At 71.7% G+C, this 57,671-nt stretch carries 49 protein-coding genes, 1 tRNA gene, 1 pseudogene and 1 riboswitch (2 of these 52 cut by a window edge); of the genes and pseudogenes, 36 read left to right on the top strand and 15 right to left on the bottom strand.

Annotated elements, in window-relative coordinates:
- Positions 1-1,458, top strand: partial view of an alpha-galactosidase gene (locus tag ACFQ46_RS15690; protein WP_380260307.1) — the 3' portion only. The gene continues 744 nt to the left of window position 1, outside the view; only the last 1,458 of its 2,202 coding nucleotides appear in the window; the start codon falls outside the window, past its left edge; it ends in the stop codon at positions 1,456-1,458.
- A 15-nt stretch (positions 1,459-1,473) separates the two neighbouring features.
- Here the strand turns inward: ACFQ46_RS15690 and ACFQ46_RS15685 are convergent, their stop codons facing one another.
- Positions 1,474-2,322: a DeoR/GlpR family DNA-binding transcription regulator gene (locus ACFQ46_RS15685; protein ID WP_380260305.1), complete on the bottom strand. Its 849-nt coding sequence runs from the start codon at positions 2,320-2,322 to the stop codon at positions 1,474-1,476.
- 220 nt (positions 2,323-2,542) lie between these two features.
- Here ACFQ46_RS15685 and ACFQ46_RS15680 point away from each other — a divergent pair, with 220 nt between their 5' ends.
- From ACFQ46_RS15680 to ACFQ46_RS15665, 4 genes are read left to right on the top strand one after another with little or no spacing between them, the layout of a single operon-like run.
- Positions 2,543-3,889 (top strand): ABC transporter substrate-binding protein, encoded by a 1,347-nt coding sequence (locus ACFQ46_RS15680; protein WP_380260304.1) that lies wholly within the window; start codon positions 2,543-2,545, stop codon positions 3,887-3,889.
- Between the two features lie 10 nt (positions 3,890-3,899).
- On the top strand, positions 3,900-4,865 hold the full coding sequence (locus ACFQ46_RS15675; RefSeq protein WP_380260303.1) for a carbohydrate ABC transporter permease: 966 nt from the start codon (positions 3,900-3,902) through the stop codon (positions 4,863-4,865).
- Positions 4,862-5,776 (top strand): carbohydrate ABC transporter permease, encoded by a 915-nt coding sequence (locus tag ACFQ46_RS15670; RefSeq protein ID WP_380260302.1) that lies wholly within the window; start codon positions 4,862-4,864, stop codon positions 5,774-5,776. Before ACFQ46_RS15675 ends, ACFQ46_RS15670 begins: the two co-directional genes overlap by 4 nt.
- Entirely contained in the window at positions 5,773-8,661 is a 2,889-nt protein-coding gene (locus ACFQ46_RS15665) for a glycoside hydrolase family 2 TIM barrel-domain containing protein (protein ID WP_380260301.1), read from the top strand. The genes ACFQ46_RS15670 and ACFQ46_RS15665 overlap by 4 nt, the downstream gene beginning before the upstream one ends.
- A 21-nt stretch (positions 8,662-8,682) precedes the next feature.
- Here ACFQ46_RS15665 and ACFQ46_RS15660 read toward each other — a convergent pair whose 3' ends face one another.
- Positions 8,683-9,852, bottom strand: coding sequence for an ROK family protein (locus tag ACFQ46_RS15660; RefSeq protein WP_380260300.1), 1,170 nt, complete (start codon positions 9,850-9,852; stop codon positions 8,683-8,685).
- A 259-nt stretch (positions 9,853-10,111) separates the two neighbouring features.
- On the opposite strand from ACFQ46_RS15660, the gene ACFQ46_RS15655 reads away from it, so the two are divergent.
- From ACFQ46_RS15655 to ACFQ46_RS15645, 3 genes are read left to right on the top strand one after another with little or no spacing between them, the layout of a single operon-like run.
- Entirely contained in the window at positions 10,112-11,062 is a 951-nt protein-coding gene (locus tag ACFQ46_RS15655; RefSeq protein WP_380260299.1) for a carbohydrate ABC transporter permease, read from the top strand.
- A 34-nt stretch (positions 11,063-11,096) separates the two neighbouring features.
- Positions 11,097-12,038, top strand: a complete 942-nt coding sequence (locus tag ACFQ46_RS15650; protein ID WP_380157351.1) for a carbohydrate ABC transporter permease — start codon at positions 11,097-11,099, stop codon at positions 12,036-12,038.
- Between the two features lie 11 nt (positions 12,039-12,049).
- The gene (locus ACFQ46_RS15645; RefSeq protein WP_380260298.1) at positions 12,050-13,414 is read left to right on the top strand and encodes an ABC transporter substrate-binding protein; all 1,365 of its coding nucleotides are present in this window, start codon (positions 12,050-12,052) and stop codon (positions 13,412-13,414) included.
- Here the strand turns inward: ACFQ46_RS15645 and ACFQ46_RS15640 are convergent.
- The gene (locus ACFQ46_RS15640) at positions 13,392-14,228 is read right to left on the bottom strand and encodes a helix-turn-helix domain-containing protein (protein WP_380260297.1); all 837 of its coding nucleotides are present in this window, start codon (positions 14,226-14,228) and stop codon (positions 13,392-13,394) included. The two genes, ACFQ46_RS15645 and ACFQ46_RS15640, sit on opposite strands and share 23 nt — an antisense overlap.
- An 84-nt stretch (positions 14,229-14,312) precedes the next feature.
- On the opposite strand from ACFQ46_RS15640, the gene melA reads away from it, so the two are divergent.
- Together melA and ACFQ46_RS15630 are read left to right on the top strand one after the other, a co-directional pair.
- Entirely contained in the window at positions 14,313-15,692 is a 1,380-nt protein-coding gene (melA, locus tag ACFQ46_RS15635; protein WP_380260296.1) for an alpha-galactosidase, read from the top strand.
- Positions 15,693-15,703: 11 nt separating this feature from the next.
- Positions 15,704-16,948, top strand: a complete 1,245-nt coding sequence (locus ACFQ46_RS15630) for an alpha-galactosidase (RefSeq protein ID WP_380260449.1) — start codon at positions 15,704-15,706, stop codon at positions 16,946-16,948.
- Positions 16,949-17,036: 88 nt separating this feature from the next.
- On the opposite strand, the gene ACFQ46_RS15625 is transcribed toward ACFQ46_RS15630, so the two are convergent.
- From ACFQ46_RS15625 to ACFQ46_RS15605, 5 genes are all read right to left on the bottom strand, one after another.
- Positions 17,037-18,200 (bottom strand): acyl-CoA dehydrogenase family protein, encoded by a 1,164-nt coding sequence (locus ACFQ46_RS15625; protein ID WP_380260295.1) that lies wholly within the window; start codon positions 18,198-18,200, stop codon positions 17,037-17,039.
- Between the two features lie 112 nt (positions 18,201-18,312).
- On the bottom strand, positions 18,313-19,695 hold the full coding sequence (locus tag ACFQ46_RS15620; RefSeq protein WP_380260294.1) for an LLM class flavin-dependent oxidoreductase: 1,383 nt from the start codon (positions 19,693-19,695) through the stop codon (positions 18,313-18,315).
- A 20-nt stretch (positions 19,696-19,715) separates the two neighbouring features.
- Positions 19,716-20,534: a carbohydrate ABC transporter permease gene (locus ACFQ46_RS15615; protein WP_380260293.1), complete on the bottom strand. Its 819-nt coding sequence runs from the start codon at positions 20,532-20,534 to the stop codon at positions 19,716-19,718.
- Complete coding sequence (locus ACFQ46_RS15610) at positions 20,531-21,493, bottom strand: carbohydrate ABC transporter permease (protein ID WP_380260292.1); 963 nt, start codon at positions 21,491-21,493, stop codon at positions 20,531-20,533. The genes ACFQ46_RS15615 and ACFQ46_RS15610 overlap by 4 nt, the downstream gene beginning before the upstream one ends.
- Entirely contained in the window at positions 21,490-22,866 is a 1,377-nt protein-coding gene (locus tag ACFQ46_RS15605) for an ABC transporter substrate-binding protein (protein ID WP_380260291.1), read from the bottom strand. Before ACFQ46_RS15605 ends, ACFQ46_RS15610 begins: the two co-directional genes overlap by 4 nt.
- Before the next feature lie 230 nt (positions 22,867-23,096).
- Positions 23,097-23,186, bottom strand: a riboswitch (SAM riboswitch).
- A 1,081-nt stretch (positions 23,187-24,267) separates the two neighbouring features.
- On the opposite strand from ACFQ46_RS15605, the pseudogene ACFQ46_RS15600 reads away from it, so the two are divergent.
- From ACFQ46_RS15600 to ACFQ46_RS15570, 7 genes and pseudogenes are all read left to right on the top strand, one after another.
- Positions 24,268-26,613, top strand: a pseudogene (locus ACFQ46_RS15600) (Rne/Rng family ribonuclease); the annotation flags it as partial.
- 154 nt (positions 26,614-26,767) lie between these two features.
- A complete protein-coding gene (gene rplU / locus ACFQ46_RS15595) occupies positions 26,768-27,079 on the top strand; it encodes a 50S ribosomal protein L21 (RefSeq protein ID WP_380157337.1) in 312 nt (103 codons plus the stop codon).
- Between the two features lie 8 nt (positions 27,080-27,087).
- Positions 27,088-27,345 carry a 50S ribosomal protein L27 gene (gene rpmA, locus ACFQ46_RS15590; protein ID WP_380260290.1) on the top strand — a complete coding sequence of 86 codons (258 nt, stop codon included), beginning with the start codon at positions 27,088-27,090 and terminating at the stop codon, positions 27,343-27,345.
- 159 nt (positions 27,346-27,504) lie between these two features.
- Positions 27,505-29,046, top strand: a complete 1,542-nt coding sequence (gene obgE, locus ACFQ46_RS15585) for a GTPase ObgE (protein WP_328295403.1) — start codon at positions 27,505-27,507, stop codon at positions 29,044-29,046.
- Positions 29,043-30,191, top strand: a complete 1,149-nt coding sequence (gene proB, locus ACFQ46_RS15580; protein WP_380260289.1) for a glutamate 5-kinase — start codon at positions 29,043-29,045, stop codon at positions 30,189-30,191. The genes obgE and proB overlap by 4 nt, the downstream gene beginning before the upstream one ends.
- A gap of 42 nt (positions 30,192-30,233) precedes the next feature.
- On the top strand, positions 30,234-30,635 hold the full coding sequence (locus ACFQ46_RS15575; RefSeq protein ID WP_380260288.1) for a hypothetical protein: 402 nt from the start codon (positions 30,234-30,236) through the stop codon (positions 30,633-30,635).
- Between the two features lie 61 nt (positions 30,636-30,696).
- Positions 30,697-31,995, top strand: coding sequence for a glutamate-5-semialdehyde dehydrogenase (locus tag ACFQ46_RS15570; RefSeq protein ID WP_380260287.1), 1,299 nt, complete (start codon positions 30,697-30,699; stop codon positions 31,993-31,995).
- Here ACFQ46_RS15570 and ACFQ46_RS15565 read toward each other — a convergent pair.
- Positions 31,980-32,966, bottom strand: a complete 987-nt coding sequence (locus ACFQ46_RS15565; RefSeq protein WP_380260286.1) for a glycosyltransferase family 2 protein — start codon at positions 32,964-32,966, stop codon at positions 31,980-31,982. The two genes, ACFQ46_RS15570 and ACFQ46_RS15565, sit on opposite strands and share 16 nt — an antisense overlap.
- Positions 32,967-33,093: 127 nt before the next feature.
- Here ACFQ46_RS15565 and ACFQ46_RS15560 point away from each other — a divergent pair, with 127 nt between their 5' ends.
- From ACFQ46_RS15560 to ACFQ46_RS15540, 5 genes are all read left to right on the top strand, one after another.
- Positions 33,094-33,252, top strand: a complete 159-nt coding sequence (locus ACFQ46_RS15560; RefSeq protein ID WP_328295408.1) for a hypothetical protein — start codon at positions 33,094-33,096, stop codon at positions 33,250-33,252.
- The gene (gene nadD / locus ACFQ46_RS15555; RefSeq protein ID WP_380260448.1) at positions 33,249-33,914 is read left to right on the top strand and encodes a nicotinate-nucleotide adenylyltransferase; all 666 of its coding nucleotides are present in this window, start codon (positions 33,249-33,251) and stop codon (positions 33,912-33,914) included. Before ACFQ46_RS15560 ends, nadD begins: the two co-directional genes overlap by 4 nt.
- 55 nt (positions 33,915-33,969) lie before the next feature.
- Positions 33,970-34,368 (top strand): ribosome silencing factor, encoded by a 399-nt coding sequence (gene rsfS / locus ACFQ46_RS15550; RefSeq protein WP_328295410.1) that lies wholly within the window; start codon positions 33,970-33,972, stop codon positions 34,366-34,368.
- On the top strand, positions 34,365-34,997 hold the full coding sequence (locus tag ACFQ46_RS15545) for a histidine phosphatase family protein (RefSeq protein WP_380260285.1): 633 nt from the start codon (positions 34,365-34,367) through the stop codon (positions 34,995-34,997). The genes rsfS and ACFQ46_RS15545 overlap by 4 nt, the downstream gene beginning before the upstream one ends.
- 85 nt (positions 34,998-35,082) lie before the next feature.
- A tRNA-Ala gene (locus ACFQ46_RS15540) sits at positions 35,083-35,155 on the top strand.
- 53 nt (positions 35,156-35,208) lie between these two features.
- On the opposite strand, the gene ACFQ46_RS15535 is transcribed toward ACFQ46_RS15540, so the two are convergent.
- Positions 35,209-36,000, bottom strand: coding sequence for a serine hydrolase (locus ACFQ46_RS15535; RefSeq protein WP_380260284.1), 792 nt, complete (start codon positions 35,998-36,000; stop codon positions 35,209-35,211).
- A gap of 162 nt (positions 36,001-36,162) precedes the next feature.
- Positions 36,163-37,200, bottom strand: coding sequence for an LLM class flavin-dependent oxidoreductase (locus ACFQ46_RS15530; protein ID WP_380260283.1), 1,038 nt, complete (start codon positions 37,198-37,200; stop codon positions 36,163-36,165).
- A gap of 47 nt (positions 37,201-37,247) precedes the next feature.
- On the opposite strand from ACFQ46_RS15530, the gene ACFQ46_RS15525 reads away from it, so the two are divergent.
- The 4 genes from ACFQ46_RS15525 (at position 37,248) to ACFQ46_RS15510 (ending at position 42,266) form a co-directional block, all read left to right on the top strand.
- Entirely contained in the window at positions 37,248-38,075 is an 828-nt protein-coding gene (locus tag ACFQ46_RS15525) for a shikimate 5-dehydrogenase (RefSeq protein ID WP_380260282.1), read from the top strand.
- Between the two features lie 100 nt (positions 38,076-38,175).
- Positions 38,176-39,060: a hypothetical protein gene (locus ACFQ46_RS15520; protein WP_380260281.1), complete on the top strand. Its 885-nt coding sequence runs from the start codon at positions 38,176-38,178 to the stop codon at positions 39,058-39,060.
- A 168-nt stretch (positions 39,061-39,228) separates the two neighbouring features.
- On the top strand, positions 39,229-41,748 hold the full coding sequence (gene leuS, locus ACFQ46_RS15515) for a leucine--tRNA ligase (RefSeq protein ID WP_380260280.1): 2,520 nt from the start codon (positions 39,229-39,231) through the stop codon (positions 41,746-41,748).
- Between the two features lie 11 nt (positions 41,749-41,759).
- Entirely contained in the window at positions 41,760-42,266 is a 507-nt protein-coding gene (locus tag ACFQ46_RS15510; protein WP_380260279.1) for a GNAT family N-acetyltransferase, read from the top strand.
- A gap of 60 nt (positions 42,267-42,326) precedes the next feature.
- Here ACFQ46_RS15510 and ACFQ46_RS15505 read toward each other — a convergent pair whose 3' ends face one another.
- Positions 42,327-44,585: a glycoside hydrolase family 3 C-terminal domain-containing protein gene (locus tag ACFQ46_RS15505; protein ID WP_380260278.1), complete on the bottom strand. Its 2,259-nt coding sequence runs from the start codon at positions 44,583-44,585 to the stop codon at positions 42,327-42,329.
- A gap of 47 nt (positions 44,586-44,632) precedes the next feature.
- Here ACFQ46_RS15505 and ACFQ46_RS15500 point away from each other — a divergent pair, with 47 nt between their 5' ends.
- The 4 genes from ACFQ46_RS15500 (at position 44,633) to ACFQ46_RS15485 (ending at position 48,577) form a co-directional block, all read left to right on the top strand.
- Positions 44,633-45,202 carry a TetR/AcrR family transcriptional regulator gene (locus tag ACFQ46_RS15500; protein ID WP_380260277.1) on the top strand — a complete coding sequence of 190 codons (570 nt, stop codon included), beginning with the start codon at positions 44,633-44,635 and terminating at the stop codon, positions 45,200-45,202.
- A gap of 211 nt (positions 45,203-45,413) precedes the next feature.
- Positions 45,414-46,169, top strand: a complete 756-nt coding sequence (locus ACFQ46_RS15495) for a helix-hairpin-helix domain-containing protein (RefSeq protein ID WP_380260276.1) — start codon at positions 45,414-45,416, stop codon at positions 46,167-46,169.
- A complete protein-coding gene (locus ACFQ46_RS15490) occupies positions 46,166-46,546 on the top strand; it encodes a hypothetical protein (RefSeq protein WP_380260275.1) in 381 nt (126 codons plus the stop codon). Before ACFQ46_RS15495 ends, ACFQ46_RS15490 begins: the two co-directional genes overlap by 4 nt.
- A 33-nt stretch (positions 46,547-46,579) precedes the next feature.
- Positions 46,580-48,577, top strand: coding sequence for a ComEC/Rec2 family competence protein (locus ACFQ46_RS15485; RefSeq protein ID WP_380260274.1), 1,998 nt, complete (start codon positions 46,580-46,582; stop codon positions 48,575-48,577).
- Between the two features lie 35 nt (positions 48,578-48,612).
- Here ACFQ46_RS15485 and ACFQ46_RS15480 read toward each other — a convergent pair whose 3' ends face one another.
- Complete coding sequence (locus ACFQ46_RS15480) at positions 48,613-49,371, bottom strand: SDR family oxidoreductase (protein ID WP_380260273.1); 759 nt, start codon at positions 49,369-49,371, stop codon at positions 48,613-48,615.
- A 103-nt stretch (positions 49,372-49,474) separates the two neighbouring features.
- On the opposite strand from ACFQ46_RS15480, the gene ACFQ46_RS15475 reads away from it, so the two are divergent.
- Positions 49,475-50,314 carry a helix-turn-helix domain-containing protein gene (locus ACFQ46_RS15475; RefSeq protein ID WP_380260272.1) on the top strand — a complete coding sequence of 280 codons (840 nt, stop codon included), beginning with the start codon at positions 49,475-49,477 and terminating at the stop codon, positions 50,312-50,314.
- A gap of 1 nt (position 50,315) precedes the next feature.
- Here ACFQ46_RS15475 and ACFQ46_RS15470 read toward each other — a convergent pair whose 3' ends face one another.
- Positions 50,316-51,146 carry a helix-turn-helix transcriptional regulator gene (locus ACFQ46_RS15470; RefSeq protein WP_380260271.1) on the bottom strand — a complete coding sequence of 277 codons (831 nt, stop codon included), beginning with the start codon at positions 51,144-51,146 and terminating at the stop codon, positions 50,316-50,318.
- A 102-nt stretch (positions 51,147-51,248) separates the two neighbouring features.
- Here ACFQ46_RS15470 and ACFQ46_RS15465 point away from each other — a divergent pair, with 102 nt between their 5' ends.
- Positions 51,249-52,079 (top strand): oxidoreductase, encoded by an 831-nt coding sequence (locus ACFQ46_RS15465; protein ID WP_380260270.1) that lies wholly within the window; start codon positions 51,249-51,251, stop codon positions 52,077-52,079.
- A 281-nt stretch (positions 52,080-52,360) separates the two neighbouring features.
- On the opposite strand, the gene ACFQ46_RS15460 is transcribed toward ACFQ46_RS15465, so the two are convergent.
- The gene (locus ACFQ46_RS15460) at positions 52,361-52,891 is read right to left on the bottom strand and encodes a GbsR/MarR family transcriptional regulator (RefSeq protein WP_380260269.1); all 531 of its coding nucleotides are present in this window, start codon (positions 52,889-52,891) and stop codon (positions 52,361-52,363) included.
- 170 nt (positions 52,892-53,061) lie between these two features.
- Here ACFQ46_RS15460 and ACFQ46_RS15455 point away from each other — a divergent pair, with 170 nt between their 5' ends.
- The 4 genes in view from ACFQ46_RS15455 to ACFQ46_RS15440 are tightly spaced (each overlapping or abutting the next) and all read left to right on the top strand, a layout consistent with a single transcriptional unit that may run on beyond the window.
- Positions 53,062-54,666 carry an ABC transporter substrate-binding protein gene (locus tag ACFQ46_RS15455; RefSeq protein WP_380260268.1) on the top strand — a complete coding sequence of 535 codons (1,605 nt, stop codon included), beginning with the start codon at positions 53,062-53,064 and terminating at the stop codon, positions 54,664-54,666.
- On the top strand, positions 54,663-56,087 hold the full coding sequence (locus tag ACFQ46_RS15450; RefSeq protein WP_380260267.1) for a M14 family zinc carboxypeptidase: 1,425 nt from the start codon (positions 54,663-54,665) through the stop codon (positions 56,085-56,087). The genes ACFQ46_RS15455 and ACFQ46_RS15450 overlap by 4 nt, the downstream gene beginning before the upstream one ends.
- Positions 56,084-57,010, top strand: coding sequence for an ABC transporter permease (locus ACFQ46_RS15445; protein WP_380260266.1), 927 nt, complete (start codon positions 56,084-56,086; stop codon positions 57,008-57,010). Before ACFQ46_RS15450 ends, ACFQ46_RS15445 begins: the two co-directional genes overlap by 4 nt.
- On the top strand, positions 57,003-57,671 hold the 5' portion of the coding sequence (locus ACFQ46_RS15440; protein ID WP_380260265.1) for an ABC transporter permease. The gene runs 225 nt beyond the window's last position; the window shows 669 of its 894 coding nt (coding positions 1-669); the start codon lies at positions 57,003-57,005; the stop codon falls past the right edge of the window. Before ACFQ46_RS15445 ends, ACFQ46_RS15440 begins: the two co-directional genes overlap by 8 nt.

Raw genomic sequence — 57,671 nt, 5'->3', positions numbered from 1 at the left:
AGCGGGAACCACCGCAGCAGCGTGGAGAAGCTGTCCAGCGGGACGACCACGCTGGCGGCCGGTGAACTCCTGCTCCCCGGTGAGCTCCGACTGGCGCCGGGGGCGCAGTACCGCACCCCGTGGGTGTTCGGGGCCTGGTCCGCCGAGGGGCTGGACGGGATGGCGGCGCGGTTCCACCAGCACCTGCGATCGCGTCCGCACCACCCCTCGACCCCGCGACCGGTCGTCGTGAACACGTGGGAGGCCGTCTACTTCGACCTCGACCTCGAGAAGCTGCTGGCCCTGGCGCGGGCCGCCGCGGAGGTCGGCGCGGAACGCTACGTCCTCGACGACGGCTGGTTCCGCCACCGCCGCCGGGACGACGCCGGCCTCGGCGACTGGTACGTGGACGAAGGCGTCTGGCCGCAGGGTCTGCACCCGCTCGTCGACGGCGTCCGGGCGCTGGGGCTGGAGTTCGGCCTCTGGGTCGAACCCGAGATGGTGAACCCCGACTCCGACCTCGTGCGGGCCCACCCCGACTGGGTCCTGCAGACGGGTGGGCGCACCCCGCTGCCGTCGCGTCAGCAGCAGGTCCTCGACCTCGGGAACCCGGCGGCGTTCGCCCACGTCCTGGAACGTCTCGACGCGCTGCTCACCGAGTACGACATCGCCTACTTCAAGTGGGACCACAACCGGGACCTGCTCGAGGCCGGTTCAGGACCCTCCGGCGCCGCCGGCGTGCACGTCCAGACCCTCGCCGTGTACCGGCTGCTGGACGAACTGCGGGCCAGGCACCCCGGGGTCGAGATCGAGTCCTGCTCCTCGGGCGGGTTGCGGGTCGACCTCGAGATCCTCGAGCACACCGACCGGGTCTGGGGCAGCGACTGCATCGACCCGCTGGAGCGGCAGCAGATCCAGCGTTGGACGACCCAGCTCGTCCCGCCGGAACTCATCGGTTCCCACGTCGGCGCCTCGCCGTCGCACACGACCCACCGCAGTTCGGACCTGTCGTTCCGGGCGGGGACGGCGTTGTTCGCCTCGTTCGGCATCGAGACCGACATCACCCGGATGGGAACCGCGGAACGCGCGGAACTCGCGAGCTGGGTCGCGCTCTACAAGGAACTCCGGGGTCTGATGCACACCGGCACCGTGGTGCGCTGCGACGACCACGACCCCTCCTTCCAGGTGCACGGGACGGTGGCCGCTGACGGTTCCGACGCCCTCTTCGCGGTGGTGCAGCTGAGCACCCCCGACGCCTCGGTCCCCGGCCGGGTCCGGTTGCCGGGACTGCTGCCCGACGCGCAGTACGAGGTCAGCGCGCAGGCCCCGGGGGACACCCCCGCGGTGCGGGGCGAGGCCGACCTGCCCTGGTTGGCCAGCGGGGTGCGGATGAACGGGCGGACGCTCGCCGCCGTCGGTGTCGCGGCGCCGGCGTTGCACCCCCAGCAGTTGGTGCTGGTGCGCACGCGGCGGCTCTGAGCCGGGTGGGGCCGGTCAGCCGGCCCCACCACCGTCACCCGGGGCGAGGAGAACCTGCCCCCCGCGGTCGTTGACGGCCGTGCAGGCCACCTGCGGCAGACCGTCGTCGCTCACCAGGACGTCCACCTCGTCCAGACCCGCGATCGTCGCCAGACCCACCAGGCCCCAGCGGTCGGAGCCGGCGACGAGCACGGTGCAGGCCGCGGCGGAGATGAGCGCGCGGTTCGTCTCGCCCTCGGCGAGTTCCGAACTCGTCAGTCCCTCCGCGGCGCTGAACCCGTGCACGTCCAGGAACAACAGGTCGACGTGGAGGGGTTCGAGACTGCGGTTCGCCACCGGTCCCACCAGCGCGCCCGCTGCGTTCCGCATCCCGCCGGTGAGGATGACGGTGCGGTCGTGCCGGGACGGTTCGTGGAGCACCTGGGCCACGGCCGGGGAGTTCGTCACGACCGTCAGGCCGGGGACGCTCTGCAGGGCGGCGGCGACGTCGAGCGTCGCCGGACCCGCCGAGAGGGCGACCGAGGAACCCGGCTGGACCAGGGACGCGGCGAGTTCTCCGATCGAACGTTTCCGGTGTCGGCTCCCGGTGTCCCGTGTCGGGAAACCGAACTCCGCGCCGAAACCCTCGGGAAGGGCTGCGCCCCCGTGGACACGGTCGGCGAGACCCAGTCGAGACAGTTCCGTGATGTCCCGGCGGATCGTCACGTCCGAGACGCCGAGGCGGCCCACCAGGTCGGAGACGCGGACGCTTCCGCTGCTGCGCAACGCTTCGAGGATGAGTTTCTGTCGATTTCGAGCTACTACCACCGGGACACCCCCACCCCACGGCGAGCGTGGTTCCGTCGACCTTGACCCGTCGAGCATGCGGCTCGGAGGGTCCCGGAGTCAACGCCGACAGGCAGTTCCGGACACCGGTTTCGACCAGACCCGAACATCAACAGGTCACAGGTTCGTTCGGTTCTGCGCGAACAGCTTGACAGCGGGCGGCCTCGGGACCAGAGTTGTTGACGTGGTCGACCGTGTTCCCGGTCGACGCGAAAACGCGCAGAGCCGGCCCTCGCCGGACGCCGACGAAGGAGTCGCGATGAACCGCCCCACCACCGAAGCCGAGTACCTCGCGGGCCTCGTGCCCGCCTCCGCCGGCCGCCACGGTTTCAGCCGTCGCTCGATGCTGCGTGGCTCGCTGCTCGCCGCCGGTGTCCCCGCCCTGCTCGCCGCCTGCGGTGGCGGCAACGACGCCGCCGGTGGCGGGGGCGGTGGCGGTGGCGGCGACGTCACCCTCGGCTCGAACTTCTCCGACGAGGTCCCCGTCAAGACGATGAAGGCCATGGTCGCCGACGCCCAGACCAAGCAGGGCATCAAGATCAAGCTGAACACCGTCGACCACACGACCTTCCAGAACAACATCAACAACTACCTCCAGGGCAGCCCGGACGACGTCTTCTCCTGGTTCGCCGGCTACCGCATGCAGTTCTTCGCGGCCCAGGGCCTCGCCTCCGACCTGACCGACGTCTGGGGCACGATCGGGGCGAACTACACCGACGCGTTCAAGAAGGCCTCCACCGGCGAGGACGGCAAGCAGTACTTCGTCCCGACCACCTACGGTCCGTGGGCCGTCTTCTACCGCAAGTCGCTCTGGGCGGAGAAGGGCTACACGGCCCCCGAGACCCTGGACGAGATGGTCACCCTGTCCAAGAAGATGCAGACCGACGGCCTCGTGCCGCTGGCCTTCGCGGACAAGGAGGGCTGGCCGGCCATGGGCACCTTCGACCAGCTCAACATGCGCATCAACGGCTACCAGTTCCACGTCGACCTGATGGCCGGCAAGGAAGCCTGGACCGACCAGAAGGTCAAGACGGTCTTCGACACCTGGAAGGGCCTGCTGCAGTACTCGCAGCCCGACTCCCTCGGCCGCACCTGGCAGGAGGCGGCGACCGGTGTCGTCAACAAGACCTCCGGCATGATGGTCATCGGCTCCTTCATCGGCCAGCAGTTCGAGGACGCCGACCAGGAGGACATCGACTTCTTCAACTTCCCGGAGGTCGACTCCAACGTCGGCGCCGACGCGGTCGAGGCTCCGATCGACGGCTTCATGATGTCGAAGCGGCCCCGCAACGAGGCCGGCGCCAAGAAGCTCCTGGAGTACCTCGGCTCGCCCGACGACGGGGTCGTGCAGACGACGAACGACCCGTCGGGCATCGCGGCGAACACGAAGTCCGACCAGGCTCACTACACCGAGCTGCAGAAGAAGTGCGCCGACTTCGTGGCCAACGCGAAGTCCATCTCGCAGTTCATGGACCGCGACACCCGTCCCGACTTCGCCTCCACCGTCATGATCCCGTCGCTCCAGACGTTCATCTCGAACCCGGACGACATCGACGGTCTGTGCACCCAGATCGAAAACCAGAAGAAGAGCATCTTCACCTCCTGAGGAGCGTTCCGTGTCGTCTCCCGACCTGCCGCTCGTCGCCCCGCAGACGGCGCACCCCGCGCCGACTGCGGGGTCGCACCACGGCACCGGCAAGAACCAGCGCGTCAAGCGGCTCAGCGGCTTCGACCGCATCGCCGTCATCCTCATGGTGGCGATCCCGACCCTGATCGTCGTCGGCCTGATCTGGCTCCCCGCGATCTCCTCGGTCTTCCTGTCCTTCACCAACTGGAACGGGATCGGGTCGCTCGCCGACGTCAAGATCATCGGCGTGGAGAACTACACCAACGTCTTCACGAACTACCCGCCCTTCAAGCCGGCGATCGAGCACAACCTGATCTGGCTCGTCGTGATGTTCGTGGTGGCGACCCCGCTGGGCATCCTCTTCGCGGTCCTCATCGACAAGGACCTGAAGGGCAGCCGGTTCTACCAGACCGCGCTGTACCTGCCGGTCGTGCTGTCGCTGGCGCTGGTCGGGTTCATCTGGCAGCTCATGTACTCCCGGGACCAGGGCCTCATCAACGCGGTCCTCGGGACGCAGATCGACTTCTACGGCGACCCGAAGTGGAACCTGTGGGCAGCGCTCTTCGCGACCTGCTGGAAGCAGGTCGGCTACGTGATGCTGCTGTACTTGGCCGGCCTCAAGGGGGTCGACGCCTCGCTCAAGGAGGCGGCGCAGATGGACGGCGCCAACCAGGTGCAGACGTTCTTCCGGATCGTCTTCCCGGTCATGCGTCCCATCAACGTCATCGTGCTCGTCATCACCGTCATCGAGTCCCTGCGCGCCTTCGACCTCGTGTGGGTCATCAACCAGGGCCGCAACGGGCTGGAACTGATCGCCACGCTGGTCACCGCGAACATCGTCGGTGAGGCCAGTCGCATCGGCTTCGGCTCGGCGTTGGCGACGATCATGCTGGTGATCTCGCTGATCTTCATCAGCATCTACCTGGCGGTCGTCATGCGAGAGGAAGAACGATGAGCTCCACCACCGTGCCCGGGGTCCGCGGCCGGGCCGCGGACGTCCCGAAGGTGCCGCACAAGGTGCCGCCGGCCCGGATCGTGCTGTACGTCTTCCTCATCGCCGCGTCGGTGCTCTGGCTCTTCCCGTTGCTGTGGGCGGTCTTCAACTCCTTCCGCGACTACGGGTACACCCAGGCGAACGGGTACGCCTCCTTCGGCGGTTTCACGTTCGCCAACTACACCAACGCCTGGCAGCAGGGCGACTTCGGTCAGCACTTCCTGAACTCCGTGATCATCACGGTGCCCTCCGTGGTGCTGGCGCTGTTCCTGGCCTCGATGGTCGCGTTCGTGGTGGCCCGGTTCAACTTCAAGTTCAACCTGGCCCTGCTGGGGCTGTTCACCGCGGCGAACCTGCTCCCGCCGCAGGCGCTGCTGATCCCGCTGTTCCGCCTGTTCAAGGCGATCCAGGTCCCGTACTGGTTCAGCTACTCCGGGACGCTGCTGGACAGCTACTGGGCGCTGATCATCGTCAACACCGCGTTCCAGACGGGGTTCTGCGCTTTCGTGCTCAGCAACTACATGAAGACGCTGCCCTACGAGCTCTACGAAGCCGCCCAGGTCGACGGCCTGAGCGTCTTCAAGCAGTACTGGCAGATCACCCTGCCGCTGTGCCGCCCGGCCCTCGCGGCCCTGGCGGTGCTCGAGATCACCTGGATCTACAACGAGTTCTTCTGGGCGACGGTGCTGCTGCAGTCGGGGGACAAGTTCCCGATCACCAGCTCGCTGAACAACCTCAAGGGCCAGTTCTTCACCGACTACAACCTGCTGTCGGCCGGCTCGGTGCTGGTCGCGCTGCCGGTGCTCGTCGTGTTCTTCGCACTGCAGAAGCAGTTCGTCTCCGGTCTGACGCTGGGAGCCACCAAGGGATGAGCCACTGGTTCGAGGACTTCACGCCCGCGCGGGGGAACCTCCCCGCGCGGGCGTGGGTGCGCTCCGACGTACCCACGCTGTCGCTGAACGGCGGCTGGCGGTTCCGCTACGCCGAGCGCGCCGACACCCCGGCCGACCTCGCCGACCCGGCGCTGGACGACGCGGCCTGGGACGAGATCACCGTTCCCGGGCACTGGCAGCTGCAGGGCTGGGGTGAACCGGCCTACACGAACATCGTCTACCCGTTCCCCGTCGAGCCGCCCTTCGTGCCCGACGAGAACCCGACCGGTGACCACCGACGCACCTTCGTGCTGCCCGACGGGTTCACCGCCGGCGACCCCCGCGTGGTCCTGCGCTTCGAGGGGGTCGACTCCGCGTTCACCGCGTGGGTCGACGGGACCGAGGTCGGCCGCTCCGTCGGGTCCCGCCTCCCGGTGGAGTTCGACGTCACCGACGCCCTGGCCGGCACCGACGAGCACGTCCTCGCGGTGCGGGTGCACCAGTGGTCCGCGGCGAGCTACGTCGAGGACCAGGACATGTGGTGGCTGTCGGGGATCTTCCGCGACGTCACCCTCCTGGCCCGTCCCCTCGACGGCGTCGAGGACGTCTTCGTCCACGCCGGTTACGACCACACCACGGGCGCGGGGACGCTGCGGGTCGACACCCCCTCGCCGGCGCGGCTGCTCGTGCCCGAACTGGGCGTCGACGTCGCCACGAACGAGGACGTCACCCTCGAGCGCGTCGAGCCCTGGTCCGCGGAGGTGCCCCGGCTCTACGCCGCCGAGGTCGTCTCGGCGGGGGAGCGGGTCCGGCTGCGCATCGGCTTCCGCACCGTCGCCGTGCTCGACGGCGTCTTCACGGTCAACGGCGCCCCGGTCAAGCTGCGCGGGGTGAACCGCCACGAGGTCTCCGCCGACCGCGGACGCGCCGTCACCAAGGCCGAGATGCTGGCCGACGTCCTGCTCATGAAGCAGCACAACGTGAACGCCGTCCGCACCAGCCACTACCCGCCCCACCCCGCGTTCCTGGACCTGTGCGACGAGCACGGTCTCTGGGTCGTCGACGAGTGCGACCTGGAGACCCACGGCTTCTGGCTGCTGGACTGGCGGGACAACCCCTCCGACGACCCGCGCTGGCGCGAGGCCCTGCTGGACCGGATGCGGCGCACCGTCGAGCGGGACAAGAACCACGCGAGCGTCGTGCTCTGGTCGCTGGGCAACGAGAGCGGGACCGGGCAGAACCTGGCCGCCATGTCGGCCTGGACGAAGGACCGCGACCCGTCCCGGCTGGTGCACTACGAACACGACTGGGCCGTCCCCTACGCCGACGTCTACTCCCGCATGTACGCGAGCCACGCCGAGGTCGCCGACATCGCCACCCGGAGCGAGGAGGCCCTGCCGGACGCGGAGGCGGACGCCCGACGACGGGCCATGCCCTTCGTGCAGTGCGAGTACGCCCACGCCATGGGCAACGGCCCGGGCGGGCTCGTCGAGTACCAGGACCTCTTCGAGAGCTCCGAGCGGTGCATGGGCGGTTTCGTCTGGGAGTGGATCGACCACGGTCTGCGCCAGCAGGGTCCGGACGGCCGGGAGCGCTTCGCCTACGGCGGCGACTTCGGGGAACCCCTGCACGACGGCGCCTTCGTCGCCGACGGTCTGGTCTTCCCCGACCGCACCCCGTCCCCGGGGCTGCTCGACTACGCCGCCGTGATCGCCCAGGTGCGGTTGCGACCCGAGGGGACGCGGCTGCGGTTGACCAACCACTACGACGTGGTCGACCTCGCCCACGTCCGCCTGCGGTGGAGCGTCGCCGACGAGGGCATCGAGGTCGCCCACGGCGACCTGCCCACCCCCGACCTGGCCCCGCGCGCCTCGGTGTTGCTCGACCTCCCCGCGGAGGTCCTGCAGCTCCCCCCGGCCGTGGGTGAACGCTGGTTCACCGTCGTCGCCGAGCTGGCGGAGGAGACCGGCTGGGCGCCGGCGGGTCACGTGCTGGGCCGGGGACAGGTGCAGCTGGTGGAGGCCGCGCTCCCGAAGACCCCGGTCGCGATCGCCCCGGTCCGCCGGGGACCGGACCTGCTGGTCGGTCCGGCCGTCCTCGACGCCCGGACCGGGACGTTGCGGGCCCTGGGCGGGCTCCCCGTGGAGACCCTCGAACTGTCGGTGTGGCGCGCCCCCACCGACAACGACCGCGGTGAGCACGGGGAACCCCTGGAACCCACCTGGCGCACCCTGGGTCTGCACCGGCTGCGGCACCGGACGGGGTCCGTCGCCGTGTCCGAGCGCGACGTCGTCGTGACCGGGCGTTCCGCTCCGGCGGGCACCGACACGGGGTTCGCGACGACCTGGCGGTGGAGCGACGTCGGGGGAGCCGTCCGGCTCGAGGTCGACGTGACCCCCGAGACCCCGGGTGGGTTGTCGGTCCCGTTGCCGCGGCTGGGGATCCGGTTGGCGCTGCCGCGCACGCTGCGGCGGTTGGACTGGTTCGGCCGTGGTCCCGGCGAGGCGTACCCGGACACCGGGTCGGCGACGTGGACCGGGAGGTTCTCGCGGTCGGTGGAGGAGTTGCAGACCCCCTACGTCCGTCCGCAGGAGAACGGCCAGCGGGCCGACGTGCGGTGGGCGGTCCTGACCGCCGCCGACGGTTCGGGTCTGCGGGTCCGCGCGGAACCCACGATCGGGGTGACGGTGCGGCCGTGGAGCACCGAGACCCTCGACGCCGCGACGCACACCTCGGCGCTGGACGACGAGGGCCGGATCTGGTTGCACCTCGACCAGGCCCAGCAGGGGATCGGGACGGGTTCCTGCGGACCGGGTGCGCTGCCGGCCTACCGGCTCCAGGCGCAGCCGACGCGGTTCGTGCTCACCTTCGAACCGGTGGTCTGAAGGCTGCGGTCCGGACGTCCGTCAGCGGCGTGAGCCGAGGACGAACGTCCGGATCGCGGTCACGGCCGCACCCCGGGCCCACTCCGCGAAACCCGTGAGCTGGACGTCGACCACGAGTTCCGAGGCCATCCGGCTGCGACCCTGAGCGATCCCGTCGTGCAGGGCGGCCCGGCCGACCTCGGCGAGGCGTGCGTTCTCGCCCGAGATGACGATCCTCTCGGGCATGGTGAAGTTCCCCACCGCCGCCACCAGAACCCCCAGTGCCCTGGCCGCGTCGTCGACGACCCTGCGGGCCAACGGTTCTCCGGCGTCCGCGAGGTCGAGGAGTTCCTCGACGGTGATCTCCCGGCGCATCGCCAGTCCGGCCCTGCTCGTCAGGGCGCCGGTGGTCAGCACGGCGTCCGCGCACCCGGCGTGGCCCTCCGGGCACAACGGTCCGTGCGGGTCGAGGGGGTGGTGGCCCAGGAGCCCGACGCCGGCGTCGGGACGGTCGATCACCCGACCGCCCACGACGAGCCCGTACCCGATCCCGACCCCGACCACCACGACGGCGAAGTGGTCGCAGCGGTCGGCGGTCCCGAACCACTGCTCCGCCCGGGTCAGCGACATGACGTCGTTGTCGACGACGACGGGCAACCCGAGTTCGGCTTCGAGGGCCGCCCCGAACGGGACGTCCTCCCACCCCAGGTAGCGCGCGCTGTCGACGGTGCCGTCGGCGACGATCCGGCCGCCGAGGCCGACGCCCACGGCGCGCACCTCTCCCGGGTCCGTCCGGGCGAGCTGGCGCACCAGGTCCGCGACGACCGCGACGACCGCGGCCGGCTCCCGGTCGACGAGCACCGCCTCACGGGTCGCGACGACCCCCGCCCGCAGCGTCGTCAGGACCGCGTAGGCCGTGTCCGCCGTGAGCTTGACCCCGACGAAGCGGTGCGTCGACGCGTCGACGTCCAGGGGACGGGTGAGCCGCCCGGACACCGGGTCGCAGACGTCGCGGCTCTCCACGAGCAGTCCCGAGTCCAGCAGGGGCTTGGAGAGGCGGGTCAGGCTGCCCGCCGACAGCTCCAGGCGTCGGGCCAGTTCGCTGCGGGTCAGCGGGCCGTCCAGCAGGACCTCGAGGGCGATGCTGTGGGCCGCGCCCGTCAGCGGGGTCCAGGCCGACTGCGGCTGGACGACACCGGGGTCCAAGGTCACGAGACCACCTTCGCACCGGTCGGGAGAACAGGCAGGAGAACGGATGCACCGTAGTCGACTATCGCGACGGAAGGCAGTCGCTCAGGTTGCGGTGCGATCACGGTCTGGGTCGGCTCTGCACAGCTTGTTGACGGTTCGCTGAGTTTTGCCGTAGAACTCGGTGCACGATCACAGCCTGGCCCCACGACGACGTGACCACGGAGACACAGTGCATCCCACCCCGCTCGGCCCACCCGCTCCCCTCGAAGGGGTCTGACCCATGGCCACCACGAGCAGAGCCGCTCGCACCCGGAACGCGAAGCCCTCCCTGGGCGGCACCGGCCTGCGCCCCGACGTCAACGGCGGTCCCCGGGAGCGCTGGACGGCCCTCGCCTTCATCGCCCCCGCACTGCTCGGGTTCGTCGTCTTCTACCTCTGGCCCACCCTGCGCGGCTTCTACCTGAGCTTCACCCGCTTTGACGTGTTCAACGCCCCGGTGTTCGTGGGTCTGGACAACTACCGCGAGGTCTTCTCCGACGCCACCTTCTGGAACGCCATGAAGGTGACCGTCGAGTACGTCCTCATCAACATCGTCACCCAGACCGTGCTGGCCCTGCTGCTGGCGGTCCTGCTGCACCGGTTGACGCGGTCCATCCTGGTGCGCAGCATCGTCGTGCTGCCCTACCTGATCTCCAACGTCGTCGTCGCGCTCGTCTTCTACTGGATGCTGGACGCGCAGATCGGCATCACCAACCAGGTCCTCGGCTGGCTGGGTCTGGACGCCGTCCCGTTCTTCGGTGACCAGAACTGGGCCATCCCCACCATCGCCCTGGTCAACACCTGGCGCCACCTCGGTTACACCGCGCTGCTGCTCTTCGCCGGGATGCTGATGATCCCCGGCGACGTCTACGAGGCCGGCCGCGTCGACGGCGCGTCGGAGTGGAAGATGTTCTGGCGCATCACCCTGCCGCTGCTGCGCCCGATCCTCGCCCTGGTGCTGGTCATCACCGTCATCGGGTCGTTCCAGGCCTTCGACACCGTAGCGGTCACCACCTCGGGCGGACCGGCCGACGCGACGCGGGTCATCCAGTACTACATCTTCGACCTGGCCTTCCAGCGCTACCGGTTCGGCTACGCCTCGGCGGTCTCCGTCGTGCTCTTCCTCATCCTCGCCGTCGTCGCGTTCGTCCAGCTCCGGCTGATGCGCGCCGACGAGTCCGACGTCGCCTGAGCGACCCCGCAGCTACCAGGAGGCGACACCGGTCATGGCCACCACCGCAACGACGTTCGACGAGGCCCTCGCGGTCTCCCCACCCACCCCCGCCCGCCGCGGCCGGCGCAGTCCCGGGCGGATCCTCGCCTGGGTCCTGCTCGGCCTGATCATGGCGGTGACGCTCTTCCCGTTCTACTGGATGCTGCGCACCGCGTTCTCCAACGGCGCCTACCTCGCGACCGAACCCTCCAACCTGCTCCCGGTCGAGTCGACCTTCGGCGCGTTCAAGCGCGTCCTCGGGCTCGCCTCGACGGCCGAGGCGCAGGCGCAGGCCGGGTCGGGCGCCTCGGTCAACCTGGGCCGGAACCTGCTGAACTCCGTCATCGTGTCGACGTTCATCACCGCGGGCCAGGTCTTCTTCGGCGCGATGGCCGCCTACGCGTTCTCGCGGTTGAAGTGGCCGGGGCGCAACGCGGTCTTCTTCCTCTTCCTCACCGCGCTCATGGTCCCGCCGATCTTCACCCAGCTGCCGAACTTCCTGCTCATGCGCAACCTCGGTCTGCTCAACAGCTATGCGGCGATCATCCTGCCGTTCTTCTTCATGACCCCGTTCGCCATCTTCTTCCTCCGTCAGTTCTTCCTGGGGATCCCGAAGGAGGTCGAGGAGGCCGCCCGCCTCGACGGCGCCGGCGCGATCGGCCGGTTCACCCGGGTCATCCTGCCGATGGCCTCCGGGCCGCTGGTGACGCTGACGATCCTGCAGTACATCCAGGCCTGGGGCGAATACTTCTGGCCGCTGCTGGTGGCCAGCGACCCGGCGCACCGCACCCTGCAGGTCGCGCTCGGCATCTTCAAGTCCCAGACCCCGCAGGGGGCTCCGGACTGGGCGGGTCTGATGGCCGCGACGTTGCTGGCCGCCCTGCCCGTCATCGTCCTGTTCGCCGTGTTCAGCCGGAAGGTCGTCAACTCCATCGGCTTCTCGGGCATCAAGTGAGGAACCAGACCGTGACTTCGAAGAAGAGGATCCGCAGCGCCATCGCCTTCGCCGGTGCCGCCCTCCTGCTGTCCGCCTGCGGCAGCTACGGGGTCGACCCGGGCGCCGACGCCGAGACCGGAACGGTCAACTACTGGCTGTGGGAGTCGGCCCAGCTGCCCGCGTACCAGCAGTGCGCCGCCGACTTCCAGGCCCAGAACCCCGACATCGACATCAAGATCGAGCAGTTCGGGTGGGACGACTACTGGAACAAGCTGTTCACCGGTTTCGTGGGCAACTCCGCCCCCGACGTGTTCGCCGACCACACCTCGCGCTACGGCGAGTTCGCCGAGCGCGGGCTGATCGTGCCCATCGACGACCAGGTCGCCGCCTCGGACGTCGACCTCGATGACTACGTCGCCGGGACGACGGACCTGTGGCTCGGTCCGGACGGCAAGCGGTACGGCCTGCCCAAGGACTTCGACACCGTCGGCATCTTCTACAACGAGGACATGACCGAGGCCGCCGGGGTCACCACGGACCAGATGAAGAACCTGACCTGGAACCCCGACGACGGGGGGACCTACGAGAAGACCATCGCCCACCTCACCGTGGACGAGAACGGGGTCCGCGGCGACGAACCCGGTTTCGACAAGTCCAAGGTCAAGACCTACGGCCTCGGCCTGGGGTCCTCCGGGGCGCCCTTCGGTCAGGTCGAGTGGTCCTACCTGGCCATGACGACCGGGTGGACGTACATGGACAAGAAGGCCTGGGGGACGGAGTTCAACTACGACGACCCCCGCTTCCAGGCCACCTACGCCTGGTGGAAGGGCCTCATCGACAAGGGCTACATGCCCCCGCTGGCCTTCACCGAGGGTGGCTCGCCCGACCAGCAGATGCAGGCCGGTCGCTACGCCATGGTGACTGAGGGGTCCTGGAACACGGCGAACTACGGGGCGCTGGAAGGTGTGCACCTGCAGCTGGCGCCCACTCCGGTCGGACCGGACGGCAAGCGGGCGGCCATGCAGAACTCCCTCGCCGACTCGATCTCGACTTCCTCGAAGGTCAAGGGCGCGGCGTGGAAGTGGGTCCGCTACCTCGCGTCGGAGGACTGCCAGTCCGTGGTCGCGCAGGCCGGGGTCGTCATGCCGGCCATCGCCGACACCGTCGAGACCTCGACGGCCGCGCTGAGCAAGACGGGCTTCGACATCAGCGCCTTCACCGACCAGATCGATCAGGGTACGACGTTCCCGTACCCGGCCGTCCTCCAGGGCGCCGAGATCCAGAGCATCATGAGTTCGGCGATGGACAACGTTATGGCCGGTGCGGACGTGTCGAGCCTCACCGCCGCCAACACCAAGCTCGACGCGCTCTTCACGGAGAAACCGACGAAGTGACGGCGCGGGTGGCGCGGTAAGCGCCGGGGGAGCAGCCGCAGGCGCGCGCGAAGTGCGCGTACAGGCTGCTCCCCGAGCCGAAACCCGCGGCGTGCGCGACGGCGGCCGTCGTCAGGGAGGTCGTCAGCAGCAGTCGCTGCGCCTCGGCGATGCGGTGACGCAGCAGTTGGTCGCCCAGGGTGACGCCGGTGGAGCGCCGGAACAACGTCGTCGCGTAGTTCGGGTTGAGGTTCGCCGCCCGGGCGATGTCGGCGGGGGAGATCGCCTCCCGGAAGTTCTCGGCGGTGTAGCGGGCCATCAGCGCGACGGGGCGCAGTGCGGACCGTGGCCGGGGGGCGGGGGTGGGGACCGGTTCCCGGTGTCCCAGGATCCTCAGCACCAACGCGTTCGCCTCGAGCAGGAGCATGGCCGTGTCCGTCCCGGCCTCGAGGTCCCGCCGCCAGGTCTCGAACTGCGCCTCGACGTGCGTCCCGACGGCGGCCGTCGGTACGACGACGGTGCCGTGGGACATGACGACGGTCGAGAAGGCCTCGGGCAGCGACCAGCGCAGGGCCGCCGCGAGGGGCAGGTGGATCCAGCAGATGTCGCTCTCCCGCGGTCGATCCGTCCCGATCAACCGGTGGGGTGCCGCGGCCCAGAACAGGGCGGTGTGCCCTTCGGGGACGAGCACCCGCTCACCCCCCAGGAGGTACTCCAGCGATCCCCGCAGGGCGACGTTGATCTCCAGGTCGTCGTGACGGTGGAACTCCCGCATCGGTGGTGCGGAGCCCCGGTGCACCCAGAGGGCTGGTTCCTGGACGTCCGGGGTGTTCACAGACCTGAGCGTAGCTGAGGATCCTGGAACCACTGCGGTGACTTCTTGAAGGCCGTCGACCGGTCCGCAGCCTAGGATCGAGCCATGTCCTCGACGCAGCGACCCAAGATCACCATCATCGGCGCTGGTGGTTTCGTCTTCCCCTTCCGTCTCATCGGCGACCTCGTGAGCTTCCCGGCCCTGCGTTCGGCGCAGTTGTGCCTGATGGACGTGAACCCCGACAAGCTGGCCCCCGTCGCCGACGCGGCACGCAAACTCGTCGCCCACCACGGGTTCGACACCGAGGTCGTCGAGACGACCGACCGCCGGACCGCCCTCGACGGTGCCGACTTCGTCATCATCACCTTCCAGGTCGGGGGCGTGGAGTCCTACGAGCACGACGTCCTCATCCCGCGCAGGTACGGCATCGACCAGACCGTCGGTGACACCGTCGGGCCGGGCGGGGTGTTCCGCTTCCTGCGGTCGGTCCCCGCCTACGCGGCGATCGCCGCCGACGCGCGCGAGGTCTGCCCGGACGCGGTGTTCATCAACTACGCGAACCCGATGGCGATGGCCACCGCGTACCTCAACGCCCAGGGCCTGAAGACCGTGGGCCTCTGCCACAGCGTCCAGGGCACGACCCGCATGCTGGCCCGCACCCTCGGCGTCCCCTACGACGAGGTGAACTTCCTCTCGGCCGGCATCAACCACCAGGCCTGGATCCTGAGGTTCCGCCACGGCACCGAGGACCTCTACCCGCGACTGCGCGAGGTGATGAACCAGAAGCACGTCGTCGGCCGGGCGGCCGCCGAACTCGCCGGCGACGACGGCGACCACAGCGAGGCCGCCGCCTCCGCCAGCACCTACGAGGGTGGCAACGAGCAGGTGCGCACGACCATCATGAACTCGTTCGGCTACTTCGAGACCGAGTCCAGCCACCACGCCTCGGAGTACCTGCCGTACTTCCGCAAGAACGCGGAGATGATCCGCGAGTACATCCCCGAGCGCTGGGACTACTACGAGATCTGCGTCAACCACGACGACCAGGGCGACATCGACACCCAGCTCGAGAAGCTCAAGGCCGACCTCGCCCCGAGCGTCGAGTACGGCGCGTCGATCGTGAACTCCGTCGTCACCGGTGTCCCCAGCGTCGTCTACGGCAACGTCCCCAACGCCACCGGCGTGATCTCCAACCTGCCCGCCGACGCGTGCGTCGAGGTCCCCTGCCTCGTCGACGAGAACGGGGTGCAGCCGACGGCCATCGGGGAACTGCCGCTGCAGCTGGCGGCGCTGAACCGGACCAACGTCAACGTGCAGACCCTCGCCGTCCGCGCCGCGCTCACCGGCGACGTCGAGAACGTCCACCACGCGGTCGCGATGGACCCGCTGACCGCGGCGCTGCTGACGCTGGAGCAGATCCGGGCCATGACCGACGAACTGCTCGCCGCGCACGCGGACCGGCTGCCGGAGGCCCTGCGCCCGTGAGCCGTCCACCGATGGGCTGGAACAGCTGGGACTGCTACGGCACGACCGTGACCGAGGAGGAGGTGCTCGCCAACGCCCGCTTCATGGCCGAGCACCTCCTGGAGTTCGGCTGGGACACCGTCGTCGTCGACATCGACTGGTCGGACCCGACGGCCCGCGCGCACGGGTACAACGACGGGGCCCCGCTCTGCCTCGACGAGCTCGGCCGGCTGGTGCCGGACCCGGGCCGCTTCCCGTCCGCCGCGGGCGGGAAGGGGTTCGCTCCGCTGGCCGAGCAGGTGCACGCCCTCGGCCTGAAGTTCGGGATCCACGTCATGCGCGGGATCCCGCGCTCGGCGCCCGGGGTGGACGAGGTGGCCGACCGGACCAACGTGTGCGAGTGGAACCCCGACATGTTCGGCCTCGACCACACGAACCTGGGCGCTCAGGCCTACTACGACTCGGTCCTGACCCTCTACGCGCAGTGGGGCGTCGACTTCCTCAAGGTCGACGACATGCTCTGGCCCTACCAGGCCGTCGACATCGAGGCCTTCGCCGCCGCCATCCGGCGCTGCGGGCGTCCGATGGAACTCAGCCTGTCGCCCGGACGTGACCTCTCCTTGTCGCGGTTGGGACACCTGCGCGAGCACGCCACGATGTGGCGGATCTGCGACGACCTCTGGGACCGGTGGGAGGACGTCGAGGCGAACTTCGCCCGGTTCGCGCGCTGGGCTCCGCACGCGGGGCCGCAGGGGTGGCCGGACGGCGACATGCTCCCGCTCGGTCGGGTGGGGATCCGCGCCGAACGCGGGGAACCCCGGCACGACCGGTTGACGCCGGCCGAACGCAGGACCCTCATGACGTTGTGGGTGGTGGCCCGGTCGCCGTTGATGATCGGCGGTGACCTGCCGACCTCGGATCCGGCGACGATCGCGTTGTTCACCAACCCCGACGTGCTCGCCGTCCTGTCCTCCACGGGGAACCGCGAGGTGTTCCGGGAGGGACCGCTGGTGCTCTGGACGTCGCAGGGGGAGGGCGTCGGCTACGTCGCCGCGTTCAACCTGGGTTCGGAGCCCCTCGAGGTCGCCCTCGACAGCCAGAACGTCGACCTGCCCGCGCGACTCGGCACCGTCGAGGAGTTGTGGACGGGGACACCCGTCCCGACGGTCCCGGTGACGGCGCAGGAGGACTCGACCCGCGGCGTCGCGCCCGGCAGCACCGCGATCCCCGTCGTGCTCGCACCGCACGGTGCGGTGCTGCTGCGCCACACCCCCTGACACCCCACCCGGAGGGCGGAAACAACACTTTCCGCCCTCCGAGGAGGCGTTCGAGGGCGGAAAGTGTCGTTTCCGCGGGGGAGAGGCGTCAGGTGTAGAGCGAGAAGGCCGGGTGGGCGCCGGTGAGGAAGTGGTCGCCGACCTCGCGGGCCTTGTACTGCACGGGGTCGTGCAGGGTGTGGGTGCGGACGTTGCGCCAGAACCGGTCGAACCCGAACCGGTTCGACGACGCCCGGGCCCCGGTCACCTCGAAGATCGCGGAGGTCGCCTCCAGGGCCAGGTCGGAGGACACGACCTTGAGGGCCGCGATCTCCTCCGCGACCTCGCCGCGTTCGGCCCAGGTCAGGTCCCCGCCGCGTTCGTGCGCCTGCGACAGCGACTCACCGACGCTGCGGCCCAGGGCCTCCGCCGCCCGCAGCCGGGCCACGAGTCGCCCGTAGGTGGCGAGCACGTAGGGGTCCTCGACGGCCTTCTGCACGTCGGAGAGCAACCACGGCCGTGACGACGTGCGGGTGTACTCCGCGGCGGCCTCCAAGGCCCCCCGGGTGACCCCGAGGTAGAAGTGCCCGAACGCGGCCTGGATCGCGGGCGTGACCAGCGACCCGAACGCCCCGCTCGTCGACGCCGAGCCCAGGACCGCGTCGGGGTCGACGCGGACGTCGTCGAAGCGCACCGAACCCGACGCGGACAACCGCTGACCGAGGTTGTCCCAGTCACCACCCTTGACGAAACCCTCGGCCTCGCGGGGGACGACGACCAGCAGGTCCTCCCCGGTGTCGGTCAGGCCACCCACCACCGTGACGTCACCGACGCTCGCGCCGGTGGAGAAGTTCTTCGTGCCCCGCAACCGGTACCCGTCCCCGTCGCGGACGAGCTGCAGGTCCGGGTCGACGGGGTTCACCGAGTCGCCCCACAACCACTGGTTCTCGGCCGTGGGCACACCCCAGCGGCGCCGGCCCGCGTCGTCGGCGACCCAGACGAGGTTGTGCGCGTTGACGTAGTGGTAGGCGAGCAGTTGCGCGATCGACCCGTCGGCACGGGCGATCTCGCGGACCACCTCGAGCGCGACCGACCACGGCAGCCCCGCACCGCCGATCGTCGCGGGCAGCAGCACGTTCGGCAGACCCGCCTTGCGCAGCAGTTCGGCCTCGGCGAACGGTTCGGCGTTCGCCCGGTCACGCTCGAGCGCGTCGAGGGCGAGGTGGTTCGCGACGTCGCGGGCGGCGTCGAGGACCTGGTTCCTGGTGGTCATGGTTCTCCTCACACCCACCCGTTCGCGGGTGGGAAGGCGTCGAGCAGGGCGAAGAAGTCCGAGGACACCGACACCACGGCGGTGTCGGGGACGACGGGGACGACGGGGGCGGTCACCGCGGCACCCGGGAGACCTTGTACGACGCCGCCGGGTGGTCGTCGCGCACGTGGACCTGGCCCTTGCCGTAGATCGTCTCGCGCAGCGTCTCCCCCTCGTAGTCGCTGGGGTAGACGCCACGGCGTTGCAGCTCGGGGACGATGAACTCGACGATGTCCTCGAACGTGCCCGGGGTGACGGCGTAGGCGCAGTTGAACCCGTCAACGTCACCGACCTCGATCCAGCGCTGCAGTTCGTCCGCGACGGTGGTGGGGGAGCCGACGATCACGGCACCCATCCCGCCGATCCCCACCCAGTTCGCGATGTCGCGGGGTGTCCACTTCCGGTCCGGGTCGGCGGTGGAGAACGCCTCGACGGCGCTGCGGACGGCTTCCGTCTCGGCGTACTCCAGCGGCTCGTCCGGCGGGTAGCTCGAGAGGTCCAGCCCGCTCCAGCCGCCGTAGAGGTTCAGGGCGCCGTCGTAGCTGACGTACTGCGCGTAGTCCTCGTACTTCGCCCGCGCCTCCTCGTCGGTGGCCGCGGTGATGATCGTGACGAGCGTGAACACCTTGACGCTGCGCGGGTCGCGACCGGCCTCGGCGGCCGAGGCCCGCAGCCGGTCGACCCAGGGGCGCATGACCTCGGGCCGCGTGGCGGTGTTGAAGATCGCCTCCCCGTGCCGGGCCGCGAACGCGATCCCCCGCGGGGAGGCACCGGCCTGGAAGATGACCGGCGTGCGCTGCGGGGACGGCGCGGTGAGCCCGATGCCGGGGACGTCGAAGAACCGGCCGTGGTGCTCGATGGGGTGGACCTTCGCCGGGTCGGTGAACACCCCCGCCTCCGCGTCGCGGACGACGGCGTCGTCCTCCCACGAGCCCTCCCACAACTTGTAGACGACCTCCATGAACTCCTCGCCGAGCTCGTAGCGGTCGTCGTGGGTGATCTGGGTGGAGAGGCCGAGGTTCTTCGCGGCGGACTCGAGGTAGCTGGTCACGACGTTCCAGCCGACGCGACCGTTGGTGTAGTGGTCCAGCGTCGCCATCTTCCGGGCGAAGGAGTACGGCTGTTCGTAGGTCAGCGAGACGGTGACGCCGAACCCGAGGTGCTCGGTGACCGCACCCATCGCCGACACCGCGAGCAGCGGGTCGCCCACGGGGACCTGCGTCGACTCGCGCAGCGCCGTCTCGGGACCCTGCTGGTAGACGTCGTAGATCCCGAGGACGTCGGCGATGAAGAGCGAGTCGAACCTTCCTCGCTCCAGCAGCTTCGCGAGCTCGGTCCAGTAGCGGATGTCGTCGAAGCGGTACGACTCGTCGGCCGGGTGCCTCCACAACCCGGGGGACTGGTGACCGACACAGGTCATGTCGAAGGCGTTCAGGTGGATCCTGCGGTCGGTCACGGACGTCTCCTCGAACTCGGTCACTTGACGGCTCCGGCCGACAGTCCGCCGACCAGCCACTTCTGTGCCACCACCGCGAGCACGTACATCGGGAGGATCCCGACGAGCGATGCCGCGGCCTGCTGGCCGAACTGCACCGTGCGGTCACCCTGGAACAGCGACAACCCGACCGGCAGGGTCTGGCTGGAGGTGCTCTGCGAGAACGACACGGCGAAGAGGAACTCGTTGTAGGACAGGAACAGGCAGATCAGCAGGGCGGCGACGAGACCGGGCGCCAGCAACGGCAGCACCAGGTGCCACAGACCCCTCGTCGTGGAGAGGCCGTCGACCCAGCCGGCCTCCTCGATCTCCAGCGGGATGCGCCGTACGAAACCGTCGAGCAACCACACGGCGACGGGGACGTTGGCCAGACCGTTGACCAGGACCAGCCCGATCGCCGAGTTCGTCAGGTCCGTCTGCTTGAGCAGGTAGTACAGCGGCAGGACCGCCACGATCGGCGGGGCGCAGTAGCTGGCCAGCAGCACCGTCTGCAGACGTTCACCGCGGACCCCGGCCCGGGCGGTCACGTAGGCGGCGGGCACCGCGACGATCGAGGTGAGCAGCGTCGCCCCGATCGCGACGACCCACGAGTTCGCGAGCATCGTCGAGAGCGGGACCGTCGCGAAGGCCTTGCTGAAGTTCGACCACACGAAGTTCGTCGGCAGCCAGCCGCCGTTGGCGATGTCGTCCACGCTGCGCAGCGACAGCGAGACCATGAACAGCATCGGCAGCAGCGCCACGAACGCGACGGCCGCGAGGATCACGCGCAGACCGCTGCGGCGCAGCACGGCGCCGGTCACTGGTCGGCCTTCACGGCGCGTGCCCGCACCAGCGTCACCACGGTGGTGAGGACCCCGACGACCAGGCCGAAGACCAGCGTCTCGGCGGCGGCCGTCCCGATCTCGTAGCTGCCGCGCATGCCCGTCCGGAAGATCTCGAAGCTGCTGACGATGGTGGAGACCCCCGGCCCGCCCTGGGTCACCACGGTCACCAGGTCGAAGACCTTCAACCCGATGACGAGTTCCAGCAGCAGGACCGAGAGGACGTTGGGGGCGACGACCGGCCAGACCACCGAGGTGAACGTGCGGAGCGCACCGGCGCCGTCGAGGGAGGCCGCCTCGCGGAGTTCCTCGGGAACCCCCAGCAGGGCCGCGAACACCAGCAGGGTCACCAAGGGTGTCCACTGCCAGACGTGCATGACGATCAACGCGGCGAAGGCCCCCACGCTGTCGCCCAACGGGTTCGCACCGGGGAAGCCGATCGCCGAGAACAACCCGCCGAACGCGCCCCCGACCGGGGCGAGCATGAGCTTCCAGGCCACCCCGACCATGACGGGCGGCGTGACCAGGGGCAGCAGGAGGATCGTCCCGACGGCGCCGAACCGGGTTCCCCGCGCGTGCAGCAACAGGGCGAGGAGGATCCCGAGGCCCGTCGCGACCAGGGCGGCCACGACGGCGAAGACCACGGAACGGACCAGCGAGCCCGCGAACGCCAGCGACTCCCAGGCGTCGACGAAGTTGTCGAGACCCGTGAAGTGCTGCAGGGGTTTGCCCAGCGACGACTTCGTGCAGGCCAACGCCACGACGAACACCGTCGGGTAGACGAGCATGAGCGCCAGCCCCGCGAGGCTGGGCGCGGCCAGCCACGTCGAGACGTGCCCCGGCCGGTGCCGGCCGGGGACCGCGCGCCGGGCCGCAGGATCGCGGCGACCCCGCCGCGGCCCGGGCACGGTCCGCTGCCCGTCGAGGAGCTGGCTCATCCGAGTTCCTTCTCCCAGCTCTCGGCGGCCTTGTCGAGCGCGGCCTGCGGTTCCGTGGACCCCTGGATGGCGAGCGCCAACTGGTCGACGAGGTCCTGCAACGCCTTCGGCGCACCGGCCTGGCTCGGCCAGGCCAGCGGGTCACCGTCGAGACCCTCGCGGATGACGTCGGTCGCGATGCCCGCGGCCGTGGCGTAGTCGGTGGAGTCCAGGACGGTCTTGCGCGCCGGGTCGATCCCGGAACCCGCGGTGGAGGCGAGCAGCAGGTTGTTCTCCTGGTTCGTCGCCCACTTCACGAAGGCGGCGGACTTGTCGATCTGCTGGGAGGCGCTCGAGACGCCCAGGCCGAACCCGGCGTCCAGCGCGGTGCGCGCGGTCGTGTTCTTCCCGCCCACGGGGAGCGTGACCACGCCCCACTTGTCGACGATCTTCGAGCCGGCCGGGTCCTGCGCCTTCAGCCCGAGGTCGGTCCAGGTGTCGAGCATCGCGCCCTGACCGGAGAGGAAGGCGGAGTTGGCCTGGTCGAAGCCGGTCTGCAGCGGTGTCGGCAGGGCCGCGGGGGAGACGTCGATGAGGTGCTGCAGCGCGGCCAGCCCCTCCGCCCCGTGGAACGCGGCCTTGCCGTCGGAGCCGACGAGCGTGCCGCCGTAGCCGGCGAGGCGGTTGATGAAGGAGCAACCCAGGATCATCGGGACCTGCTGACCCTCGACGATCGCGCCGTAGACGCTGCCGCCGGAGTCCTGGGTGATCTTCGCGGCGACCGCGTCGTAGTCGTCCCAGGTCTTCGGAGGTTCGACGCCGTACTTCTCGAAGACCTCGGTGTTGTAGTAGAGGACGTGGGTGTCGCCGTCGAAGGGCAGGCCGTAGCGCTTGCCGTCGATCAGGGTGTACGGGTCGTAGATCGAGGGCAGGAAGTCGTCGGTCGCGATGTCGGTGTTCGTGCCGATCCAGTCCGTGAGGTCGACCAGGGCGCCGGCGTCGACGAGCTGGCCGAGGCCGAAGTAGAAGTAGTCGAAGACGTCGAACTCCCCGTCGCCGCCCTGCACGTCCAGGATCTGCTTGCTCGTGAGCTGGTCGTAGGGGATCGCCGTGACCTCGAGCTTCCCGCCGAACTCCGCCGCGAACTTCTTGCCGAGCAGGTCCGTGAAGGCCAGCACGTGCGGCTGGTTCACCATCAGCTTGATCGTCGCCCCCTTGAGGTCGACGGCCTTCCCGGCGCTCAGGCCCGAGGAGGTGCTCTCGTCACCGCAGGCGGCCAGCGTGCCGGTGCCGGCGAGCGCGCCGAGGCCGAGGGCCCCGGAGAGGACCCGCCGGCGGGACGCGAGGAGTCGGGAGGTGCTGGCGGGCAGGAGGGTGCGACGGGGCGCGGACATGGGTGTGCTCCGGGGGGTAGGCGGACGGTGACCGTCCGTCGGGGTGCGCGAGGGCGCGGGGGAGGAGGTCGAGCGAGGTGCTGCGGGGACGCGGCGGCGGTGCTCAGACCGCGCGCGGCGTCCCCCGGCGCATCGGAGCGCCCTGGCGACACGCCATGGAGGCGGTGCGCGAGAAGTCGACGTGGAAGCGCCGGGTCAGGGTCGAGCGGGTACGGCTGATCACGCTGTTTCCTCCATCGCCCCTGGCGGGAGCACCTGCCGCTGCGCGGTGGTTGCTGTGGCGTCGTCGAGCCAGGTCTCTCGGCCACTCTGGATGGTGTTGATCGGAGACTAGCGGACCGCCGGCCCCCTTGGCGACGGTTGCCGCGGACGGCCCGGACCCGTTGTGGCGAGCTGTGCGACACTGACAGTGGTCGAGCGTTCCCTACACCGGGCGCCCGGCCCGCTGTCGAGACCGTCGCCCTGCGCGCGGGCTCCGGGGAGCGCCGCGGTCCAGTGGAAGGACCTCGCAGGCGCCCCGGGCCACACGCCGGACGTCGACCGCCGGCGGCACGGGCGGAGCACGCGAAGAGCGCGAACCCGTCGGTGCACACAGAGGACTTCCGTCGGGTGCGGGACGACCCACCCGGCGATTCCGACCAGGACGCTCGCGCGGCCGTGGGTTCACCGGTGGAGCGGACGCCGCGGGCGAGCGGAGCACCCGTGAGCACCACACCCGAAGAGAACGACGCAGCAGCAGCCGAGGGCCCGGCGACGACGCGGCCCCGCAGGCGCCGTGCCGCGAGTCGACCCGCCGGTCCGCCGGCCCACGTCGACGTGTCCGGCGACACCAGCGCCGCGGCCGAGCCCGCCACCCCCGCCGTGGTGGAACCGACGCCCGAGCCTGTCGTGGCGGCGGAGCCTGTTGTGGCGCCGGAGCCCGTCGTGGCGCCGGCACCCGAGCCTGTCGTGGAGACGGAGGCACCGCCGCGTCGTCGTGCGCGTCGGGCGACCCGCAAGGTGGCGACCCCGGCCGAGGTGGCCGCTGAACCCGTTGTCGCCGAACCCGTCGTCGAGCCTGTTGCGGAACCCGTGGCGGAGGTGACCCCCCAGGTCGAGGTCACACCGGAACCCACCCCCGAGCCCGCCGTCGAACCGGCCGCCGTGGAGACCGCTGCGCAGGCCCCCACCGAGGCCCCGGCCGCGGCTCCCGCCCGTCGTCGCCGCAGCCGCAAGACGGCCGCGCCCGTGGTGCCGGCCGTCCCCGTCGAGGAGGAGCCCGTCGAGGCCGCTGCGCTCGCGCAGGACGTCCCGGTGGAGGAGGCCCCCGTCACCCCGGTGGCGGAGGACCCCGACCTCATGGACGACCCGGTCCTGCTGCGAGCCGCCGGGTTCGCCCAGGGACGACGTGCCCCCAGCGAGGGTGAGCGTGCCGCCGACGCGGCCGCCCGCGCCACCGCCCTCTTCTTCCAGGCCCCCGTCGACGAGGAGCCCGTGCGTCGCAGTCGACGCGCCTCCGCACCCGCCGGCCCGCCCCCCGTCAGCGACCAGGACACCTTCGCCTTCGACGGCGAGGAGGACGGCGAGGCCGACGTCGAGGTGGACGACGTCCTCGACCGGACCGGTGACGAGAACGACCAGGTCGACGACCAGATCGATGACCAGGGTGACGCGGGCGACGACGACCACGACGACGACGAGGACGGTGGTGCGCCGCGTCGGCGTCGCCGCCGAGGTGGCCGCGGTCGCCGCAGCCGCACCCCCGTCGACGGTGACGTCGAGGACGAGTCGGGCGAGACCGGTGCGGACGACGGGGACGTTCCCGAGACCGACTCCGAGGACCAGAGCGAGGACCCCGAGGACGAGACCGAGCAGGACGACGACGGCGAGGAGTCGAACGGCTCCTCGCGCCGCCGTCGCCGCCGTCGCCGTCGCAGCGGTTCCGCGGAGTCCGAGGACGTCTCGCCCGACGACCCGCCGAACACCGTCACCCGGGTCCGGGAACCGCGTCGCCCCCGCGCCGCGGTCACGACCGGTGGCACCGGCGAGGACGAGATCACCGCGCTCAAGGGCTCGACGCGTCTCGAGGCCAAGAAGGTGCGCCGCCGCGAGGGCCGCGAGCAGGGCCGCAAGCGCACGATCCTCACCGAGGCCGAGTTCCTGGCCCGCCGCGAGTCCGTCGAACGCGTGATGGTCGTGCGTCAGCAGGACGACAAGACCCAGATCGGCGTCCTCGAGGACGGGATCCTCGTCGAGCACTACGGCGCGAAGTCCGCGCAGACCACGATGGTCGGCAACGTGTACCTGGGCCGCGTGCAGAACGTGCTGCCCAGCATGGAGGCCGCGTTCATCGACGTCGGCAAGGGCCGCAACGCCGTGCTGTACGCCGGTGAGGTCAACTGGGACGCCGCCGGGCTCGAGGGGCAGCCGCGCCGGATCGAGGCGGCGCTGAAGTCCGGTGACTCCGTCCTGGTCCAGGTCACCAAGGACCCGGTCGGGCACAAGGGTGCGCGACTCACCAGCCAGGTCTCGCTGCCCGGTCGCTACCTCGTCTACGTCCCCCGCGGGTCGATGACGGGCATCTCCCGCAAGCTGCCCGACACCGAGCGCGCGCGGTTGAAGAAGGTCCTCAAGCAGGTCGTCCCGGAGGGGGCCGGCGTCATCGTGCGCACGGCCGCCGAGGGTGTGGCCGAGGAGGAGCTGGCCGCGGACGTGCAGCGGCTGCAGGCCACCTGGGAGGCCATCGAGGCCAAGGCGTCCAGCAAGAACTCGCCGATCCTGCTGCACGGCGAGCCGGACCTCACCGTCCGTGTCGTGCGCGACGTCTTCAACGAGGACTTCACCCAGCTCGTCGTGTCCGGTGACGAGGCGTGGGAGACGGTGCGCGACTACGTCGACGACGTGGCCCCCGACCTCGGTGACCGGCTCGTCCGCTGGGAGGGGAGCGAGGACGTCTTCGCCCACCACCGCATCGACGAGCAGCTGCAGAAGGCGCTGGGCCGCAAGGTCTGGCTGCCCTCGGGCGGTTCCCTGGTCATCGACCCGACGGAGGCCATGCACGTGGTCGACGTCAACACCGGGAAGTTCACCGGTGTCGGCGGGACCCTCGAGGAGACCGTCACCCGGAACAACCTCGAGGCCGCGGAGGAGATCGTCCGTCAGCTCCGGCTGCGCGACATCGGCGGGATCATCGTCATCGACTTCATCGACATGGTCCTCGAGTCCAACCGCGACCTCGTGCTGCGCCGCCTCATCGAGTGCCTGGGCCGGGACCGGACCAAGCACCAGGTGGCCGAGGTGACCTCGCTCGGGCTGGTCCAGATGACGCGCAAGCGCACCGGACAGGGCCTCGCGGCGGTCCTCGAGGAGCTCGACGCCGCCGCCGACGCGAACCCCGCCCCGCAGCCGACGCCCACGGGTTCCTCGAACTCCTCCAGCGGCTCCTCCGGCGCCTCCTCGAACGGTGGGGGCACCGGCGGTTCCGGTGGCAACGGGAGCAGCACGAAGTCCCGCTCGCGCCGTGGTCGGGGCCGGGACAAGGGAGCCGAGGGGGAGACGGAGAACGGCCGTCCCGCCGGCGACGCCCCCTCGACCGAGGGACCCTCCTCGAACGGCTCCGCCCCGCACGGGGAGTCCGAGCAGGACGCCCCCCGGGAGCCCGCCAAGGACTCCGCGGTCCTCGCCGCGATCGCGGCCGTGGCCGCGGCCGCCCGCCACAAGGAGCGCGAGGAGCGCGAGGGGTCCGCCTCGGGCGCCTCGTCCGCGGGCGACTGAACGACTCGGCCGGCCGTTCGCGGCCAGCCGTTTTGACCCATGGGACGGCGTTCCGTACGCTTGTCCCTTGGTGCGCCATCGTGCGCGAGCCACAGACCGTCCATCGGTCTGCTGGCCTTCCAGTTGTGACGAGAGAAACGGGTTCGTTGTGGTGTACGCCATCGTCCGCGCCGGCGGCCGGCAGGAGAAGGTCTCGGTCGGCGACGTGCTGACCATCGACCGTGTCCCCGTGGCCAACGGGGAGACGCTGCAACTGCAGCCCCTTCTCCTCGTCGACGGTGAGACCGTGACTCACGAGGCTTCGGCTCTCGCGGGTGTCAAGGTCGTCGCCGAGGTGGTCGAGGAGGCCAAGGGCCCCAAGATCACCATCCTGAAGTACAAGAACAAGACCGGGTACCGCAAGCGTCAGGGCCACCGCCAGCCGCTGACCCGCGTCAAGATCACCAGCATCGGGGAGTGAGCTGACTCATGGCACACAAGAAGGGCGCGAGCTCCTCGCGCAACGGTCGTGACTCCAACGCCCAGCGCCTCGGCGTCAAGCGCTTCGGCGGTCAGGTCGTCCTCGCGGGCGAGATCATCGTCCGCCAGCGCGGCACCCACTTCCACCCCGGTGCGGGTGTGGGCCGTGGCGGCGACGACACGCTGTTCGCTCTGATCCCCGGCGCCGTCGAGTTCGGCACGCGTCGTGGCCGCAAGGTCATCAACATCGTCGAAGCCGGCGTGTGACGCACCACCAGTCGTGAACGCGGAGGGGCGGACCGGAGCGATCCGGTCCGCCCCTCCGTGCGTCAGCCCCCGCAATCGTGGAGCCGGCGCCCAGCGCCGGAGATCGAGCTGGGACTACCTGCAAGATCACCATCGCTGGGCTACGAAAGGCTCCTCACCATGTCCACCCACTTCGTCGACCGCGTCGTCGTGCACGCGTCCGGTGGTGACGGCGGCAACGGGTGCGCCTCGGTCCACCGCGAGAAGTTCAAGCCGCTCGGCGGTCCCGACGGCGGCAACGGCGGCAAGGGCGGGGACGTGATCCTCGAGGTCGACCCGCAGGTGACGACCCTCCTCGAGCTCCAGCGCCGGCCGCACCGCAGCGCGCCCGACGGCCGCTTCGGGATGGGCAGCCACCGCAACGGCGCCGAGGGCGACGACCTCGTCATCGGCGTCCCCGAGGGCACCATCGTGCGTTCGGCCAAGGGCGAGATCCTCGCCGACATGGTCGGCTACGGGACCCGTTTCGTGGCCGCTCCCGGTGGACGCGGTGGTCTGGGCAACGCGGCGCTGGCCTCCGCCAAGCGCAAGGCGCCCGGCTTCGCCCTCCTCGGTGAGCCCGGTGAGGTCCTCGACCTGCACCTGGAGGTCAAGACCCTCGCCGACGTCGCGCTCGTCGGGTTCCCCAGCGCCGGCAAGTCCAGCCTGGTGGCGGCGTTGTCCGCGGCCCGGCCCAAGATCGCCGACTACCCCTTCACCACCCTCGTGCCGAACCTCGGTGTCGTCGAGGCCGGTTCCACCCGCTACACCATCGCCGACGTCCCCGGGTTGATCCCCGGCGCCAGCGAGGGCCGCGGGCTGGGCCTGGACTTCCTGCGCCACGTCGAGCGCTGCGTCGCCCTCGTGCACGTCCTCGACGGCGCGAACCTCGAGAGCGACCGCGACCCGGTCAGCGACCTCGAGGCGATCGAGAAGGAACTGGCCGCCTACCCCGTCGACGACGGCACGGTCCCGTTGCAGGACCGTCCGCGGATCATCGTGATCAACAAGGCCGACGTGCCCGACGCGCGGGACATGGCCGAGATCGTCCGCGCCGACCTCGAGCAGCGCGGGGCGCCCGTGTTCGTCGTCTCCGCGGTCGCGCACACCGGGCTCCGCGAGCTGTCCTTCGCGATGGCCGAACTCGTCGCCGCGTCGCGAGCCGCTGCGCCGGAAGCGGTCCCGACCCGGATCGTGCTCAACCCGCCCGCGATCAACGACCAGGGCTTCAAGGTCACGCGCGAGGAGTACGGCGACGTCGAGGACCGTCAGGTCCGCTTCCGCGTCCGGGGCGAGAAGCCCCGTCGCTGGGTCCGCCAGACCGACTTCACCAACGACGAGGCCGTCGGCTACCTGGCCGACCGCCTCGCCCGCCTGGGCGTCGAGGACGAGCTGTTCAAGGCCGGGGCGACCCCGGGCGCCGAGGTGGTCATCGGCGACGACGCGAACGCCGTCGTCTTCGACTGGGAGCCCACCATGATCGCCGGGGCCGAGGTCCTGGGCCAGCGCGGCAGCGACCTGCGCCTGGAGGACCACTCCCGTCCCACCCGCGACGAGAAGCGCGTCCAGGAACGCGAGCGTCGTGCCGCCAAGGCCGAGGCCCGCGGGGAGCTCGAGACCGAACGCCAGGCCGGTCACTGGACCAACGAGGACACCACCAGCGAGGAGTTCTCACAGCAGTGAGCACCCCGTCCCCGGTCGCCCGGCGCGAGGACCTCGCGCAGGCCCGGCGCGTCGTCGTCAAGGTCGGCTCGTCGTCGCTGACGACGGCGACCGGGGGACTGGACGCGTCGCGGTTGGACGCGCTCGTGGACGTGCTCGCGCGACGCCGGGTGGAGGGCGGGGACGTCGTCCTCGTCTCCTCCGGCGCCATCGCGGCCGGGTTGGCGCCGCTGGGCCTGCGCAAGCGGCCGCGTGACCTGGCGAGCCAGCAGGCCGCGGCCAGCGTCGGGCAGGGCCTGCTGCTGGCCGAGTACACCCGGGCCTTCGCCCGGGCCGGCCTCACCGTCGGGCAGGTGCTGCTGACGGCCGAGGACGTCGTGCGACGCACCCACTACGGCAACGCCCAGCGCACGCTGGAACGGCTGCTCAGCCTCGGGGTCGTGCCCGTGGTCAACGAGAACGACACCGTCGCGACCCACGAGATCCGCTTCGGTGACAACGACCGGCTCGCGGCGCTCGTCGCCCACCTCGTCCGTGCCGACGCGCTCGTGCTGCTCTCCGACGTCGACGCCCTCTACGACGCCCCGCCCTCGACGCCGGGCGCGCGCCGGATCGCCACGGTCCGCGGCCTCGAGGACCTTGCGGGGGTGACCGTCGGCTCCACCGGGTCCGCGGGCGTCGGGACGGGCGGGATGACCACGAAGGTCGAGGCCGCTGCGATCGCCGTCGCCGCGGGGGTACCGACGTTGGTGACCTCCGCGACGCTCGCGCACGACGCCCTGAGCGGGGCGGACGTCGGCACCTGGTTCGCGTTGCCCACCGCTCGCCGGGCCCGCCGCAGCACGCGCCAGCTCTGGCTCGCGCACGCCGCCGCACCCGCCGGCCGGCTCGTGCTCGACGACGGGGCCGTGCGCGCGGTGCGCGCCAACCGCTCCTCGCTGCTGCCCGCGGGGGTCGTCGGGGTGTCGGGACGCTTCCGCGCGGGGGATCCGGTGGACCTGGTGGACGGAAACGGCCACGCGCTGGCCCGGGGACTGGTGAACTACTCCTCGGAAGAACTGCCGGACATGCTCGGCCGGTCGACGCGCGAGCTCGCCCGGCAGTGGGGTCCGGCCTACGAGCGCGAGGTGGTCCACCGGGACCACCTGGTGCTCCTGGGACGCTGACCGCGCCCTCGACCCAGACAGCTTCGAACCGGGGAGCCAGGAGTGGCGCAGACGCCGTTGCCGTTGTGGTCGGTGACCTTGACGGTCGCCGGGGTCGAGACCGACCTGGAGACCCTGCGCAGCGCGCTCGACCGCCTGCTGAGCGAGCACCCGTTCCTCTCCAGCGTGCGCTACAGCAGCACGAGGGTGGAACTGCGCTACTGGGACGAGGCCCGCGACGTCGACGACGCCGCCGCGATGGCCCTGCGGTTGTGGCCCGAGCACCGCGCGAGCGCCGGACTGCCGAACTGGTCCGTGGTCGGCGTCGAGGTCGTCGACCGGGCGACCGTGGAGCACCGGGTCGACCAGCAGGCGGAACGCCGGCGCCACGGGGTCGGCGGCGGGGGAGTACCCGCCCGCCGCGTGCGGACCCTCGACCTGATCGGCGACATCGCTCCCTGGTGAGGCCCGGGCCCCTCGGCCAAAGATCGTTGAACGATCTGCGGGGCACGCGTAGGCTGCGGCCATGACGCTCGCGCCCGAGAAGGCTGCCGGAACCACCGTCGAGGACGCCGTGCTGGCGGTCTGCCGGCGCGCCAAGGTGGCGTCACGACCGTTGCGCGTGGCCACCCGGGCGACCAAGGACGCCGCGCTGCACGCGATCGCGGACGCCATCGACGCCGCCACCGAGCGCATCGTGGCGGCCAACGCCGAGGACCTCGCCCGCGGCGAGGCCGACGGCACCTCCCAGCACCTGCTCGACCGACTCCGCCTGGACCCGGTCCGCGTCGCCGCCGTCGCCGCCGCGGTCCGCGAGGTCGCGGCGCTGCCCGACCCCGTCGGCGAGGTCGTCCGCGGCTCCACCCTCCCCAACGGCATCCGGCTGCGGCAGCTGCGCGTCCCCATGGGGGTGCTCGGGGTGGTCTACGAGGCCCGACCCAACGTGACGGTCGACGTCGCGGTGCTGGCGCTCAAGAGCGGCAACGCCGTCGTCCTGCGCGGTGGCTCGGCCGCGCAGTCCAGCAACACCGTCCTCGTCGAGGTCGTCCGCGCAGCCCTGGAGAGCGCCGGGCTGCCCGCCGACGCGGTCACGAGCATCGACGACTTCGGTCGGGACGGGGTCGGGGTCCTGCTGACCGCCCGGGGGCTGGTCGACCTCCTCGTCCCGCGCGGCGGCGCCGACCTCATCCAGCGCGTCGTGCGCGAGGCGACCGTCCCCGTCATCGAGACCGGCGTCGGCAACTGCCACGTCTACGTCGACGCCTCCGCCGACCTCGCCCAGGCCGTCGAGATCGTCCTCAACGCCAAGACCTCGCGACCCAGCGTCTGCAACGCGGCGGAGACCGTCCTCGTCCACTCGGCGCTCGCCGCCGACTTCCTGCCGACCCTGCTCGCCGCGCTGCACGGGGCGGGTGTGCTCCTGCACGCCGACCCGACCTCGCTGCGGGCCGCGCACGCGCAGGGGATCCCCGCCGAGCCCGTCACCGACGCGGACTGGGCGGCGGAGTTCCACGGGATGGAGATCGCCGTCGGCGTCGTCGACTCGGTGCAGGACGCCGTCGAGCACATCTCGCGGTGGACCTCCGCGCACACCGAGGCCGTGCTCGCGACCGACGTCCGGGTCACCGACTACTTCTGCGCCGCAGTCGATTCCGCGGTCGTCGCGGTGAACGCCTCGACGAGGTTCACCGACGGCGGGGAGTTCGGGCTGGGGGCCGAGGTCGGGATCTCCACCCAGAAGCTGCACGCCCGCGGCCCGATGGGGCTGGCCGAGCTGACCACCACGACGTGGCAGGTGCTCGGCGACGGTCACGTCCGCGTCTGACCCCGGTCCGGAGGGTCCTCGAGGGAGTCGCTCGCCACCAGGTACGTCGGCCGGTTCTGCAGCTGCACGTAGAGCCGTCCGACGTACTCGCCGAGCACCCCGAGGCAGAGCAGCTGCAGCGTGCCGACCCCGGCGACGACGGCCAGCGTCGACGTCCACCCCGGCACGGTCGATCCGAGCGCGAACGACACCAGCGCGTAGAGCAGGAGCAGGAACGTCAGCAGCGCCCCGCCCAGGCCGAAGAACGACGCCAGGCGCAGCGGTGCCGTCGAGGACCCGGTGATGGCGTCCAGGGAGAGTCGCAGCATCCGCCCCAGCGGGTACTTGGTGCGCCCGGCGCCGCGGGCCGCGCGGACGTAGCCGACGGTGGTGGAGGCGAAGCCGAGGTCGGGGACGACGAGGCGCAGCACCCGGTGCGCCTCGGGCAGGCCCAGGACGGTGTCCACGACGACCCGGCTCGTGAAGCGGAAGTCCCCCGCCTGCGCGGGGGCCCGGCCGCCGAGCGCGGAGACCAGGCGGTAGAAGGCGGCCGCCGTCAGCCGCTTGAGGGCGGAGTCGACGGAGCGGTCCTCGCGCACGGCGTAGACGACGTCGTTCCCGGCGGCGGCGGCGAGCATCCGGGGGAGGACCTCCGGCGGGTCCTGCAGGTCGGCGTCCATGGTGAGCACCCCACCGCGCCCGCGGGCCCGGGCCAGCCCCGCCGAGAGGGCCGCCTGGTGTCCGGCGTTGGCGCGCAGGCGGACCACCCGCAGCTGCGGCCAGTCCCGGCGCAACCGGGCGAGGACGACGGGCGTCGGGTCCGAGCTGCCGTCGTCGACGACGAGCACCTCGTAGCCGCCGAGACCCTGTTCGAGCAGGCCGTCGAGCACGGGACGCAGCCGCTGCGCGAACGCGGGCAGCACCTCGGCCTCGTCGAAGGCCGGCACCACCACCGACAGGGCGACCTCGGGGGGGCTCTCGGCGGTCGACACGCGGTGATCCTCCCGCACACCCGCCCCGCGGTGCTCCGCGCGCCGTGACAGACTGGTCACCGGCTCCACCGCACGACCCAGCACGCACCGCCCAGCACGCACCAGCCCGCAAGCCAGGAGGACGACCATGCTGCACGCGCTCGTCGCGCAGGCCAACCAGGCGACCGAAGAGGTCCACGGGAAGCTGCCCATGCCGCCCATCGCCTTCATGATCGTGGCGCTGTGCCTCCTCGCGATGATGCTCATCGTGACGCTGGCGTTCAAGAGCGTCGGGACCCGCCACTGAGCTCGTCGGTGGGTCGCCGGCCCCGGGTCGGGGTCATGGGTGGCACCTTCGACCCGATCCACCACGGGCACCTGGTGGCCGCCAGCGAGGTGGCCGCCCGCTTCGACCTCGACGAGGTCGTGTTCGTCCCCACGGGCAAGCCCTGGCAGAAGTCGCGCGTCGACATCGCCCCGGCCGAGCACCGCTACCTCATGACGGTGATCGCGACGGCGTCGAACCCGCGGTTCACGGTGTCGCGCATCGACATCGACCGCGGCGGGTTCACGTACACCATCGACACCCTGCGTGAGCTGCGCGAGATCCGGCCCGAGGCGGACCTGTTCTTCATCACGGGTGCCGACGCCCTCGCGCAGATCCTGCAGTGGAAGGACGTCGCCGAGCTCTGGTCGCTGGCCCACTTCGTCGGCGTCAGCCGGCCGGGCCACCCCCTCAGCGACGACGGCCTGCCGCTGGACGGGGTCAGCCTGATGGAGGTCCCGGCGCTGTCGATCTCCTCCACGGACTGCCGCGATCGCGTCGCCGGCGGCCTCCCGGTCTGGTACCTCGTGCCCGACGGTGTCGTCCAGCACATCTCCAAGCACGGCCTGTACGCGGCCCCGGCGGAGGGTGCGGCGGTCGGCGCCCGGCAGGAGGCTCTCGTCGTGGGAGAATCAGCGGACTGACCGCTTCCCGGGCCCCGTGCCCGGCCGACACCTGCTCATGCAGGCGAGGAGTTCCGTGCCCGCAACCGATCGAGCCCTCGAGCTGGTGACCAGCGCCGCGGCCGCGGCGACGGACAAGCTCGCGACCGACGTCATCGCGCTCGACGTGTCCGACCAGCTGTTCATCACCGACGCCTTCCTGGTGGCCTCGGCTCCCAACGAACGCCAGGTGCGCGCCATCGCCGAGGCCATCGAGGAGAAGCTCCTCCCGATGGGCTCCAAGCCGGTGCGCCGCGAAGGCGAACGCGAAGGCCGCTGGGTCCTCCTGGACTTCGTCGACCTCGTCGTGCACGTCCAGCACACCGAGGAGCGCGAGTACTACGCGCTCGAGCGGCTGTGGAAGGACTGCCCGGTCATCGAACTGGCGGCCACCGCGTCCACGGCGGCGTCCGCGCCGTCCGACAGTCAGGCGTGACGGCTTCCACCGTCGTCCTCTGGCGTCACGGGCGCACCCCGTTCAACGCCGAGAACCGCTTCCAGGGCCAGCTCGACGTCCCCCTCGACGACGTCGGGCGGGCCCAGGCCGCCGCAGCGGCGGCCCACCTCTCGACCCTGCCGATCGACGTGGTCGTCTCCAGCGACCTCGTCCGTGCGCTCGACACCGCCTCGGCCCTCACGTCCCTCACCGGGCACACCCTCACCCGTGACCCCGCCCTGCGCGAGGTCGACGCGGGGGAGTGGCAGGGCCTGGTCGGCGCCGAGATCGCGCAGAAGTGGCCGCAGGAGCACGCGGCCTGGCGTCGCGGTGACGACGTCGCGATGGGTGGGGGCGAGACCCGCACCCGGCTCGGTGAGCGCGTCGCCGCCGCCGTCGAGGCGCACGCCGCCGCGGTCCCCGACGGGGGGACCCTGCTCGTCGCCTCGCACGGCGCCGCGTTGAAGGCGGGCGTGCTGCGCCTCCTCGACCTGCCGGTGACCGCGGGCAGCGCCTTCGCGGGCTTCCGCAACGCCCACTGGGCGGTGCTGCGCCGTCGTTCCCGGGGGTGGGCCCTGGAGGAGTACAACGCCGGCCCGCCCGGCGCTGCGGTGGGCGCCGAGGGCTGATGCGCGACCCGGGGTGGTTCGGACCACCCCGGCCGGTGCGGTAGTGTTGTCCTCGTTGCCGGGGGAAACCCTGAGTGACGAGAGCGGGGCTGTGGCGCAGCTGGTAGCGCACCTCCATGGCATGGAGGGGGTCAGGGGTTCGAATCCCCTCAGCTCCACCGCAGACGGAAGGCCCGGACGAGAGTCCGGGCCTTCCGTCGTTCCCGGGGCCTCACCACCTGTGGTCGAGGCCGGCCAGCACGTCGTCCAGCACCGGGACGAGAGCACGCTCCGAGCCCCACGTCCCCGGTTGCCCGTTGCGCACGGCAGCGGCCAGCACGACGCGACGCCGGTCCCGGCGCGCGGTGCCGACGGCGACGACAGAGCCGTAGCGCGCGGTGGCGGTGCTCCCGCTGAACTCCCACCCACCGGCGAGGCGCGCCGTGGGGAACAGCCCGCTGAGCACGCCCCGGCTGCCGGGCGGGAGGACGCCGCCGAGGAGCAGCACCGCGTGGTCGAGAGCCAGGGCCGCGACTGTGGTCGTGTCGCGCGGGTCCCAGGGGTCACCGCCGCAGGAGGCCGGGGCGGCCCGGTCCAGCCTCGTCCGCTCGTCGCCGAGCTCCCGGCAGAACCCGGTGAGGGCGGCGGGCCCACCGACGTGGCGCACGAGCAGGTTCGTGGCCGTCGCGTCGCCGCGACGCAGGGCGGCGTCGCCGAGACGGGCCAGGGACAACCCCTGCTGCAGGTGCCAGGCGCAGACGGGGGAGGAGCGCACGACGTCACCGCGGGTGAAGCGGACGACCCGGGTGAGCTCGTCCACACCGCGCTCACGCAGGAGGAGGCCGAGGGCGAGACCGGCGGAGAGGGTCAGCACGGGGCAGGGACGCTCGGCGCGGTGCTCGAGGCGACGGCCGGTCAGCAGGTCGGTGGCACTGAGGGAGACGTCATCGGGTCGCGGTCCGGCGGGGGTGGCGAGGAGGCCCAGGACGCCGGCCGTGACGGCACCTCGTCGGGACACGTCCACGATGCGCCTCCTCGCCGCCCGGCTCGCTCCACCAGCGTGCGCCGATCCACCCGCCCGCGCCAGAGGCCGGGCGTGCGGGGCGGTGCGCGGTGGGTCCGTGGACGACGTCGGCCCGGGTCCTCGACCAGGTCGAGGCCCGGGCCGGTGTCGTGCGGGAGGTGGTCAGGACGCGCGCGTCCACCCCAGGGCGGGGGCCACGTGCTCGACGATCGAGCTCATGAGGTGGGCGTTGTAGTCGACCCCGAGGGCGTTCGGGATCGTCACCAGCAGGGTGTCGGCCTCCTGGACGGCCACGTCCTTGGCCAGGTCCTCGGCGACCTGGTCCGGGTCCCCGGCGTAGGTCCGCCCGAAGCGGGCGAGGCCGGGTTCGCCGAGCGAACCGACCTGGTCGGTGGAGTGGCGGTCGCGGCCGAAGTAGGCCTCGTCGAGGTCGTTGACGATCGGCATCACGCTGCGCGACACCGAGACCCGCGGTTCCCGCTGGTGACCGGAGTCCTTCCAGACCTGGCGGTACAGGGCGATCTGCTCGGCCTGCAGCTCGTCGAAGGGGATGCCCGTGTCCTCGGTGAGCAGGGTCGAGCTCATGAGGTTCAGGCCCTGCTCGGCGGTCCAGCGCGCGGTCTCGCGCGAGCCGGAGCCCCACCAGATCCGATCGGAGAGGCCCGGGGCCTGCGGCAGGATCGGCAGCGCTCGCGAACTGCCCGTCATCCGCGGGTTCGCTTCCGCGACCTTCCCGCCGGCGATGGCGTGGCGGAAGACGTCGAGGTGACGACGGGCCATGTCGCCCTCGGTCTCGCCCTCGGCCGGGACGTGGCCGAACGTCGCGGGACCGTGCAGGGCGGGCTCGGGTGAACCACGGCTCACGCCGAGCTGCAGCCGGCCGTCGGAGATGAGGTCGGTCATCGCCGCCTCCTCGGCCATGTAGAGCGGGTTCTCGTAGCGCATGTCGATGACGCCGGTGCCGAGCTCGATGCGGCTCGTGCGCGCGGCCATCGCGGCGAGGACCGGGAAGGGGGCCGCCTGCTGACGCGCGAAGTGGTGGACGCGGACGTAGGCGCCGTCGAAGCCGAGTTCCTCGGCCGCCACCGCCAGTTCCACCGTCTGCACGAGGGCGTCGCGGGCGGTGCGGGCCGCCGACCCGGCGACGGGTTGGTAGTGGCCGAAGGAGAGGAACCCGATGCGTTTCGCGGACCTGTTCACACTATCATTGAACCATCAACATCCTTGGTGTGTTCCAGGATGGGGTCGTGCTCTCCAAAGACACCCAGGTGTGCCTCTCCCTGTCCGGCCGGCCCAGCAACCTCGGGACCCGGTTCCACAACTTCCTCTACGCCGAGCTCGGGCTCGACTTCGTCTACAAGGCGTTCACGACGACCGACCTGCCCGCCGCGATCGGCGGCCTCCGCGCCCTCGGCATCCGCGGTGCCGGGATCTCGATGCCCTTCAAGGAGGCCGTCATCCCGCTCGTCGACGCCCTCGACCCCTCTGCGGCCGCCATCGACTCGGTCAACACCATCGTCAACACCCCGGTCGACGGGGTGGCCCACCTCGTTGCCCACAACACCGACTACCTCGCCGTCGCCGGCCTCCTCGCCACCCACGGCATCGTCCCCAGCGGCCCCGCCGCCGTCCTCGGCAGCGGCGGGATGGCCAAGGCCTCGCTCGCCGCCCTGCGCGACAACGGCTTCGACGACCTCGTCGTCGTCGCCCGCAACCCCCAGGCCGGCCCGGCGCTCGCCGCGGCCTACGGCGCGCGCTGGGTGCCCGACCTCGGGGAGCACCGCCCGACCCTGCTGCTGAACGCCACCCCCGTCGGGATGGCCGGTGGCTCCGCCGCCGCGGACCTCCCCGTGCCGCGGGCCGCCGTCGAGGCCGCCGACGCCGTCTTCGAGGTCGTCGCCGTCCCCGAGGACACCCCCTTCGTCCGTCTCGGTCGTGAGCTGGGCAAGCAGGTCGTCACCGGGACCGAGGTGGCCGCCCTGCAGGCCGCGGAGCAGTTCGTCCTCTACACAGGCGTTCGCCCGAACGAGGACCAGGTGCGCCGGGCGGGTGAGTTCTCGCGCGCCACGGCCTGAGACGGGCGGTCCGCCCGGATCGCCGCGCCACGATGCACGGATGCGCTCGTCACCCTCTCGCCCCATCCAGCCGACACCCCCGCGTGCCGACGTCACCAGGGTGACCAGCACCCCCGGATCCTCCGAGCCCTCGGTCCGTCCGGCGCGCGCCAGCAGCAGCCCCGACGGCCGCACGTGGACCGCCGCTCTCGTCGCCGTGCCCGTGGCGGGGGTCCTCGCGACCGCCGTCACGGCCACCGTGGCCCCGGTGACCACCACCCTCCTCGTCGCCCTCGGCTGCGCCCTGGCGCTCGCGGGGATCCTCGCCGCGGCGCTCGCGGTCGCGCACCGGGCGCACCGGGAGGCCGAACGGGCCGCCGACTCGCTGGTGTCCGCCCTCGAGCACGCCCGGGACGAGAACGTCAACGACGTGGTCACGGGGCTGCTCAACCGTCGGGGGCTGATGCTCGTGGGCAACCAGGTGCTGGAGTCGGCCCGCCGCTCCGGGGGCGCCGTGCACGCCTGCATCATCGAGGTCACCCCCGGCGTGCAGGTCGGTGGCGTCGTGCGCAGCGCCGACGAGCAGCGCCGGCAGCAGGAGGCCGAGTGGGCCGCCGCGGCCGGTTCGCTGCGGGCCGCCACGCGCACCTCCGACGTCGTCGCCCGCGTGGACGAGGGACGCTTCATCGTCCTGGGACCCGGGGCCGGGCTGCACGCCCAGGAGCTGGAACGGCGGATGCGCGTCGGGTTGGCGCAGGAGCGGCTGCAGGTCGCGGCGGTCTCGCCGGCGCCCGACCCGAACGCGGGCGGCGGGGCGCGCAGCGGGCGGCTGTCCGTGGAGGCCGGCGCGGCCGTGCTGGCGCCCTGGGACGAGGGGGGCGTCACCGACCTGCTGGTGCGCGCCGAGCAGGCCCTGGCCCAGCGTCGCGCGTTGCGTCGCAGCACCCCGCAGCACGGCTGGGGTCGGCGTCGCGCCGACCGCTCGGCCCGTCCGGAACGCTCGTGAGCCCGACGGAGTAGGCTGTCGGTCGTGTCTTCCCGCCGACTTGCCAGCCGGCGCTGAGCTGCTGCGACCTCGCAGGTGCCGGCGCCGTGACCCCTCCTGAGTGAGGGGTCTTCCGCTGTCCGCAGGAGGTTTCAGGTGCGGGACGCACGGACGCACCGGGAGGACGAGATGACGCAGACCGACACGCAGGCACGGGACGAGGCGGACGAGAACCGCTACGACGCGTTCGCGCTGCAGGAGAAGTGGTTGCCGGTCTGGGACGAGCGCAAGCCGTTCACCAGCGGTGAGGCGGGCGACGAACGCCCGAAGAAGTACGTGCTGGACATGTTCCCGTACCCCTCCGGCGACCTGCACATGGGTCACGCCGAGGCGTACGCGCTCGGGGACGTCATCGCGCGGTACTGGCTGCAGCGCGGTTTCGACGTGATGCACCCGATCGGCTGGGACGCCTTCGGTCTGCCCGCCGAGAACGCCGCCATCAAGCGCGGCCTCGACCCGCGGCAGTGGACGTACGACAACATCGCCCAGCAGCGCGCGTCGATGCGCCGCTACGCGTGCTCCTTCGACTGGGACCGCGTCCTGCACACGTCCGACCCCGAGTACTACAAGTGGAACCAGTGGCTGTTCCTCAAGCTGTACGAGAAGGGGCTGGCCTACCGCAAGGACTCCCTGGTCAACTGGGACCCGGTGGACCAGACCGTGCTGGCCAACGAGCAGGTGCTGCCCGACGGCACCTCCGAGCGTTCTGGCGCCAAGGTCGTCAAGAAGAAGCTGACCCAGTGGTACTTCCGGATCACCGACTACGCCGACCGGCTGCTGGACGACCTGGACGCCCTGGAGGGCCAGTGGCCCGCCAAGGTCATCTCGATGCAGCGCAACTGGATCGGGCGCTCCACCGGCGCCGAGGTCGAGTTCGTCATCGAGGGCCGCGCGGAGCCGATCAGCGTCTACACGACCCGACCGGACACCCTGCACGGCGCGACCTTCATGGTCGTCGCGGCCGACTCCGACCTGGCCGAGGAACTGGCCGCGGGCGCGTCGCCGGAGGTCCGCGAGCAGTTCGAGGTCTACCGCACCCAGGTGCAGGAGACCTCCGACATGGACCGCCTCGCCTCGGAGCGGGAGAAGACCGGGGTCGACCTGGGCCGTTTCGCCGTGAACCCGGTCAACGGGGAGCGGCTGCCGATCTGGGCCGCCGACTACGTCCTGGCCGACTACGGCACCGGCGCGATCATGGCCGTGCCCGCGCACGACCAGCGCGACCTCGACTTCGCGAAGGCGTTCGGCCTGCCCGTCCGGGTCGTCGTCGACGTCCGCGACGCGGACGGCAACCCCCTGCCCGACCCGGCGGAGTCCGGCGAGGCGACGGCGGGTGACGGCAGGCTGGTGAACTCCGGCGCGCTGGACGGCCTGGACAAGAAGGCCGGCATCGCCCGGGCGATCGAGGACCTGGTCGCGGCCGGCAAGGGCCGGGCCGCGAAGAACTACCGCCTGCGCGACTGGCTGATCTCGCGTCAGCGCTACTGGGGCACCCCGATCCCCATCGTGCACACCGAGACCGGTGAGGTCCCGGTCCCCGAGGACCAGCTGCCCGTCGTGCTGCCGCCCTCGGAGGGTCTGAACCTCACCCCCAAGGGCACCTCGCCGCTGGGGGCGGCGGAGGACTGGGTGAACGTGCCCAGCCCTGTCGACGGAACCCCGGCGCGCCGGGACCCGGACACCATGGACACCTTCGTCGACTCGTCCTGGTACTACCTGCGCTTCGTGTCCCCGAAGGACGACACCCAGGCGTTCGACCGGGACCTCATCGCGCAGTGGGGCCCCATCGACCAGTACGTCGGCGGCGTCACGCACGCGATCCTGCACCTGCTCTACGCGCGGTTCATCACCAAGGTGCTGCACGACCTGGGCTACCTGCCCTTCGACGAACCCTTCACCCGCCTGCTGAACCAGGGCATGGTGCAGATGGAGGGGTCGGCGATGAGCAAGTCCAAGGGCAACATCGTGCGGCTCTCCGACCAGCTCGAGGAGCACGGCGTCGACGCCATCCGGCTGACGATGGCGTTCGCGGGCCCGCCCGAGGACGACATCGACTGGGCCGACGTGTCCCCGTCGGGTTCCTCGAAGTTCCTGGGCCGGGCGTGGCGCCTGGCGCGCGACGTCACCTCCGCTGCCGGGGTGGACCCCTCCACCGGTGACAGCGCCCTGCGATCGATCACGCACAAGACCGTGCACGAGGTGTCGCAGCACGTCGAGGCGTTCCGCTTCAACGTCGCCGTGGCCCGCGTCATGGAACTCGTGAACGCGACCCGCAAGGCGATCGACTCCGGCGTCGGTGGCGGGGACCCCGCCGTCCGCGAGGCCACCGAGGCGACGGCGGTCATGCTGTCGCTCGTCGCGCCGTACACGGCCGAGGACATGTGGTCGCTGCTGGGCCACGACCCGTGCGTCGCCCGCGCCGGCTGGCCCGTCGTCGACGAGGCGCTGCTCGTCGAGGACACCGTGACGTGCGTGGTCCAGATCCAGGGCAAGGTGCGTGACCGGCTCGAGGTGTCCCCGGACATCACCCAGGAGGCCTTGCAGGAGCTGGCGCTGAGCTCGGAGAAGGTCCAGGCCGCGCTCGAGGGACGGGGCCTGCGAACCGTCATCGTCCGGGCGCCGAAGCTCGTCAACATCGTCCCGGCCTGAGGAGTCCAGCGGTGAACGAGGGTTTCCGGTTGGTCACGCCCCGGTTGCTGCTGCGGCGCTGGACCGCGGCCGACCGGGAACCCTTCGCCGAGCTCAACGCCGATCCCGAGGTGATGCGGCACTTCCCCGCGCCGCTGGACCGCGCGGGTTCCGACGCGCTGGCCGAGCGCTGCGACGGGGTCTTCGAGCAGAACCCGTTCGGGCTGTCCGCGGTGGAACGTCGCGAGGACGGGCGGTTCCTGGGGTTCACCGGTCTGCACCACATGCGCTGGTACCCCGACGACGTCGAGATCGGCTGGCGGCTCTCCCGGTCGGCGTGGGGCCAGGGGTTCGCGACCGAGGCGGCGTCGATGTGGGTGGGGTACGCCCGTGACGTGCTGCGGTTGCCGCGGCTGATCTCGATCATCCACCCCGACAACGCCGCCAGCTTCGCCGTCGCCCGCAAGCTCGGCATGACCGAGGGGTGGCGCGGGGACAGCGAGGAACGGCCCCACGTCGTGATGACCCTCCCGCTCTGAGCACCGCGTCACGAGGAGCCCGCCCGGAATCCGGGCGGGCTCCTCGTGCGTCGCGGGTCCTCAGGAGGCGTTGGCCTTCGCGACCAGTTCCGGCAGGTCGCCCTCGGCGAGGGGGAACCCCGGGAAGCGGGTGAGGCGCTGCAGCGGGATGGCCCGCATCATCTGCCCGTTGTGCTCGTCGAAGAGCATCTCCGACCACATCGTGCCCTCGAGCGCGCTGCGGACGGCGTCCCCGGCGACGGGGTGGGCCAGCCACTCCTCGGCCTCGGCGTCCACGGCGAGTTCGAGCTTCACGCCCTGACCCTGCAGGGTCAGGGTCCGGGCGAGCCGGATGTCACGGGAGGACGACCCGACGCGGATCCCGAAGTCGCCCCCTTCGAGGACCCACCGACCGGCGGCGCTGTGCCAGAACGAGAACGCGCGGGCGTCGAGGGAGACGACCACGCGTTCGCGTGCGCCGGCGGCCAGGGTCACCCGGGCGAAACCCTTCAGTTCCTGCTCGGGCCGGTACACGCTCGCCTCGTGGTCGCTGACGTAGACCTGCACGGTCTCCGTCCCGGCGTGCGCGCCGGTGTTCTCCACGGTGAGCGAGACCTCGACGTGCTCGCCCCGGTCGACGACGGTCAGGTCGGAGTACGCGAAGGTCGTGTACGAGAGGCCGTGGCCGAACGGGTGGGCGACGGGCAGCTGGTGCGCGTCGTACCAGCGGTAGCCGATGAGCAGACCCTCGCCGTAGCGGACGTGACCGTTCTCGCCGGGGAAGTTCCCGACGGTGGGGTTGTCGAGGTAGTTCAGCGGGACGGTCTCGGCGAGCTTCCCGGACGGGTTGGCGACCCCGGAGAGCAGGTCGGCGACGGCACCGCCACCGGCCTGGCCACCGAGCCAGCCCTCGAGGACGGCCGGCACGGAACCCTGCCAGGGTTCGAGGTTGACGACGGACCCGTTGGCCAGGACGACGACGACGTTCGCGTTCGCGGCGACGACCTCCTCGAGCAGGTGGAGCTGGGCGGGCGGCAGGTTCGTGTGGTCGCGGTCGTAGCCCTCGGACTCGTAGGAGGCGGGGAGGCCGAGGAACAGCACGACGACCTCGGCGGCGGCCGCGTTCGCGACGGCCTCCGCGACGAGCCCGGGCTGGACCTCCTCGTCTTGGGGGACGAACCCCGCGGCGAAAGTCACCTCACGGCGGCCGGCGAACTGCGCCCGCAGGGCGGTCAGCGCGTCGTCGAGCCGGGTCGGGTTCACCTGGGAGCTGCCGGCGCCCTGGTAGCGCGGGGTGCGGGCGAACTCCCCGACGACGGCGATGGTCCCGCCGGTCGCCGCCAGCGGCAGCACGTCGCCGGAGTTCTTCAGCAGCACGGCGCTCTGGGTGGCGGCCTCACGGGCCAGGGCGTGGTGCTCGGCCACGTCGAACGAACCCGGGTCGGCGAGGGCGGCCGTCGACTTCTCGACGAGTTCCAGGACGCGCAGGGCGGCGCGGTCCAGGTCCTCGGTGGAGAGGGTCCCGGCCGCGACGGCGGCGAGGATGCGCTGGGTGCCCGCCCCCGAGGACGAGGGCATCTCCAGGTCGAGGCCGGCGGCGACGCCGTCCTCGCGGACGTTGACCGCGCCCCAGTCGGAGACGACGAGGCCGGCGAAACCCCACTCCTCGCGCAGGACGGTGGTCAGCAACCAGGGGTCCTCGGAGGCGTAGACGCCGTTGATCCGGTTGTAGGAGCACATGACCGTCCACGGCTGCGCCTGCTTCACGACGCGCTCGAAGGCGGTCAGGTAGATCTCGCGCAGCGTGCGTTCGTCGACGTCGGCGGAGATCGTCATCCGCCGGGTCTCCTGGTTGTTCGCCGCGTAGTGCTTCAGCGACGTCCCGACGCCCTGGCTCTGGATGCCGTCGACCATGGCGGCGGCGAGGTCGCCGGCCAGCACGGGGTCCTCGGAGAAGTACTCGAAGTTGCGCCCGCACAGCGGGGACCGCTTCATGTTCACGCCCGGTCCGAGCAGGACCGACACCTTCTCGGCGCGGGTCTCGCGGCCCAGTGCCGCACCGACGCGGCGCAGCAGGTCGACGTTCCAGGACGAGGCGAGCCCGGCGGCGGGCGGGAAGCAGGTCGCGGGGACGCTGCCGCTCAGGCCGAGGTGGTCGCCCCCCTCGGGCTGCTTGCGCAGACCGTGCGGGCCGTCGGTGACCATCAGCGCGGGGACGCCGAGGCGTTCGACGGGTTCGGTGTGCCAGAAGTCGGAACCGTCCAGCAGGGCGGCCTTCTCCTCCAGCGTGAGCTGCGCGAGGACACCCCGCGGGGTGGTGGGGACGTCGGTGTCGGTCATGCCGCAGAGGCTACCCCCGAAAACCGTGCAGGTGATAGGTATTGGGGATGGCCATCCGTGGGGAGTACGCGAAGGGACGAGCGCGCCGGGAGCAGATCCTCGACGAGGCGGTGTCGCTGTTCGCCGAGGCGGGGTACCGGGCGGCGTCGATGCGCGACCTCGCGGCCCGCTGCGGGCTCTCCCCGGCCGGTCTGCAGCACCACGTCGGGAGCAAGGAGTCGTTGCTGCTCGCCGTGCTCGAACGCCGTGACGTGGACGACGCCGTGGCGTCGGGCCTGCAGGGCGGTGCCGGCCGCGAGCGCCTCGCGGCGCTGCTCGAGGTGGTGCGCCGCAACGAGTCCCGTCGCGGGATCGTGGAGCTGTTCACCGTCCTGGCCGCGGAGTCCGCCTCGCCGGAGCACCCCGCGCACGAGTTCTTCGACCAGCGCTACCGCTCCGTCGTCGCCACCCTCACCGACGCCTTCGCCGACTGCGCCCACCCCGCGCCGGCGTCCGCGGCCCGACGACTGGTCGCGGTCATGGACGGTCTGCAGGTGCAGTGGTTGCTGCACCCCGACGACGTCGACATGGTCGCCCAGGTCGGGGCCCAGATCGAGCGGGAACTCCAGAGCGGCTGAGCGGGTGTGGAGGCGGCGCAGCACCCGGGCGGGCCACCGGGGGCACCGCGGTCTCCACAGGGTTCGTCGGCGGGGGACCGTCCACAGCCCGGGCGGCGGAGGCGGTTCCCGTCCCGGAGGACTGCCTAGCGTGCCGAGGGTGTCTTCCTCCTACCGGCCGCGTGAGTCGGCGCACCGAGCGCGTGCGCTGGCGTCCCGACAGTTCCGGCGGGTGGAACCCGTCGTCCACGACGAGTTCGCGGACGACCTCGACGAGGACTGGGAGGAGGTCGAGGAGGCGGCGGAGGAGGCGTCCCGTTCCGGGACGGCGGAACTGCGCCGGCGGATCGCCGACCGGACACCGCCCACCGTCCGGGCGGCCCGGGTGCGGGTGAGCCCGCGCGCTGCGGTCGGGGTGCTGCTCGTCGCGCTGCTGGTGGCCGCGGGGCTGGTCCTGGCCGCGTGGCGTTCCTGGCCCGAGGACGCGACGCCCGCGGGGGACGTCCTGCCCGGACGGACGGCGACGGTGGCGGTCTCGAGCTCTCCCGCTCCGGACGTCTCGGGCACCCCGGTCGTCGTGCACGTCGCGGGGCGGGTCGCGACCCCGGGACTGGTGACGTTGCCCGGCGGGAGCCGGGTCGGGAACGCCCTCGCCGCGGTGGGCGGTCCGTTGCCGGACGCCGACCTCGACGCGGTGAACCTCGCGCGGGTCCTGGTCGACGGCGAGCAGGTCCTCGTGCCCGCTCCCGGACAGGCCGCCGCGGGACCGGCGGTGGCGAGTGGTTCCGGTGACGGCGGACCGCTGAACCTGAACGCGGCCACGGCCGAGCAGCTCGACGCCCTGCCGGGGGTGGGGGAGGTGCTCGCCGGCCGGATCGTCGCCTGGCGCGAGGAGAACGGCCGGTTCACCTCCGTCGACGACCTCGGCGAGGTGACCGGCATCGGGCCGAAACTGCTGGACGGGGTGCGGGACCTGGTGACGGTGTGACCGTCGGACTCGACCTGCGGCTCGTGGCGGCCGCCTTCCTGGCCTGGCTGGCGGCGTTCGTCGCGATCGCCCACCCGCTCGCCGCCAGGACGTCCCTCGGTGGCCTGCTCGTCGGGGTGGCGCTGACCGGCGGCACGCTCGTCGTGTTCCGCCGGGGAGCCCGGCTCCTCCTGGTGCTCGTCGCGACCGCACTCGTCCTGACCTCGGTCGTGCTCCACCAGGCCCGGTCCGGCCACGGTGGCATCGCCGACCTCGCGGAACGGCAGGTGAGCGTCACCGCGACCGGCGTCGTGAGCAGCGATCCCCGGGCCACCACGGCGCTGCGGCCCGGCGGACCGCCACGGGTCGTCGTCGAGGTCACGGTGTCGCGACTGTAGGCCCGCGGCCGGGCGACCCCGGTCGAGGCGCGCGTGACGGTGTTCGCCGACGCCGAGGGGTGGTCTCGGGTGCACCTCGGGGAGCGCGTGGAGTTCGGCGGTCGACTGGGACCCGCGGACCCCGGTGAACGGTCCGCCGCGGTGGTCTCCTCGACCGGGCGACCTGAGGTGGTGGGATCGGCCGGCCGCGTGTTCCGGGGTGCGGAGCGGCTGCGCGGGGGTCTGCGGGAGGCGGTGGAACCGCAACCTGCCGACGCCCGCGGGCTGCTGCCCGGCCTCGTCGTCGGCGACACGTCCCGCCTCCCGGCGGACCTCGAGGACGACATGAAGGCCGTCGGGCTGACCCACCTGACCGCGGTGAGCGGGTCGAACACGACCCTCGTCGTGGGGTTCCTCGTGCTGGTCGCGTCGTGGCTGGGACTCGGTCGGCGGGCCCGCCTCGTCGTCGCGGCGATCGGTCTGGTGGGTTTCGTCGTGCTGGCCCGGCCGGATCCGAGCGTGCTGCGCGCCGCGGTGATGGGGGGTGTCGGGCTGGTCGGGTTGGCAGTGGGCCGGCCCGTGCGGGGAGTCCCCGTGCTGGCCGCGGCGGTGCTGGTGCTGCTGGTGGCGGATCCGTGGCTCGCGCGCGAGTTCGGGTTCGTGCTCTCGGTGCTGGCGACGGGGGCGTTGGTGCTGCTGGGGCGCCCCTTCGCGGAGCGGTTGCTGGAGCTGGGGTTCCCGCGCCCGGTGGCCTTCGCGGTGGCGGTCCCGGTGTCGGCGCAGGTGGTCTGCGGCCCGGTGCTGGTGCTGCTGCAGCCGTCGGTGAACCCGGTGTCGATCCCGGCGAACGTCCTCGTCGCCCCCGCGGTGGCGCCGGCGACGGTGCTGGGGTTGGCGGCGACGCTCGTCTCGCCGGTGTGGTCGACCGGGGCGACGTGGCTGGCCTGGCCGGCGGGGTTGTGCGCGTGGTGGATCGCCGGTCTCGCCCGCGTCGCCGCGAGGCTGCCCGTGGCGGTGACCGTTCCCGGCGGGGTGACCGGGGTGCTGGTCGTGGTCGTCCTGACGGTGCTGCTGCTCGGGGCGGTGGCGGCCGTGGTGCGGTTCCGGCGCAGTGGTTCGCGCAGTGGTTCCCGGCCGCGGAGGTGGTTGGGGCTGGCCCTCGTGCTGGTGGTGGGCGGTGCGGCGCTGGTGCGGTGCGCGCCGCGGTGGGGTACGCCGTCGGGGCCGTGGCCGCCGCCGGACTGGCTGGTCGTCGGGTGCGACGTGGGGCAGGGCGACTCCGTGGTCCTGCGGTCGGGACCGTCGTCGGCGGTGCTGGTCGACGCGGGTCCGGACGACGTGCTGGTCGACGGGTGCCTGGACCGGCTGGGGGTGCAGCGGTTGGACGCGGTGGTGCTGACCCACTTCCACGCCGACCACGTCGGGGGTTTCGCCGGTGCGGTGGACGGGCGGGAGGTGGGGGAGGTGTTCGTGTCGCCGTTGGCCGTCGAACCCGCCGCGCGCAGGGTGGCGGAGATCGCGGCCGGTGCCCACGCGGACGTCACGGTGCTGAGTTCCGGCCAGAGCGGTTCCGCGGGTTCGGTGTCGTGGACGGTGCTGGCGCCGCTGCCCGTCGTGTCGGAGGAGTCCGCGCCGGACTCCTCCGACGTGAACGACGCGAGCATCGCGTTGCTGGCGGACGTGGCCGGGGTGTCGGTGCTGCTGACCGGGGACCTGGAACGCGACGGTCAGCGGCGGGCGTTGTCGGAGGTTCCCGAGGGGACGGTGGTGGACGTCGTGAAGGTCGCCCACCACGGGTCGGCGAACCAGTTCCCCGAGCTCTACACGGAACTCAGACCGCGGGTGGCGATCGTGGAGGTGGGAGAGGTCAACGACTACGGCCACCCGGCCGCACCGACGCTGGAGCTGCTGGCGCGGACGGGGGCGCGGGTGCTGCGGACGGACACCGACGGGGACGTGGCGGTGGCGGGTTCCGCGGGGGCGTTGCGGACGGTGGTCCGGGGTTCGGACCCGACGCAGGCGGAGCGGCGGGCGAAGTACTCCAACGGCTGAGGGGTGGACCCCGAACCGTCGGCGTCCACCCGCGGTCAGCGGCCCGGCAACGTCACCAGCGCCTGCGAGCGCCGCGCGACGAGTTCGTCGTAGGTCCCGTCGCGCTCCGCCCAGCGGTGCATCCGGACCCCCTCGACGAGGATCTCGTGGGGTGTCGGGTCCGCACCCAGCAGCCCCATCACCTCGGTGACGAACTCCTCGAGGTCGAGGGCGGCGGGGTTGCTCCGCTTCACCTCGGGGCTGGTCGCCACCGCGGGCGGGACGAGTTCGGTGACCTCGACCCCGGTGCCGGCCAGCTGGGCGCGCAGCGCCTCGGAGTAGGCGTGGACGCCGGCCTTCGTGGCGGCGTAGGTCGGCATCAGCGGGAAGGGCAGGAAGCCGATGCCGGAGGTGACGGTGACGATCGTCCCCGACCCGCGGGCCAGCAGGTGCGGGGTGAACGCGTCGACGAGGCGGATCGTGCCGAGCAGGTTCGTCTCGACGGTCTTCTGCGCGGCGGCGAAGTGCGCGGGGTCGCGGAGGTCCTCGACGAGCATCACCCCCGACATGGTGACGACGGTGTCGAGGTCGGGGTGCTCGTGGAGCACGGTGTCGCGGGCGCTCTCGACGCTCGCCGGGTCGGTCACGTCGATCGCGACGGTGGTGAAACCCTCCGCGGCGAGCGTCTCGAGCAGGTCGGCGCGGCGGCCGCCCACCACGACGGTGCTGCCCGCGGCGCGGAGGTGACGGGCCAGGGCGAGGCCGATGCCCGAGGTGGCGCCGGGGAGGAAGACGGTGCGGTTGCTGGTGTCCATGCCTCCACGGTGCGCCGGGGCGCGAGACCCGGCCAGGACCCCGCTCGTCCGGGGTCCTGACGGGACCCCCTCTCCGGCGCCGCGTCGGTCCTACGATCGAACGGTGAGCGAGGAGCGGGCGAACCGGCTGGGGGAGTACCTCCGGGCCCGGCGGGGTCTGGTCACCCCGGAACAGGCGGGACTGCCGGTCGGCGGGAACCGCCGGGTTCCCGGGCTGCGGCGCGAGGAGGTCGCCCTCCTCGCGGGGATCAGCGGCGACTACTACCTGCGTCTCGAACGGGGCCGGGACAAGAACCCCTCCGCCCAGGTCCTCGGCTCGATCGCCCGGGTCCTGCAGCTCGGCGAGCTCGACCACGAGTACCTCCTCGGCCTCGCCACCACCCGGGCGCGACCCCGCCGACGACCCCGACCGGAACGCGTTCCCGCGCGGCTGCACCAGTTGCTGGCGAGCGTCGGGGTGCCGGCGTTCGTGGAGGGACGGGCGTTCGACGTCCTCGCCGCCAACGACCTCGCGGTCGCGTTCTCCCCGCGGTTGCGCCCCGGGAACAACCGCCTCCGCTCGCTGATGCTGGACCCGGAGGAGCGGGAGTTCCACCAGAACTGGGAGGCCGCCACCGAGGGGCTCGTCGCGGCGTTGCGCGGATCCGTCGGGGCCGAGGTCGAGGACGCCCGGTTCGTCGAACTCGTCGGGGAACTCGCCCTGACCAGCGACCGGTTCCGGGACCTCTGGGGACGTCACGACGTCCGCGTCCTGGAGGGTGGGTCGGCGATCGTGAACCACCCCGTCGTCGGCGAACTGCAGCTGCACCGCGACAAGCTGCCCGTCGACGGGGTGCTCCTGGTCCTCTACTACGCGGACCGGGGCAGCCCGAGCGACGAGAAGCTCCGGATGCTCGCCTCGCTCACCGACCCGGGCCGGGCTGAGGAGCCCGCGCCGCGCTGAGTCAGACGCGCGGCGCCATCCGCTGCGTCCCCAGGGCGGCCAGGAGTTCGAGCTTGCCGGCGGCGTCGGAGCCCGGCCGCGGCGTGTAGACGACGACCCGGAGGTTCGAGCCCTGCGTCGTCAGGGTGTCGGAGTCGAGTTCGACGTCCCCGATCTCCGGGTGCTCGACGACCTTGTGCGCGCTCTCGTGACCGGCGACGGTGCGCCGGTCCCAGAGTTCCGCGAACCGTGGTCCCGTCAGCAGTTCGGCGACCAGTGACGCGACGTCCGGATCGCGCGGGTACCGGCTCGTCGTGGAGCGCAGGTCCGAGACGAGCGACTCCTCGAAGGCCTCCCGTTGCGCCGGGGTGAACCTGATGCGGGGCAACCCGTCGGTGAAGTGGCGCAGCAGCAGGCTCGTGCCCTCGCGTTCCCCGGTGGGATCGCCGAACGTCGCCGCGAACAGCGGGTTCCAGTGCAGCAGGCACCAGGTCGCGTCGTAGACGGCCAGCGGGTGCCCGGCCAGGCGCTCGCCGATCCGGCGGACGCTGGCCGGGATCAACCGGGGGACCCGGCCGGGATCGGCGGCGTGCCCGGCGAGGCGCAGGAGGTGGGCCGACTCCTCGTCCGCGAGCTGCAGCGCCCGGGCCAGCGCCCCGCAGACCTGCGCCGACGGGGTGGAGGCCCGGCCCTGTTCGAGGCGGACGACGTAGTCGATGGAGATGCCGGCCAGCACGGCGAGTTCCTCGCGGCGCAGCCCCGGTGCACGCCGTCGTCCGTTTCGGGTGAGTCCCGCGTCGGCCGGGTCCAGCCGGTCCCGCCAGTCGCGCAGCGCAGCACCGAGGTCGTCCACCCGCTCAGTGTGCCCGGACCCGCCACGGATCGTCCTGGTACCAGGTGTACCAGGACGATCCGTAGCTCCCGCCTGACGTCCACGCAGGCGCACCGTGGGTCCGTGAACCACGACCTCACCCTCACCGATGACCTCGTCCTGAGCCGGATGGGCTACGGCGCCATGCAACTCGCCGGCCCCAACGCGTTCGGCCCGCCGCGCGACCGCAGCGAGGCGGTCCGCGTCCTGCGCAGCGCCGTCGACCTCGGCGTCACCCACCTCGACACGAGCGACTACTACGGCCCCGCCACCACGAACGAGATCGTCCGCGAGGCGCTGCACCCCTACCCCGCAGCGGTGAAGATCGTCACCAAGGTCGGGTTCCGGCGCGGACCGGACGGCAGCTGGGACCCGTCCCCGCACGACCTGCGCGAGCAGGTGCAGGCGAACCTCGACCACCTCGGCCTCGACGTCCTGGACGCGGCGAACCTCCGGGTCCCGGGACCGGGTTCCCTGGCCGAGGCGTTCGCAGTGATGGCCGAGCTGCAGCGCGAGGGACTCGTCAGGCACCTGGGCCTCTCGAACGTGACCGCCGAACAGGTCGCCGAGGCACGGGCGATCGCGCCCGTCGTCTTCGTCCAGAACCTCTACAACCTGGTCGAACGCAGCGACGACCCCCTCGTCGACGCGCTCGCCGCCGACGGCATCGGGTTCGTGCCGTTCTTCCCGCTGGGAGGCTGGAACCCGCTGCAGCACGGCGTGCTCGAGGAGGTCGCCGCGGAACTCGGAGCCACCGGACAGCAGGTCGCCCTGGCCTGGCTGCTGCAGCGTTCGCCGAACGTCCTGGTCATCCCGGGAACCTCCTCGGTCGCCCACCTGCGGGAGAACGTCGCGGCCCGCGAGCTGGAGCTCCCGCCCGCCGCCCTCGAGCGGCTGGACCTCCTGGGACGCTAGGCGCAGACCTCGGTGAGCAGGCCGGGGGGCGCGTTCGACCCGGTCCTCCGCCTGCTCCCAGGCGCGGGCCAACTGGAGCAGGGAACGCTCGGCCCCGTGGTGGGCCAGCACCTGCACGCCCGATCGAGGTCGTCGGCGAAGTCGGCACCGGCGGGGCGAGGCGCCGCGGTGTCGAGCAGCCGGGCGAGATTCCCTGCCGTGCCAGCCATCGGACCGTCCGTCCCGGCCCGTGCCGCCAGGCACGTTCGGGCGCGGGTGGGAGCGACCCGAGTGTGGGCCGGTCAGGACGAGCGCTTGGCCCCTGCGTCACGCTTGGCCTTGACCTCGGCCCACTCGGTGAGCATCTGTCGGTGGTAGCCGGCGAGCCACTCGAAGTAGTCGCGCATGTTCTGCAGGCGACGGTTCGTGGGGGAGTCGCCCGGGCCGACGAGGTCGAGGGCGTCCTCCGCGAAGCGCGCGCTGCGGAAGAGGTACTTGCGCTCGCCGGCCAGGAAACTGCCCCAGACGTCCTCCTCCATCCGGTAGTGGTGGCGTCGGTCGCCCGGGATGGCGTGGCGGTGGATGAATCCGGCCTCCTCGAGGCGGCGCGTCGTCGTCGAGACCGACCCGGCGCTGGCCCGCAGCTCCTCGGCCAGGTGCCCGGCCGAGACGTGCGGGGCCTCGGACAGCAGCAGGTAGCCGATGACCCGCCCCTCCATCCGGGGGGCGCCACCCGCCGTCCAGGCGAGCCCGAACTCCTCGACGAGGGCCAGCCGGTCGGCGGGCATCACGACCTCGGCGGTCTCGACGGGGTCGTCCGATCGCTGCACCACCGGGGGCTGCCTCCTCGACTCGGTCTCGTGCGGGGGCTCCATCGTGGCACGCAGCAGCCCCCACGGAGTGTTGCGACCGCGTTAAAGATTCATTTCCTTCTGAAAGATCCGTAGCTTTCCAACGCCGGGCGGTGCAGAGTGAGCCCACCCCACGACCAGGAGGCTCCTCGATGTCGCGTTCCCGCCGCCCCCGCGCGCTCTTCGCCCTCGCCCTGACCGCGGCCCTCGCGGTCTCCGCCTGCTCCTCCAGCGGTGACGACAAGGGTGACGCCGCCGGCTCGGGCACCTCGATCACCGTCGCCGTCGGTGAGCCCGACCACCTGAACCCCGGTCGTCAGACCGTCGCCTTCGACCAGGCGCAGGCGCTGTTCACCTCGCTCACCGAGATCGATGAGAAGGGCGAGCTGGTCATGGACGCGGCCGAGTCGGTGGAGTCGACCGACGCCACCACGTGGACGATCAAGATCAAGTCGGGGTGGACCTTCCAGGACGGCACGCCGGTCACGGCGCAGAACTACGTCGACGCGTGGAACGCCGTCGCCTACGGCCCCAACGCCTGGGAGAACAACGGCGAGATGGCCTCGATCGCGGGCTACGCCGACCTGAACCCGACCGAGGGTGACCCGGCCGCGAAGACGATGTCCGGGCTCGCCGTGGTCGACGACACCACCTTCACGGTCACCCTCTCCGCTCCCGACGGGCAGTTCCCCTACCAGCTCTCGCAGGCCCAGACGGGCTTCTACCCGCTGCCCGCCAGCGCCCTCACCGACCCCGACGCCTTCGACGAGATGCCGATCGGGAACGGGCCGTTCAAGATGACCGACGCCTGGGAACCGGACAAGGCGCTGACCCTGACCGCGTACGCCGACTACGCGGGCGAGAAGCCGACGGTCGACCAGATCACGTTCCAGCCCTACACCGACATGTCGACGGCCTACACCGACGTCCAGGCCGGCAACGCCGACGTCCTGTTCCTGCCCGCCGACAAGTACTCCGTCGCGGCCAGCGACTTCGGGGACGACCTGCACACCTTCGACGCCCCCGGCATCGCCTACCTCGGCCTGCCCCTCAACGACCCGCGCTACGCCGACATCCGCGTCCGGCAGGCGATTTCGATGGCCATCGACCGCGACGCCGTCAACAAGGCCGTCTACGGCGGGCTCTACGAACCGGCCACCGCGTGGACCCCGTCCATCGAGGCCGGGACGCCGGAGGGGATCTGCGGCGACTACTGCAGCTACGACCCGGACGCCGCCAAGGCGCTGCTCGCCGAGGCCGGCGGCTTCTCGGGGACGATGGAGATCGTCTACCCCGGTGGCGTCGGGCTCGACACCGTCTACGAGGCCTACGCGAACCAGTTGCGGCAGAACCTGGGCATCGCCGACGTCGTCGCCAGCCCCTCCAGCGACTGGGCCTCCTTCGCCAGCGCCCGCACCGCGGGGCAGATGGCCGGGCCGTTCTTCTCCCGCTGGGGTGCGCTGTACCCGAGCCAGCAGAACACCCTGCGGGCGTTCTTCACGACGACCGGCGGCTGCGCGCCCTGCGTGCAGTGGAAGGACCCGGCCACCGAGGCAGCCATCGCCGCCGCCGACGGCCAGGTCGACCAGAGCGCCGCCGAACAGGGCTACGCCGACGCGCAGACGCTCATCCAGGCCGCGTTCCCGGCCGCGCCGATGTTCTTCGAGACCTACTCCTACGTCACCTCGGACAAGATCGCCGACCTGCCCGCCGCCAACGGCAGCCCGATCCTCTCGCAGGTGGGGCTCTCCTCGTGACCACCACCACCGTGCGCCCGGCCTGGGTCGACGACGTCGTGACCCGGGCCCGCAACGTCGCGCCGATCGACGATTTCCCGACGGTCGACGAGCTCACCGAACGGTTCCACGCGCTCGCGGCGGAGTTCCCGGACCTCGTCCGGGCACGACGCGTCGGCACCTCCCGACTCGGCGAACCCATCGAGTGCTTCGAGGTCGGTGCCCCCGACAGCGACCTCCCGGTGAACCTCGTCGTCGGGGGAGTCCACCCGAACGAGCCCATCGGGGCCTGCACCTCCCTGCACCTGGCCCGCGAACTGTGCACCGACGCGGAACTGCGGGAACAGCTCGGAGCGGTCTGGCACATCGTGCCGTGCATCGACCCCGACGGCGCCCGGCTCAACGAGGGCTGGTTCAAGGGACCCTTCGAACGCGGCTTCTACAGCCGGAACTTCTACCGACCCGCGCCCGCGGAACAGGTCGAGTGGTCGTTCCCGTTCTCGCACAAAGGGTGCTACTTCGACGCCCCGATCCCCGAGACGCTCGCCATGATGCGCCTCATCGACGACCTGAAACCCCGGTTGCTGGTCTCGCTGCACAACGGTGAGATGGGTGGGGTCTACTACTACGTCTCTCGCGAACTGCCCGGACTCCTCGATGCGCTGCACGCCGTGCCCGCCGCGCTGGGGTTGCCGCTGGACCTGGGGGAACCGGAGAACCCGGCCGCCCCGGTCCACGGGGACGCCGTCTTCGGCCTCCCCGGCCTCGCTGCCGTCCTCGACTTCTTCGAGGAACTCGGCGTCGACCCCGCCCACCACCAGGGCGGGACGTCGTCGGCGGAGTGGGGCAGCCGGCACGGCACGTTCTCCCTCGTCGCCGAACTGCCCTACTGGTCGCACCCGGCCTCCGACGACATGTCGACGACGGACCGGACCTACCGCGAGGTCCTGACCGAGAAGGCCGACGCGCTGACCGCCGCGGGGGCGGAACTCGGCGAGATCCTCGCCGCGGCCGAACCGCACCTGACGGAACGACTGGCCGGCCCGCCCACGCCGTTCCTGCGGGCGTCCCGGATCTTCGTCCCGATGTTCCCCGAGATCGCCGGCCACGACCGGGCCCGGGCCGCCACGCCCGAGGCGGACCGGCCCGCGACGGTCGCGGAGGAGTTCTCCGCGGCGGACTTCCTGCGGATGTTCCAGCTGCGCTACGGCGGGATGCTCGTCCGGGCCCTCGCTGCCCCCGTCCAGGGTGGGCTGGCCGGCCCGGAACTGCGACGGTTGCACGCGCGGGCCGCGGCCCTCTACGAACGGTGGCAGGCCGACGCGGAACGTCTGCAGGGCACGAGGTTGCTGGACATCGCCGACCTCGTCGGCGTCCAGTACGGATCAACCCTCTCGACGGCCCTCGCCCTGCGCGACGAGGCGGCGGGAACCCCGTCGTGACCGCGCACGTCGCCCGCCGGCTGGGAGAGTTGGTGATCGTCTTCCTCGGTGTCACGTTCATCATCCACGCCCTCGTGTTCGCCCTGCCCGGGGACCCCATCGCGTCCCTGGGTGGGGACCGCCCGCTCTCGGCGAGCGTCGTCGCGCAGTTGCGGGCCGAGCACCACCTCGACCAGCCGCTCTGGCGGCAGTACCTCCACTACCTCGTCGGGTTGTTCCAGGGCGACCTCGGCACCGACTTCAACGGCCGCCCCGTCGCGGAGCAGATGGCCAGTCGCTGGCCCACGACGATCACCCTCGCCCTCACGGCGTGGGCGATGGAGATCGTCGGCGGCGTGGTCCTGGGCGTGATCGCCGGGGTCGAGCGCGGCAAGCTGATCGACCGCGGCGTGCTGCTGCTGACGATCGTCGTGTCGGCCGTCCCGGTGTTCGTCCTCGGCGTCACGGCCCGGCTGGTGTTCGGCGTGAAGCTCGGGGTCCTGCCGGTCGCGGGGTCCAACGACGGGTGGCCGACGGCGTTCATCATGCCGGCGGCGGTGATCGCGGTGTTCGGGTTGGCCCCGATCGCGCGACTCGTGCGGGGCAGCGTGTCCGACACCCTGGCCTCGGACTTCGTCCGGGCGCACCGGGCCAAGGGGTTCACCCCGGGACGCATCCTCGCCGTCCACGTTTCCCGGAACTCCGCGATCCCGATCGTCACGTTCCTCGCCGTCGACCTCGGTCTGCTGCTGGGCGGTGCGGTCGTCGTCGAGGGCGTGTTCAACCTCCCCGGCGTCGGGCAGATGCTCGTCAGCGCCGTCAGCACCCACGAGGGTGCGACCGTCGTCGGCGTCTCGACCGCGCTCATCATCGTCTTCCTGCTGACGAACCTCGTCGTCGACGTCATCGCCTCCGCCCTCGACCCCAGGATCCGACGTGGCTGAACCGACCACCCTCACCCCGCTCACCAGCGCACCGGCGCTGCGGGCCCGCGGCGTCTGGCCCACCCTGCGCCGGCGCGCGGCGTTCTGGATCCCGGCCGCCGTCCTCGTCGTGCTCGTCGTCATCGCGGTCGCCCCCGGCTGGGTCGCGGGGTTCTTCGGCAACGGCGACCCTCGGGTCTGCGACCTCGCCCGGACCGTCGGGTCGGCCACCGACGGCCACCCCTTCGGGTTCGACGTCCAGGGCTGCGACGTCTACGCCAACGTCGTCCACGGCACCCGGAACTCCCTGCTCGTCGGTTTCACCGCGACGATCCTCGCCCTGCTCATCGCGCTCGTGGTCGGAACCCTGGCCGGTCTGCGCGACGGCTGGTCGGACACCCTCTTCGCGCGCACCACCGACGTGTTCCTCGGGTTCCCGTTCCTGCTGGGGGCGCTCGTCGTCCTCATCAGCCTCGGTGACCGCTCGGTGTGGACCGTCTCGCTGGTGCTGGGGATCTTCTCCTGGCCGGTGATGGCCCGGCTCGTGCGGGCGTCCGTCCGGTCGGTGCGCGGCGCGGAGTTCGTCCTCGCCTCCCAGGCCATGGGGATCGGCGGCTGGCGCACCGTCACCCGCCACGTCCTGCCGAACGCGCTCGGGCCGGTGCTGGCCGTCGCGACCATC

The organism is Kineococcus sp. GCM10028916 (genome assembly GCF_042674865.1).
Lineage (GTDB): Bacteria > Actinomycetota > Actinomycetes > Actinomycetales > Kineococcaceae > Kineococcus.
The sequence above is the reverse complement of the archived record's forward strand: the minus strand, read 5'-3'. Positions and strand labels throughout refer to the sequence as shown.

What these genes read in the sequence shown, in the direction of transcription:
- ACFQ46_RS15605 (WP_380260291.1), bottom strand. Translation starts at nt 22,866, where the DNA reads ATGTCCGCGCCCCGTCGCACCCTCCTGCCCGCCAGCACCTCCCGACTC.
- ACFQ46_RS15650 (WP_380157351.1), top strand. Translation starts at nt 11,097, where the DNA reads ATGGCCACCACCGCAACGACGTTCGACGAGGCCCTCGCGGTCTCCCCA.
- ACFQ46_RS15500 (WP_380260277.1), top strand. Translation starts at nt 44,633, where the DNA reads ATGGCCATCCGTGGGGAGTACGCGAAGGGACGAGCGCGCCGGGAGCAG.
- obgE (WP_328295403.1), top strand. Translation starts at nt 27,505, where the DNA reads ATGTCCACCCACTTCGTCGACCGCGTCGTCGTGCACGCGTCCGGTGGT.
- ACFQ46_RS15665 (WP_380260301.1), top strand. Translation starts at nt 5,773, where the DNA reads ATGAGCCACTGGTTCGAGGACTTCACGCCCGCGCGGGGGAACCTCCCC.
- ACFQ46_RS15570 (WP_380260287.1), top strand. Translation starts at nt 30,697, where the DNA reads ATGACGCTCGCGCCCGAGAAGGCTGCCGGAACCACCGTCGAGGACGCC.
- ACFQ46_RS15670 (WP_380260302.1), top strand. Translation starts at nt 4,862, where the DNA reads ATGAGCTCCACCACCGTGCCCGGGGTCCGCGGCCGGGCCGCGGACGTC.
- ACFQ46_RS15680 (WP_380260304.1), top strand. Translation starts at nt 2,543, where the DNA reads ATGAACCGCCCCACCACCGAAGCCGAGTACCTCGCGGGCCTCGTGCCC.
- ACFQ46_RS15455 (WP_380260268.1), top strand. Translation starts at nt 53,062, where the DNA reads ATGTCGCGTTCCCGCCGCCCCCGCGCGCTCTTCGCCCTCGCCCTGACC.
- ACFQ46_RS15505 (WP_380260278.1), bottom strand. Translation starts at nt 44,585, where the DNA reads ATGACCGACACCGACGTCCCCACCACCCCGCGGGGTGTCCTCGCGCAG.
- ACFQ46_RS15630 (WP_380260449.1), top strand. Translation starts at nt 15,704, where the DNA reads ATGGGCTGGAACAGCTGGGACTGCTACGGCACGACCGTGACCGAGGAG.
- rpmA (WP_380260290.1), top strand. Translation starts at nt 27,088, where the DNA reads ATGGCACACAAGAAGGGCGCGAGCTCCTCGCGCAACGGTCGTGACTCC.
- leuS (WP_380260280.1), top strand. Translation starts at nt 39,229, where the DNA reads ATGACGCAGACCGACACGCAGGCACGGGACGAGGCGGACGAGAACCGC.
- ACFQ46_RS15480 (WP_380260273.1), bottom strand. Translation starts at nt 49,371, where the DNA reads ATGGACACCAGCAACCGCACCGTCTTCCTCCCCGGCGCCACCTCGGGC.
- ACFQ46_RS15610 (WP_380260292.1), bottom strand. Translation starts at nt 21,493, where the DNA reads ATGAGCCAGCTCCTCGACGGGCAGCGGACCGTGCCCGGGCCGCGGCGG.
- ACFQ46_RS15655 (WP_380260299.1), top strand. Translation starts at nt 10,112, where the DNA reads ATGGCCACCACGAGCAGAGCCGCTCGCACCCGGAACGCGAAGCCCTCC.
- ACFQ46_RS15560 (WP_328295408.1), top strand. Translation starts at nt 33,094, where the DNA reads ATGCTGCACGCGCTCGTCGCGCAGGCCAACCAGGCGACCGAAGAGGTC.
- ACFQ46_RS15625 (WP_380260295.1), bottom strand. Translation starts at nt 18,200, where the DNA reads ATGACCACCAGGAACCAGGTCCTCGACGCCGCCCGCGACGTCGCGAAC.
- ACFQ46_RS15685 (WP_380260305.1), bottom strand. Translation starts at nt 2,322, where the DNA reads ATGCTCGACGGGTCAAGGTCGACGGAACCACGCTCGCCGTGGGGTGGG.
- melA (WP_380260296.1), top strand. Translation starts at nt 14,313, where the DNA reads ATGTCCTCGACGCAGCGACCCAAGATCACCATCATCGGCGCTGGTGGT.